Raw genomic sequence first — 57,671 nt, 5'->3', positions numbered from 1 at the left:
CACATGATTACTACAAAAACAATGCACAACAAAATCAATGGATTCGATAGCAATCTGAAAACCTCTGAAGATTATGACTATTGCCTGCGCGCTATAAAAGAAAACGGAACAATCAGGCCAAATACAAGTTTAAAAGCCTACCACCACGGGTACCCAAGAACAATCTTAAACTTTATGGCTCGAGAAGCCTGGCACGGCAAGGAGGACATGTCTTCATTTAAAAGGTTTTTCAACTCCAGAACTGCCATACTAGCGGTCGTAAATAGTACTTTAATAGCTTTATCACCAACACTCTATATAATAAAGGGAAATGCTGGAGTGGCGCTTATACCGTTATTAATGTCCACACTATTATGCATAGCAATCACCCCGCTCAAGTTTGGGCGTCAACAAATAAGCCAATGGATAAAGACAGCATCTTGTTTTGAGCTATACCTTTTAGGTAGAACGGCGTCTATATTCTTTACCAAAAAAAGGCCATCGGCCCGAACCTAAACAATCAATTGGTAAAATCACAACGTCACTTGATCAATATGAAAAAGCCCCTGACACCACACAGCCATCAAGGGCGCAAAACCAAATTAAAAGGGCAGGTCAGTCACACCCCCCTACCCTAAGGCGAGGGGGAACCTACCACACCAATGTAGAAATACCATCATTCCACCTGAAGGCCGGACGGGGGATCTGGTAACGACAGTCCGCCCGCTGCGGGGTACTCTACCGGACCAATGTCCGCACCCGATACTCGCTGAATACCGTAAATACCTCGAGACAAATCCACGCTCTTTGCCCGATCTATCACTGGTGATTCAGGATCTAGATATACCTGGCTTTCCATAACTTCCAGCATTGGATCGAATAAAAACGGATTAGCATCCCACGCTGGTGCACTTTTACTTTCAGCAATTTCGCTGTGCCAGACATTATAACTCCCGGATACGTTATCTTCCTTATTCTCTGCTCGGTAGCCCGTCGCGAAAAACGGAACATCAACCGTCGCAACACAGATGTTATTATCCCAAATTACAGACACATTATCCCCGGCACCATTAAATGCCAGACAACCAGTAGCGCCTCTTGTTAGCCCATCGGTTGACCAACCATAGATCAAGTTATTGCGAACATAAATCGTACCCATCAAACCAGAATCGCGTATTGCGATCCCACCGGGCTCTGATCCGTCTGAGGTGTTCGGGTCAACACCATCCCAATCTGCGGCCAAACCCACGTTAACCAAGACATTATTCTCCACATAGAAATCCATATCCCATTTACAACCGGCACTGGCACCGATACTGATACCGGCGCCGCCCTGGTCTACGACAACATTATTATGGATCAATACTGGCCCTGTTGTTCCACCACAGCCTTCATCCTGATCAAAATTATGAATCCCAAATTTGGCTTTATTACCGTGTAGATAGTTATAACCAAACTCCCAGGGATCTACTTGCACATTGTCAGGCCCACTACGAATTGACATATAGGTTGTATGGTGTAGTTTTGACGAGCCTTCGCATCCGTAGTCATACACCTCATTACCGAGAATTTTAAAGTTAGATACTCGACTACCACCGGCGCCAACAATAGCACCCTGATACCGGCTTGCACACATTCCCGGAATATCACCTATTCGGTTCGCAACTGCACGTCCGTTCCTGGAAGCTTTAATCCCCCATGTGCCTTGATGCTGAATACGTCCCCCTGTGGGTTGACCATTCTCATCTACAGATGTGAAGTCTGAAGAATAGATATCCAACTTCGACAAGACAGCACCGGCTGCTCTGTAAGCTTCGAAGCCTCTTTGCGCAGTCACCTTTGGATGAAACCCCGGATAAGAGGTGATTGTGAACTGATTATTCAAATCACTACTTGCACTCGAACTATTCCAATAAATACCAGCTTCAGAATTTCGTGAACCTGTATCTACATCATGTATATAAATAGTGCTTCCGGCAGGTGAGGAATTAACTGCTTTATCTACAGTTTTCCAAGGGCCGGAAAACGAACCATCATCAGCGTCGTTCCCATCATTTTTCACATGGTAGATGCTGCCTTCACGAACGGTAAAAATTAAAGAGGCCGAGCTTTCGCCTTCAACTTGGACATAAATTTCCCCATCGCCAAGCGAAGCATCCGGAATTGAGAATGCTATCTCATGCATCTTATGCGATTCATAAAGGTTCACGGGGCCCGAGGGAACAGAACCATCAGCTGCTTTCCAATAATAAATATAGGGCTCGTGTAGCTCGCCTTGGCTGTCCTCGAAAATCAGCTTCCGGTCAGCCTTGTTGACCCCTAAATTTTGCCCCCAGACAGTAACAATGACGCCACTGCCTTTGCCATCCCCCAAACCGGTACCCGGTCCACTTATCAGGTCCGAAAACGCAAGGTGCGGTGTCGCGCCAAACGCAACTGGAGAGGAAACCAGTAACATGACTACCGTCGCGCAGATACCAAACCTTTTCAGCGCTTTCACCAGAACAAACGCGATCTGCATAAACTTTCTCCAAACTATCCAAGATACCTTCTAAGCCAATCGATTAACCTTGGCCCTGAAATTCGATCCATTAACTCCAACCTTCACTATAGCCGACAACAACCGTCCGGAATATGAACGATTCGACTTAATTTTCGCCTGTAACGTGTGTACAGGTATATTTTTGCTCTTCCATAGATTTTATGACTGGTCGTCAGCTACAAAAATATACGAAAATCAACAAAAATCATGCAAACATTCCTTGCATGTTAAGCTGTTAACGTTGCAGATGAAAATTATTTTCAAACGCAAAAAAGACACAAAAACACACTCCAGTTCGACCTCAAGCAGAGCCAGAATCGTGCCAGAATAATGCTTGCGGCTAATGTTGTTTTTCCCTTTAAAATTATTTTTATAGCTTTAAGTTAATAGCAAGAGCTTTTCGCTAAACCCTCGCCTGAGCGTCTGATCTCGAACAACGCGCAATTTCGGAACAGAATGATGCGTGTGATCAACCTGGCAAAGACGCATCCAGATCGTCATACATCATGCTTGGCAGTAGCCCCAACGATTACCTGATTGCCGTCCCTAATAAACAAGGTCTTCGGCAAAGGATCTATCAGTTTACAGCTCGCTGTCTCCTGGCAACCTATACAGTCAAAACCGTTTCTCTGGTAAGCTTATTTTCATCACAAACGCGCGATGCGGTCGTCACCCACGGAAGGCAAGGAATGAAAGTACTCACTATCTTCGGTACCCGCCCGGAGGCCATCAAAATGGCGCCACTCGCTCTCCGCCTGGCGGGCGATTCACGATTCGAAGCCCGGGTCTGCGTAACAGCTCAACACCGGGAAATGCTGGACCAGGTGCTCAATCTGTTCCAGCTTCGTCCCGATTACGACCTCGATATCATGAAACCCGGTCAGACACTGTCAGAGCTTACTGGCCGGATTCTGACGGGTATTGAGTCCGTCATTCGGGATTTTCGTCCCGATATCATTCTGGTCCACGGCGACACTTCAACCACGCTTTCCGCCAGTCTGGCAGCCTATTATCAGCAAGTGCCGGTCGGCCACGTTGAAGCCGGATTGCGCACGGGCAACCTTTACTCGCCGTGGCCGGAAGAAGGCAACCGTAAGCTAACGGGTGCTCTGGCAGCCCTTCACTTCGCACCTACCGAATCCTCTCGTCAGAACCTTCTTAAAGAAGGTATACCTGCTCCCTCGATAACGGTAACAGGGAACACGGTTGTTGATGCGCTGCTGGCGGTCGTGCAACAGTTTGATAGCGACGAGGGCCTGAGCCTTGAACACGCGAGGCGTTTCGATTTTCTGGATGACAGCAAGCGACTCATCCTCGTCACGGGGCACCGTCGGGAAAGTTTCGGAGGTGGGTTTGAGCGGATCTGTGAGTCTCTTGCTCGGATTTCTCTGGCTCACCCGGACTGTGAAATTCTATATCCCGTACATCTCAATCCGCAGGTACAGGAACCGGTGAGGCGCCTCTTGGGTGATAAAAACAATATTCACCTGATCGAACCGCAGGATTACCTGCCTTTTGTCTATCTGATGAAGCGCTCTACTCTGATATTGACCGACTCCGGCGGCATTCAGGAAGAGGCGCCCTCACTTGGCAAGCCGGTACTGGTAATGCGAGATACGACGGAGCGACCGGAAGCTGTCGACGCCGGCACCGTGCGGCTCGTAGGTACCGATATAAAGACGATCACCAGTGCAGTCAGTGAGTTGCTCACCAGCGATTCCGCCTATGAAGCCATGAGCCTTGCGCACAACCCCTACGGTGACGGCAAAGCGTGTGACCGAATCGTCGAAGCGCTTCTTGCCTCATCACAGAATACCTCAGCAAGCAAACCAGTGAATAAAAGGACGATTCCAGTATGAGTGATCAGGCCATTGTCGTCATGGGTCTCGGCTATGTCGGCCTTCCTACGGCTGCAGTTTTCGCCTCCCGGCGAATCCGGGTGCTTGGTGTCGATATCAACCAGAAAGCCGTCGACATCATCAATCAGGGCAATATTCATATTGTCGAACCCTCTCTGGATATTGTGGTTCGCGCCGCAGTCACCGAGGGTTATCTGAGAGCGTCCACCCGCCCTGAGCCTGCCGATGCCTTCCTTATCGCTGTACCAACCCCCTTCAAGGACGGTAAAGTGCCTGACATGGCCTATGTGGAGGCGGCCACGCGCGCGCTTGCGCCGGCACTGACAGCTGGAAGTCTTGTGGTGCTTGAGTCCACATCGCCGGTCGGCACCACCGAACTTGTGTCCGGCTGGCTGGCAGAAGAACGGCCCGACCTTACCTTTCCCCATACTAACGGCGAAGATTCCGATATTCGGATTGCCCATTGTCCGGAGCGGGTGCTTCCCGGGCAGGTCATCCGGGAACTGGTGGAGAATGATCGGGTAATCGGCGGGATGACACCGCGCTGCGCCGAAGCCGCGCGCAAGCTTTATAAACAGGTGGTGCAAGGCGACTGCATTACCACAACCGCTCGTGCTGCCGAGATGGCCAAGCTGACTGAAAACAGCTTTCGGGATGTAAATATTGCGTTTGCCAACGAGCTGTCACTGATCTGTGACCATCTGGATATTAACGTCTGGGAAATGATCGAACTGGCCAACCGGCACCCACGGGTCAATATCCTCACTCCCGGTCCAGGTGTGGGCGGCCACTGTATTGCAGTCGACCCCTGGTTCATCGTCGACAGCGCACCGGAACAAGCGAAGCTCATAAAACTTGCACGGGAAGTGAACGACTTCAAACCAGACTGGGTGTTGAACAAAGTTCGTCAGGCGGTTGACAAGCTCCATGCTGAGGACCCGGCTAAAACCAGGCGCGACATTCGTGTTGCGTGCTTTGGCGTTGCCTTCAAGCCCAATATTGACGACCTTCGGGAAAGCCCGGCCCTGAAAATCACTCGCAACATCGCGGACCTGGGATGCCAGGTACTGGTAGTTGAACCTAATGCCAGGGAACTTCCGGAAAGCCTGATCGCTGACAACATCCGGCATGTATCGATCGACGAAGCATTGCAGGATGCCGATGTCGTCTGTGTACTTGTGCGGCATAGTCCGTTTAACGAACATCGCCAGCGCTTCGCCAGTGCCAGACATCTTATCGATACGGTCGGACTCACGGGCTGATTGCCGGCATAATTATTCTGACTCAAGGAGGGACATAGTCACATGGCCGAAAACCGCGCCGATCTGCAAGGAACGAAAGTGCTGTTCATTGCCTATTTTTACCCGCCCACGGAGAGCACAGGCGTACCGGGAAGCATGCGCACGGTTAAATTCATCCGTAACCTTGAGAACGGTGAATGTCATGTGCTGACGCCCCCCGCTGCAGTGACGCAGGACGCAGATGCTCTGGCGCATATTTCCCTGCCGATAAACGGTGAGAAAATCCACAGAGTAGCCAGCTGGGACATATTCCGGCTGTTACTTTCTGTTCGGAGCGGCTTGCGCCGGCTGACAGGCAGAGGCAAGCAGTCCGGCAAGGCCGGGAACGCCGATGCATCCTCAAAATCGGCCTTTAAAAGCAGTAGCAACTCCACGGCAGTCAGCAGAAGTCAGAGGTTCAAGGATTTTGTCTACAACCTGTGTTACTTTCCTGATCAGGCGGGACCCTGGATTATTCCCGCCTTGCTCAAGGGGCGAAAGCTGGTGCGCGAGAACAACCTGGATGTGATATTCGCCACCGGCTCTCCCTGGTCAGGACTCATTACCGGGTACCTGATCAGCAGGACCACCGGCAAACCCCTGGTTGCGGACTTTCGGGATCCCTGGGTCAACAACCCCTTTCACCAGTCCAAAGGTCAGACACTCGACACCTGGAGCGCAAAGCTCGAACAAAAAATCGTGCGGCACGCTGACGCCGTATCTCTGAATACGGAAGCACTAAGGGACGAATTTCTGCAGCGATATCCAGACCTGCCTGCTAACCATTTTTTCGTCATGGCAAACGGTATCGACCGACAGGATTTTCAGCACATCACCGGTCGACAAAACGAGGCGGCCGACAGCACAACACTTACGCTTTGCCATGCCGGCTTTCTCTATGGCGTAAGAGACCCGGGGCCATTACTGGATGCCCTGAGAGAGTTCGAATCACAACGGCGACCGGATGACCCAGCCATCGTGTTCAAACAAATTGGCGACGTGTCCCTGAGCTACGACATCACCGAACGCTACGCCGACCTCATTGATCAGGGTCGACTGATACTCGAACCTGCAATGCCCTACCAGGCCTGTCTCAATGAACTCGCCCAGGCGGACATTGTCGTCAACATTCAGTCCGGCACAAAAACCCAGATACCCTCCAAGCTCTACGACTACCTGGCCATCAACCGCCCCATTCTTCATCTGACTCCGGATAGCGGTGCCCTTGCCAGGCTCGTGAACAAGTATCAGCTAGGGACCTCCATCGATTTCGACCAGCCAGACGGTCTGCGACTATACCTTGCCAAACAAGCGGCAAGAACGGGCAAAGGGGAACCGATCGAAGAGACCTACCCACAGCGTGACAGATTCCTTATCGAGGAAATCAGCAAGAATCTCGCCGACAAACTCATTCAGGTAACCCACGGAGCCAGCCAGAGATGAAGCCAAATTTTCTGATTATAGGCGCCGCACGCTCCGGGACCACGAGCCTCTTTCAGTATCTGGACCCACATCCCCAGGTTTACATGTCGCAGGTGAAGGAGCTGAACTTTTTTTCCAACGAAAAATATTGGAAAAAGGGTTTTGAGTGGTACGAATCCCGTTTTTCAGGAGCAACGGATCAAACGATAGCTATCGGTGAAGCATCTACCAGCTACACGAAGGCACCCTTCACAGAGGACGTGCCAAAAAGGATATATGATTACAATCCGGACATGAAGATTATCTATGTTGTCCGGGATCCAATCGACAGGTATATATCACATTACTTAAAAAGAACGCAGACTGGCTTAGAATCACGATCTTTCGAAAAAACCCTAGTGGCACTAAACAACGAACCTTGTGCATGGCAGGGTCTATATCACTACCAAATAAACAACTACCTTAATTATTTTCACCAAGACAATATTTTGATAATATCAATCGACGATCTTAAATCTGAGCCTCAAAAAACAGTAGGTTATATTTATAAATTCCTCGGCCTAAACCATAAGTTTATTGCAGAGGGCATAGAGAAGCACCATAACGTGACTAAAAACGTTGTACGGAAAGGAAAAACGGGAGCCAAAATTGCCGAGTTTTATCGAAAAAACATGGAACAAAGAAACATACCTTTTAAAATAAAAAGTATGATAGTAAGCTTAAGCGACATAGGAGGCGAGGTTGTTTGTAAACCGAGCCCAAGTGCTACGAACTTTTCCTTACTAGCGAATTTTTTTTCAGACGATACGAAAAAGCTAGCTGAGGATTTCAATATTGACACCTCCACATGGCTTCGAAGGAAACAAAGATGACGCAAAGGTGTTCACATGGATAATGGTGTTCACATGAAGAATATAGAAGAATGGAAGGACGAAGTTCGAAAGAAAATTAGGCCTCTTATTCCTGAAAAAAGTAAAGTCGCGCTATTAGACTTTCCGAATCACGGAAATGTAGGCGATGCCGCTATATGGCTCGGCGAGGTCAATTTCTTAAAAGAGGAATTACAGGATGTAAAAATTATCCATGTCTCTGAAAAATCATTAATTAAAAGAGAATCACCCAGTTTTAGTAAAGATACAATTTTATTAATTAACGGAGGGGGCAATTTTGGCGATCTCTGGCCCTCCCACCAAGAACATCGAGAATTAGTAATTAGAAACTATCCCGACAATAAGGTAATACAACTACCTCAGTCCATTTACTTTCAAGAAGAGAAAAACCTCAGAGATTGCTCTGTTAACTTCCAACAACATAAAAACTTCCATTTGCTTGTTAGAGATTTTCAGAGCCTTAGGATCGCCCAATCGATGGGCATCAAAAATGTTCAATTATGTCCCGACATGGCAATTTTTTCGAAGGCAGAGTCCCTTAAAACAGCGAATATTTACGATATCGTGTTTTTGGTAAGAAAAGATCGCGAGTCAATTGGCGAAAAGCTACCCACTAATCTTTCTAATGATAAAAAAATTCTCGTCATTGATTGGCTTGAGGACAAAAAAGACCTATGGCACAGCCTGGACCGTATACTCAAGAGACACCCAAATCTAAGAGCTTATATTTCACAATTTTTATTTGAAAGATTGGCAAGAAGGCGCCTTGAACGTGGCTGTCAGATATTGTCGTCAGGAAAAAGAATTGTCACAGACCGACTTCATGCACATCTAATATCGATGCTAATAGGAAAGGAAAACATAGTAATTGATAACAAATATAATAAAATTGGTAATTATAGAGAATCTTGGCCTACAGAATCCCCGGCTAACAGTTTATGCGAAAGCTATTTGGAAGCCATTTCAGAACTGAAAATGGGAAATAAGTGATGAAGAGAAAAATATCAATCGTTATTTGCACAAGAAACAGAGGACAAAAGATTACAAAAACTTTAGCAAGTCTAGAAAATTGCAACTATAAAGGATTCTGGGAAATAATTCTAGTAAATAATGGCTCGACCGATGAGACGGAAAAACTTGTCAATGATTATATAAGAAACACCAAACTTAAAATCACATTAGTCAATGAAGACAAGCCCGGTTTATCTCGAGCTAGAAATCGAGGAATAGCTTATTCAAAGGGCGAAATATTGGCTTTTACTGACGATGACTGCTACCCCTCTAATGACTTTTTGGATAAGATCGATTCTGTTTTCGAGGACTCGACGATTGATTACTCGGGTGGAAAGGTGCTCCTGCATGACCCTGCCGACCTTCCCATAACTATACAGACGCGCGATACTACGCTCGACATCCCCCCCGATACCTACATTCGTCCTGGGACTGTTCTGGGCGCAAACATGTCTTTTCGACGGGAGGTGATAATCGAACACCATGGATTCGACGAAAGATTGGGAGCTGGAACTGACTTTCCTTCAGGGGAGGATACAGATCTTCTTCGCAGATTATCCCGTGCCGGCCACAAAGGTTGGTACGACCCATCCGTGATCGTATATCACCATCACGAACGAAAATCACAGTCAGATTATCGAAAATTAACAAACAACTACTCTATCGGACGCGGTGCCTGCAGCCTGAAGCATTGCTTTCCTCGTAGAGATCGCATCCGTTATATGAAAAATTGGTATTGGTCATTGAAAGCAGTGAGCTCAACCCAGGCAACCCAGGAAATAAAGTCTGCCTTTCGCTTCCTGGTCTGTTATCGGTTCAATATATGGCAGCATCCTTCCATTTCGCTACGACTCCATTCTGATACGGAATGAGCTTCTCATCTGGCATCAGGGGCCTCTGAAATTATTGCGCGATAACTACGCCGTCACATAAGGAATCAATCATTCTGATGACTAATCTCCTTAGCTTAATTGTCGGACAATTGCTTTTCAAAAATTCTTAGAATTTCTTTTACCCGCTGGTCCCAAGTATTCCTCTTCGCAACCTCTCTCCTCAGCTGTGCACCTTCCACCCCATCTGGACCATACGTAACAATTGCCTTTTCCCAATCCTCAATCGATTGGCAAATAGTCACTACATCCTCGAAACGCTTAACAGCTTGAATATCCGAGCTAATTATTTGCCTCCCCACTGCTAACGCCTCATATAATTTGAGAGGATCGCAAGCAAATCCAAATTTTTCATCGGTAGTGCGATAGAATAGCCCGACCATGTCAAGATCTGCAATGACTCCCGGCACATCCTTAAGCTCGAGCTGACCGAGATATTCGACATTATTTTTAGCCTTTATCCTGTCCCATAGCACCTGGTCTGAAACGCTGAGGTTAACGACTCTACCAGCGATTAGAAATTTAGTACTCGATAAATGGTCTGACAGGTCATCAACGAGTTCGAAATCAAGCTTTTCATTAACAGAGCCCACATAACCAATACAGGGGGCGCCAAATGGCCGTGGCCTATTATCCAAGGCCTTCAGGTCTTCTTGTGCAAAAAACTCATAGTCGACACCATTAGGTATATGATAGATACCGTTACTCTTTATTCTTCTCAACTTACTAGCAACAACATCGGAAGAGGCAATAACAAGGTCAGCACGCATTACCGCTTCACGACTTTTTTCTTTCCATTGGCCGTGGCCCAAAATATCAAAATCATCGTATAAGTGATAAACCACCAAATCAAAGTACTCAAAATCCACATAGTCCAAATACTTTGGATGAAATATATAGCAAATCTTCTTGGTCTTCGGATCGGAGAGGGAATTCATTTGAGCCATTAGGCGTTTTTTGAAAAAACCCAACATCATTCTGTCAAGCCAGGGGACTTTTCTGTTACGGAATAGTATTTTCGGACTATATTCCAGACATACCTTATCTCTATATTCGAAACTGCCTCTCAATGATCTCGTGCCGCCGTCATTATCACCTAAATAATGAAGACCATTGCTATACACCACGGAGCATCTGCGAGCCATCCTCGAGAGTATTTGCTGGCGGTTCATCCATACGCCTTCCCATGGGTTTGGCGCCAATGCAAGAATCGAAAGATTCATTTAGTATTCGCCTTGATTGTAAATTTTCTAATCAACGATCGTGCCACACTTCCCAGTTCCAGACTTAAAGGGTGCTTCAAAATAAACAATAGCGCTAGCCAGGAAATCGGGAGGCTAACACACACAATTATAAATGATTCAGTTGGACCAGTCCCAAATATTCTTTCTTGATAGATAAGGAACGCCTGGACCCCACAGATCAAAGTGATTATAAAATTTCCTCGCCACGCCCAAAGCATTCGACCTACCCCGATCTCAGTAAAACGAGACAAAAGAAAAAGAGTCAAAACGAGATCAGCGAACCCGGCTAGCAAAAAAGCGTAGGCCACTGACAACAATCCTAACGGGAAAGCTATAAAAATGCCAAAAGCATGAAAAACAAATACACAGCTCTCTCGGAACAGAAGTACTTTTTCACGTCCGTTTGTTATGAACAGATCGCTGGAAAAGGCATTGACGACTCTTAGCATCGCCCACCCAGCCAGAATCGAAGCATAGGGCGCTGACTGGTCCCATTGATCTCCAAAAAAAAGTCGGATAACCGGTAAGCTCACCACTGACGCAACTGCAAGGACAGGCCACATGATGGCACCTATTAACACTGAAGCCTTCACATATGCGCCGGCCACCTCGCCGCCGGAATTCTTCAGGTTGGCAAGGTAGGGCAAGGCTACCGGCTTGACCCCCATAATTAACGTTTGACTCACGAACTGGATGAAGCCAAGCCCTCTCGAGAAGAGACCAACGTCAAGGGGAGTACCCATTTTACCGATAATCATATCCGGAACCGTTACGACTCCTCTTCGCAACAGGTTCGAAGCTGAATTATAAATGCCAAAAGCCGCGATTTTACCCAGCCCCCGAACACCAGGAAAAAATCTGACATAGGCGGCGCCAAAACCAAGAACAAAAAGGAACTCTACAAAGACGGCAAGAGTGGCTCCCCAAGCCAGTCCGTAATAGCTGAAGCCGAGAACAACGAGTACTACAGTTACCACTATTCGGGTGAGTGTCGTCCCAAATTTTAAGTAAAAGAGCGCCTTGAAGTTCATTTTTCGACTTAAGAGGGCCGATGGAATACTTATAAAAGGAGCAAAAAAGAAGCTGATTGATAATATTCTGAAAATCACTGTCAGTTGTTCCAGATTATAAAATCCGGAAAATGATGGTGCCAATAACCATATCAGGGCACCGAGCGTCCAGGACACCAGCATTGTTAGTCCAGTTGCTGCGCGGATCTTATCCTCTGTCAGCTCTTTTTCGCGGACAAGATAATTGCCAGCGCCCAACAATCTAAACTCACTCATCACCATAACCAGAGCGCTAGCAATAGCAAAAGTCCCGATCTCTGCCGGCGTCAGGATACGCGCAATAATCATAGTCGAAACAAGGCTGAGAAACTGAGTTCCGTATTTCGTCATGGATGAATAGAAAAGGGCTACCTTTATCTTTTTCCTATCGAACTGCATTTTGGCTAAATCCGAATATTCCGAGCAAACTCGTTGGCAAGCGGAAATCAATCGCGCCTGATAACTCCTCTAATGATTTCGCTGAAGTCAATAATTGCTTTCTTCTAAAACCACTAACACCTACCCATTGACCTACATATAAACCAAAAACGAAACACAAGTAGGGTTTTGTACACGAATCCAACAATGAAAGAACGCTTTGTCTTAAAATAGCATAAAGAACGTAGGATTTTTGGCCAATAAAAATACTTATTCTAAATACTGATGCAGACATAAAATCTATGTAGTATTGATAATCATTCGGCATCACAAGGTAATTTTTAACCAAAAGATTTCTTTCGACCATCTTCATTTCCTTTCAGTCTTGAATAGACTTTTCCATATTCACTGACCATTTTCCTAATTGAAAAACATTTTTCGAAATTTCGTTGTCCATTGTCGGCCATCAACTTTAACGATTGCCGTGACTCACCCGCTATTTCACTCAGAACAGCTCCAAAAGCTTTTCGATCGCCGGCATTCGAAAGACGTCCATTTTGCCTATCCCTTACTAGTTCCGGAGTTCCTCCTACTGCTGTAGCAACAATGGGAACGCCCATGCTCATCGCCTCCAGAAGCGTCATGGAAGTACCTTCGGTATGGGATGACAGCAGGAAAAGATCCATCACGTTAAGGTAATTTTCCGGCTTTTTCTGAAAGCCTGTAAATATCACCCGGTGGCTTATATTCAAGTCGTCAGCTTGGCTTTCCAATCGCTCTCGTTCCGGACCGTCGCCTACAATGAGTAACCAGACGTTGGGATTTTGTTGCAGTACGTTTGAAAAGGCCTCAAGCATCATTCCCTGGTTCTTGACCGGGTCCAGCCTTGCGACTGTCCCCATAATGAACGCAGCGTCCGGTATCCTTAACGCCTGTCTTGTGGCGCTTGCCGCAGCTTCATCACGGTCCAGGCCACGAATGCCATTGTAAATCACTCCGATTTTTCGGCGAGGAATGAATTCATAGCGAGACAGGGCTTCGCGGGTAGCCTTAGAGATCGCCACGACAGAATCCGTCGTCAAAGCCATGAGGGGGTTTATCAAAGCGGCTTTATAGCGGTAGTGGTCTGGGTGAAAGCGCCCATGTTCGGTGAAGACCAGTTTGGCACCAGTTCCCCATCTCGCGAACCAGCCATACACCCAAGGGGTGTATTGATGACAGTGAATGATATCAACCTTCCTCTGGTTCACCTCACTCCGAATAGACCGGATCAACTCAAGATCAAGGCCGGCCCGACGGTTCAGAGCGAAGACCTCTACGCCTTCAGCCGAAACCTGTTCGCCGATTGCGCCAACCTGGCCATCAATGCAGAGAATCTGATTTTCATAACTGTCTCGTGGAAGGTTCGTCACTAACTGCCGTATAACTTGCTCGGTGCCTCCAAAGCCCATGTTAAACGTGACATGCAGTATACGTTGTCGCTGATGGACGTTACTCATTGCTACGGATCCTGCCGTTATCGATAGGACGGCGGGGCCATAGCAGGTAAATACCGGAAAGGACAATCATCAATATTGGCATCAGCCACTTGGCGAGGTAGCTGACCTCCTCAAACCAATATCTTAATGTCATAAAGTGGTAGGTATCTTCAAAAATCGAATAGCCTTTCGCGTAGGCCTCAAATAAATAATCAATTTCCCCCTCGCTATACCCGGCGCTCAAGTACCTGTGCTTGAAGCTCTCGGGATCCCGGAGTAAGCCTTTCAGCGAGGTATCCAGGGAAACACCAAAGTCCGGATCCATCAGATAATGGTCTCCACTTTCATCCTGATACTCTACAATGACGTGGCCCCGAAAGGATATAATCCGGTTCGGAACGTCGTAACGGTCCATAACCGAAGACAGGATTGTGGAAGCATCCCCGCAAATGCCTATACCCCGGCGGATATTACGGCGGTAATCGGCGTAATGGTAGCGTTCGAACTGGGGCAGCCCCGAGAACTGACCTATGGCCCACAGGAAATAGTTTTCCCAGATGGGAACAAGCTGCCGGTACTCCTGTGGGTCCACCCTTTTCCAGTCCACGTGAACAAGGCTTTGGTTCACCACGTTGTTTGCTGTTTCCGCTAGCTGATTCCTGTCGTCGATCCTTCCGAGTTGGTCGATAGCTGTCATGCTTTCCTGGTAGCTCCAGACTTCGTCCGGTATAAACCGCAATTGTTCATGATCCGATACTCCCAGGCCGGGTTTTCGGATGTGCTGGGTTAGTCCATACAGGTTAATGCTCAGGAGAATAATACCGATGATCAGGCAGAATACGCCTAGCCACATATACAGCGGCCGAACGTCCTGCAATCGACCTTTTCTGATTATACCAGCCACTCTACCCGCTCCTTCTTTCATGAGTGATAGGCTCTCCACCAAAGTTCGAAGGCCACCATGCTCCAAAGCTCTTGAGTATTTTCATCCCGGCCGTGCTGATGATTCTTCCAGAGCCTCCGCACTTTATTCATATCAAAGCACTGGGCCAGGCCACCCTCGTCCGTCGCGAAGACTCCGTCTGCCAGCTCAAACAATTCATGCCGCAACCACTGAGCCAGAGGTACTGAGAAGCCCATTTTTTTGCGATATAGAACCTCCTCGGGCAGCATTTTTTCAAAGGCTTTTTTAAGAATGTATTTCTTTTCCCTGCCGTTCAGTTTCATTGCGGATGGAATATTTGCCGCGTACTCCACGACCCGATAATCCAGCAATGGCGCCCTGGTTTCCAGAGAGTTTGCCATGCTCATCCGGTCGACCTTGACCAGAATGTCGCCCGGCAGGTAAGTCTTGATATCCGTGTAAAGAATTTTTGCCAGGTGGTCATCGGTATCCGCGTTGCGGTAGTGCTGGCGGGTGATATCTGCCGGATCGTAGTCGTCGGTTTCCCGCTTCAGCTCACCATGCACAAGATCGTTCCAGAGGCTCGGGCGGAAGAAACAGTTGCTCGTGAAAAACCCCTGATCCGGCTCCATGGCCAGAGTGTTCAGCAGCGAGTTCGCCCTGCGCGATAACGGACTGTTGATACCACCCGCCAGTTGCGCCAGCGGCGGAAAAAATCTGCGGCGCAACGCCGCTGGAAACAGATTGCGCAGTCGGTTTTCGATGCTATCAGTGTGATATTTACTGTAACCGGCAAAATTTTCGTCGCCACCATCGCCCGCAAGGGCCACAGTAACTTTCTGCCGCGCCAGTTGTGAGACAAAGAAGGTAGGCACAAACGAGGGATCTGCAAAAGGTTCATCAAAGTACCGGGCGATATCCGTCAGACTGCCCGGTACGTTTTCACGTACCGTAAATTCATGGTGATTGGTGTCAAATAGCCCCGCCACTTTTTTCGCCCAGGCAACTTCATCAAAACGTTTGGAATCGAATCCTATGGCGCAGGTGGTAACGGGTTGGCTGCTATGGCCAGCCATCAGCCCAACCACTGCGCTTGAGTCCACTCCGCCGCTGAGAAATGCGCCAAGAGGCACATCGCTTATCATTCGCAGGCGAACGGCGTCGTCGATCAGATCATAAAGTCCTGCTTCCAGTTCGTCCGGGCTTGCGGTACTCGGATCTGCAAAGGACAGGTCCCAATACTGGCCGATTTCAGTTCGGATGCCGTCGGTTTTCAGCCAGTGGCCGGGCGACAGCTTGTGGACGCTGCGATAAATGGTTTTGGGGTCAGGTATATACTGGTAAGCGAAGAAGTCCTTGATGGCGTCCGGACGGATGTCCTTCTTCAGGAAAGGCAGTGCACTGAGTGCTTTGATCTCGGAGGCAAACGCAAACTGGCCATCCGCCTGATAATAATACAGGGGTTTTTTGCCCAGCCGATCCCGCGCCAGAAACAGCTCTTTCGAGCGGGTATCCCAGATGGCAAACGCAAACATGCCGTTAAGGTCATCCAGGCAGCGCTGGCCCTTGTGTTCGTACAGGGCCAGAAGTACTTCGGTGTCGGTGCCGGTGGTGAAGCGGTAGCCTTCCGCTTCGAGTTCAGCCCTGATCGAACGGTAATTATAGATCTCGCCATTGTAAACGATCAGGTATCTGCCAGAGGGGGATGCCATCGGCTGATTACCCGCTTCGCTCAGGTCCAGGATGCTTAAGCGGCGGTGTACCAGACCTATCTCGTCGTTCTGGTAAGTACCCCCGGCATCGGGGCCGCGATGCACAATGGCCTGGCCCATGTGTTCAAGCCATTGCCGATGCGCGTCACGGTTAGGCGTTGTGGATGTTCTCAAAAAACCAGCAAGACCACACACGGCTAACCACCCCCTCTGTCGCTAACCACTGTGGCCGCACTGTTGTCCAGCAATTTCTGAAACAGAACTTCGTATTCTCTTGCCATACGTGCGGCTGAATAGTCGTTATCAATGCGAGCATGGGCAGCAGTAGTGAGGGATTGGGCGAGAGCACCATCTTCCAGCACTCGCTCACAGCACCGGGCCAGTGCTTCCCTGTCGCCAGGAGGGGCCAACAATCCGGTTTTTTCATGTTCGATCAGCTGATCCACGCCCGGAATGTCATAGGCGACCACCGGAATGCCTACGGCCATGGCTTCCATCATGCAACGCGGAATTCCTTCCAGGGACGAGGTCATAACGAACAAATCAAACCGGGACAAAAGCGCCAGCCGGTCAGTGCGAAAACCCAGGAATTCGATAGCATTACCACTATCAAGATTGGCGGCCTGTTCCTCTAGCGCAGCACGCTGGCGTCCGTCCCCCAGTAGTTGAAGACGGTATTGTGGGTGGTTCTGATGAAGCCGGTCAAAGCTTTGCAGCAGGTCGCCCAGGCCCTTTCTGGGAATCATCTGGCCAATGAAGCCTATTGTCTTGACCCGGGAGGCAACAGGATCTTCCTGAGAGGCTTGCGAATCCTGCAATGCCTTGTCAATTTCCTTCAGGTCCACGCCGTTTCGGATAAAGTGGGTCCTGCTCTCGGGCACTCCGAACCGCTTCATATCCGCCATAAGTTCTTCGGAAAGAGGGACTACTGCATCAAAGTATCGCAACATGAACGTTCCCAGCTTTATGAAGGCTCCCAGCTTGAAGCCTACCTTGCCGGAAAAACCATGGGGGGTACTGACGCATTTAATGCCGGCCCTGCGAGCGGCGAGAAGGCCCAGAATATCCGATTTGTACCCATGGGTATGAATAACATCGATTCGTCGATTACGTATAATTTCAATAAGCCGCAGGACTGCGCGAACATCGAACCGTCCTGTCATCGGAATGTAATGCACTTGCCCAGCATGCTCCGGGTAATGCTCGGCTACGGAAAGGTCCTGGCTTGCGCTTTCCCGGGTTACGGCCAGATCACAGATCATGTGCTCGCCCGGCAGGTTATTGGCCAGGGCAATAACCCACCGTTCTGCACCGTAGAAGCCCGCCGGGGTTATAAACTGCAACACTCGCAACGGCCTCATGCTTCTGCCCCCCCGAGGCTTTTTATTTTCGGCCTTTTTACAGCAGGCACGAGCTTTGCCTTTTCAACGCGCTGAAGGTAGTACACGTTGGTGCCAACCGCGACCAGCAGTATCATCCAGTACAGTATTTCCGCCCGGAACTGGTTGATAAAGGACCCTGCCACTAAATAACTTATCAAAGCACATTCCAGGGCAAGCAGTTTGAAATAAGTTGTACTTTCCCCCCGGTCAAGCGCCAAGCCCTTTGCTTTGCGCGACATTCGACGGAGTGCCAGTAACGCCATCACAAACAGTCCGAAACCGACCGGGCCAACCTCACCCAGCCCCTGAAACCAGAGCGAATGGACACTGCGGTTCTCCACACCGCCGCGGGTTTCATCATCCATGTAGAATGAAGCCAATTGATTGTATCCCTGCACCCCCATGCCCATGGGGTAGTCCTTCAGCATGTCAAAGGTCGTTAACCAGAAGGTTACCCGACCGGCACCGCTTTCCTTCGACTCCAGGTTCTCAAGGGTCTGCATACGGTCCCAGAACACATCGTCTGTTACATAGAGTCCGCCGCTGATACCGGCTACTGCGATCATTATTGCCATTGCCCTCTGGCCCTTTTTTCGGTGGCGCGAAAAAATCATATGCAGAAGATAAATTCCGGCGCCGACCACAACACCCAGAAACGCACCCCGGCTGTTGATTAACACCAGACCATTCGCAATCAGCGCACCACAGCCTACACAGAGAAACTTGACTTTCCAGTTGCCCATCCAGGCGTAATACATCAGCAGAGCGCCCGCGGGCACCAGAGCTGATGCCACGCCATTGGCATCCGGCGAATCCACAAGACCAATGCCTTCAACACGATCCCTCGAATTTCTACCGGTTATGGTTGCCACATACCCGATGTAGGTAGCCCCTATCAAGTAAGCCCAAATAGATGCATCAAGTGCGCGTTCGGAATTCACAAGCTTGTAAGCCACGAAAACAATGATCATCAGCTTGGTAAAGTCAAAGGTGAAGCGATCATGGACGGCACCGTTTAAAGCCCAGATCTTGGCCAGGTAATACATAACCAAAAGACCGATGAGCCACTTGAATACCGGCTGCGCTTTCCAGGGGCTGATTTTCGAGTAGTCGCCGTACTTTATACCCAGTGCCATCAACATCAGAACCGCCGCGATGAATGAATACGGGATGCCGGGTATTTCAGCAGACCACCAGCGGGTGTCTGGGTTCAGAAAGTAAACGAGCTGGTACAGGATAAACGCCGCCGTGCCACTGTACGCGAGCGTTGCTATCACACAGCCAAAGAAAACCATAATGAACAGTAGCGCAAACTTGGACATCGCTGCGTGATTCGCCTTAGCCTGAAGAATGTGTTGTCGGTTTGAGACGTGCCCGCAAAATCCGACGCCAGTGCTGGACTCGCCAGCGATACTGGATCTGGAGTTCACCAACAACAGCCTGGTGCAGGCGATACCAGGCAGCCATCCAGGCCGGCACCGAGTAGGGTTCTGCCTCGGCCTGGTAACCTGTATTTTCCATGGCCCGCCGTGCGATCGAATCGATGACCCGGACCTGGTGATCGCTTAGCTTGCTGCGCCATTTTTTGGTCAGAGCCGGGTCGGGAGCCCGAAAAGTATGCCTGTTTTCCCGGCTTTTAATCACGAAGGCTTTTTGATCCGCATAATCCATCATGCTCTGTTCGAAGGCAATGCCCAGGAAATCACACACTTTTTCAAGGCTTTCCTGTTGATCAAAGACCAGATCTTCATACCGTAGGCGAAGCACTTTATCGGGAAGCTCAGCTTCGAAGGCGAGTTGCTCCTCAACCTCCTCACGCCACCGCTGAGCCCCCGTATAGGCATTGGTTCCGAGCCCCCATTTATTCTCCATATAGGAGTTGACCACCGCCCTTGGATCCCGGGTTATGACAATGAATCGCGCCTCTGGCAAAAACTGCTTCAGTGGTTCCAGATAACGGGTCAGTTCCGGATCCTTCAGTCCCCAGATCTTCTTTCCTTCCTTCTGCAGCAAGGCGGGAATATCTTCGCCATATTGTTTTTTTACAAAATGGCCAATGTTGCGCTCGATATCTTCACGACTAGCGCCTTCGGTAAAAACCGAGCGAACTGGAAGCTCGTTCTTAATAAAAACGTCCGGGTGCGCAGTCAGCATGCGGCAAAGCAGCGTCGTACCAGAACGCTGTGTTCCGATCAGAAAAACGGGTGAATGCATGCTACCAATCTCGCCAGATGACATAACCTAAAGCCCTTCCTTTGAACGAGCACTGCTCCAGGTCACCTGCGTTTCGCCCCGCAATGCCCGCAGGATTCCCTTCAGGGAGTACAGATTCACCATCACAAAGTAATAGGGCACGGAAACCCAGATTGACAGAGAATTTTTGTCCCTTGCCAGATGACCTCTACCAGCCAGTAACAGCAATAAAACCGCACCGACGGTAATAAGCTGGAAAAAGCCGAATCCCTGGGTTGCCAACAAGGCACTGCCGATGGCCGCCAAGGCCAGGAACAGCGGAATCAACCACCGCAGCAACTTGTGGGAAACAACCTGCCAGGCAAAGATGCCTACCCTGAACGGGTTCATGGTGGCCTTGACCCGCATCAGGCCGCGGATGCTGCGGTTAACGATTCGCTCCTTGCGGGCAATTTCCCGGCCGAAATCGCCAGCGGTTTCCTCGTAGCACCGGGCCTCCGGCTCGAAGATACCCCGATAACCCCGGGCAATAATCTGCAGGGGATTGACGAAGTCGTTGATGTCTTTCTGGTCCAGTGGCTGCCAGAGGTGCGAGCGGATCGCATAGATGGCGCCATCACCCCCCACCACGGAGTGCAGCCGCGACTCCATGGCCTTGATGGCCAGCTCGTACCGCCAATACAGATTCTCGTTTTGGGCACTGGCGCCGCTGTCCTTATCCGTATAAAGGGCAGCCCCCACCACGTACCCCACCTTTTCATCGGCAAAGTTACGCACCAGCTTGCCAATGGCGTCTGGCGCATAGAGGGCATTGGCATCACTGAAGACGGTGACCTCGGAGTCCAACTTCTCCATCGCCAGGTTCAGGCCCATGGTCTTGCCAAGCCGGCCCTCCTGCCGGATCAGTTGGACGCCAGCCAGGGCATACTCCCGGACAATGTCATCGGTGCCATCATCGGATCCGTCGGATACCACCACGATGGTCAGCTTGTCTTTGGGGTAGTCCAGCGCAAGGGCATTCTCCAGCTTGTCCCGAATGACTGACGCCTCGTTATAGCAGGAGATGATCAACGCCACGCTCGGCCGGGTGTCCCACATACGGTGGGTCGCGCCGGTTCGCCCCAGGGTGAGCAGCCACAGTGCACAGGGGTAGCCCGCATAGACGTAGGCGGGAACCAGCAGGCAAAACAGCGTAACCAGTATCAGCAAGGTCATCATAAACTGATGTACTTCCTTACCACTGGACCCAGCAGGTTGGCCACGGATAGCGGTAGCCGCTGCCAGGCCGACTCCACCATGGTACGCACCCGGCTGCCCTGCGTGGACGACGCAGCCTCGATAACCGGTTCACCACCAGGGCCGAAGTCCAGCCAGTTCAGTTCGTGGGGCTCGGCACCCCACTGCTTCTTGAAGCGATAGGTTCCCTCCCCGGGGGTGGAACGGCCAAAATCGAATACCCGGCAGCCCGCGTCCGTTACATGGGCAAGCAGTGTCCAGTACAGAAGCATGTTAGGCGCCAGGCGATTATAGTCCGCCAGGGTAGAGGCCCAGGGAATACTGGCCCTGGCGCCGTTGATCAGGATAATGCCGGCACCGATGACCTTGTCGTCGAACCAGACCAGCCCGACCTTGAGCCGGTCACCGAACGCTGCCTGCAACTCCTGAAACCACCGCAAACTGTGCACCGGTGACCCCAGACGATGCATGTTGTCGGCAAACACGCGGTAGAAACAGCCGATGGCTTCCGGCCCGGACGTCACTTCAGCGCTCAGCCCGTTTTTTTCGGCCTTGCGGATCTGGCTCCGGAGTTTGGGCTTGTAACGGCTGAACAGGGCGTCACTGCTCTCGGGCAACTTGCACAGCATGCTCACTTTGGCCAGGGTCGATTCGGTCAACGGGTCAACCGCTCGTCCCGGTAAACGCAGGTGCAACCCTTTGCCGCTGTGCCGCTGCACCAGTTCCAGCGCCCGTGCCCGCAGGGCGGATGCAGCCTTTTCGCTGCTGGCGAGAGGGCCGCCAAGATCACAATAGGGCAAGGATATCCAGTGGGCTCCCATCAGGGGCACCCGGAATTCGCAAACCGGCATCACCCCGGACAGGTTGCCGCCGGGCGACATCGCCAGCAGACACCAGACCCGGTGCCCGTAGGCAGAGGCAATGCTCTCGGTCCAGGCCAGCTGATGGTAGCCGGTGCCGTCCGGGTGGCGGCTGACGTAATCATCCCATCCCGCTGCTCGGGCCTCTCTGTGCCCAGTCGCGACTACTTCTACGTCGTCCATAACCGACATAAACCGCTCCTTAACGCCCATAACCGGCCCCCGGCTCACCCAGCCAGTGGTGTTTCGCTTCTCGCAGGGCACTTTCCAACTTCAGTTTGAACCGGGGCCGTTGCAGGGCTATCTGCACCAGTTGCCGGTGGCACTGGCCAAGGTTCGCCTTGTAACGCTCGTCACCACCCATGAAGTCGTAGTAGTGAAATCCATGCTGACGATAGTCTTCAATGCACAGGCTGTGCCCGAGCAACCCCGGCTTCAGTTTGTTGTCCGTTTCCGACATCATGCCACCCAGATAGAAGTACACCACCTGTTTGTGAAGCAGGTTGTAGAAAGACGCAATCACGTCATCCCCGGCCCGCACCGACACCAGGTCCACGCCACCCTCGGCCCACTGACTGCGAATCAGCGAGCGATGGAAGCGGACAAAGTCCGGGTTGGCGAAACCACTCTGGTCCGGGCCGCCGCCCCAGCGCTCCAAGTGACGGGGGCCGATGCTGTCGAACATCGCCAGCGCTTCCTCAACGTTGTCTGGCCGAACCAGCGCCACCGGTCCCCGCTCCTCATACAGGCGATGCGCCCGGTTGATCTGATACCGGCTGTTGCGGGACAGGGTATCCAGGTAATGCCTGCCGTTGCGTCGCAACTGGTCCAGGTCGACGCCATAACAGGGGGCCTGCCAACGGACATGTTTGTGCAGGCCGGTGGTGCGGGCGTAGAAGTCTGCCTCGTCCGCATCAATAGCCCCCACCACGAACTCGTCCCAGGAATCGCGCTGGCGCTCAAGAAAATCCAGGCAGGCTGCTGAGACTTCCCGATCACGGCCATGCTCCGCCAGAAAGCCGTTGTATTCAATCCAGATCTGGTCCAGCACCTTGCGCCCGGTCTGATGCAGACGCAGGCAACGGGATCGCAGTACCCCGTGGCGTCGCTCGTCCGATGCCACCACCATGCCCAGCCCGATCAAACGGCCACCTTCGGTCACCCGCAGCACGGTGGCATTTGGCTGATACACTTCAAGCCAGTGCCCCAGCCACTGCCACGACAGGAAGACCGTGGGCGCGGACCGGCTCTCCAGGTCCTCCCACTCCCTACGGAGCTGTTCCGGGTTAGTGATGGCCTGTTGGCTTACCTCCAGCTTACCTGCTGTCATCAGCGTCCTGCTCCGCCCGCCGCAAAAAATAGATCAGTGCGCCGGATTCGGCTGTTTGACCAGGAAGGGGCCAATGGCCAGATAATCCAGCGCCCCCTGGACAAAGGCCCTGACCGCGTCTGACGGTGAATTCACGATGGGCTCTTCGTGCATGTTGAAACTGGTGTTGATCAGGCTGGGGACACCGCTGATTTTTTCGTACTCCTTGAGAATATCGTAGTAGCCGGGGTTCACTTCACGACGAATCAGCTGGGGCCGCGCCGTACCGTCCACATGCACCGCCGCCGGGCAGTTCTCCCGCATGAAATCCGTGCAGTTGAAGGTAATGGTCATGAATTCGGCGCTGTGTTCGGCACCACGGATACCCTGGTAGCACTTCTCCCGGGCCTCGTAGAGGGTGACCGGGGCAAATGGCATGAATTCGGTGCGACCCAGACGCTTGTTCAGCCACTGGTTCACTTCCGGCTCGCTGGCATGATAGAGAATCGACCGGTTACCCAGGGCCCGGGGACCATATTCCATCCGCCCGTCAAACCGGGCCACCACGTCGCCGCCATGGATCAGGGCAGCCACTTCCGCCGCCAGGTTGTTGGGGCGCGTGTACTCCAGGCCCTCCGCCTGCAGCGCCGCCTCGATGTCCCGCTCGCTGTAGTCAGGGCCCAGGTAGGTGCTGGTGAGGGAATCCTTAACGCCGCCTGGCCAGCTGTGGTAAAGCGCCGCGCCAGTGCCGCAGCCACCGTCGCCCATGTTGGGGTAGACAAAGATGTTGTTGACCCCGTCGATCTCGAAAATGCGCTGATTCAGCTTGACGTTGGCGGTCACTCCACCGGACAGGACAACGGTGTCGATGCCGGTTTTTTCGACCCAGTGCCGGACATAGTTGGTGGCCACCACTTCCAGGGCATGCTGATAGGCTGCCGCCACATCGATTTTCGGGAACTTGGAGGCCAGGTAACGGGAGAAATATACGTTATTGGCTTCATAGATCTGGTAGTCGCCTGGTTCCTGCTCGATCCGGCCCAGCAGGATATCCCCCAGGATGGACGGGTCGCCGTAGGACGCCAGGCCGACAATCTTGCCCTCGTGTCGGCTGGGCTTGAAGCCGAGACTGGAGGTTACGTGTTCATACAGTGTGCCCAGGGAGTTGGGATAACTGATGCCATGCAGCCGGTGGATCTTGCCATCCCGGGCTTCGCTGGCGGAACCGGCCAGGCCCGAACCATAACCATCCAGTGTGATGCACAGTGCCCGATCGAAGCCGCTGCACAGGTAGCTGTTGGCAGCGTGGGACAGGTGGTGGTCCATACGCTTGACGGGCTTATCCCAGCCCATCTGTTGCAGGCCGCTAACCAGCTCTTTTTCCCACTTGCGGAAGGACTCTCTCGCATCCTCCCCCCAATGACGGGAGCCCTTCAACGCCGCATTGTTGGAGGCAAGCCGCTGGGCACCGGCCATGGAATAGTAGGAGCTGTGCAGGAAGCCTTTTTCCATGATGGCATTCGGGTGCTCCAGGCCATGAATCGGCTCGTTCCGATCCGGCACTCGGGTCTGGGCTTCCTTGATCTGGCGGTTCAGGTCAGCGGGCTCGAAGCGGCGGATAAACTCACGCTCGTCTTCCAGGTTCTGCGTGAACAGCTTGGCCTCGTTCTCCCAGGTCAGGAACGGGTAACACACCAGATCAAAATCGCTCATTTTGCTGCCGGTGTACTCCAGGGCCTTTTCCAGAGCAAGCCGGGGGAATCCATCCTGCTGCTTCACCCGGGAGAAACGCTCCTCGCCAGCCGCGAACAGGATCTGGCCATCTTCTACAATCGAGACCGTTGAGTCCTTGTCCAGTGGCGAAATACCAAGCACTTTCATGCACACTTCTCCATCAGCGTTTTTAACCGGGTGGGAGACGACGCCTCACCACCCAATTCATTAAAAAAGAAATCAAAGTATTGCCGGAACGAGTCGAGGAAAGCTTCCAGCTGCTGCTCGTCCTGCACATAACTGGTATGGCCCGGCACCACGCTGGGGCTGTGAAAACTCCAGGTAAAGGTGCGCACACCACGACGGTACAGGTCACGGGTCAGCTTGATGTGCTCTTCCGGCGGGAATCCCTCCGGCGACAACATCAACCGGTCAACAATGCCAAGCCGTGACAGAATGCCCGGCGCCTTGAGCTTGCGGAATGCCATGGCAAGGTCGAACAACGGCGGCGACAGCTTCCCCGCCACACCGACGAAGCCGCCGGTTACCGGCAGTTCCAGCACTCTGCCTTCGGCAGGCCCGTACCAGAATGGCCAGGCATCGTAGTATCGGTAGTCCGGGCCCCCATCCCCCCGGGCATCCAGGGGTGGGCATACCGACAGGTCAATATCGAAGCCCAGGTCCTTCAGTATGGCCGTGGTGTTGGGGCCATAGCCGTAGCGCCCGGCCTTGTAGATGTGGGGGCGAGCGCCGAATGCCTCGGTAATGGTGTCCCGCAGTTCGGTCAGCTTGCGGCGCTCCAGGGATTCGGGCAGGTTTCCCGGATACATGTTGGAACGTGAGAGACTTTCCTCGACCGGAGGGTTCACCCAGGGGTGCAGGTGGGCGCCGATCTCGCACTGCCCGGCATTCAGGAAGGATTTCAGGGGCGCGACGCTGCGCTCCTGGCTCGCGATGGAGTAATCCACCACGTAACAGGGCACGATCCCGTACTCATTGAAGATGTCTTGGGCGCGATGGATGTGGTCCATGGCCGTGACGGCAGTGGACCTCGGGTCCGGGTCGGCGTTCCAGTCAAACTCTTCCTCGGTATCAATGACCACCATCAGCTGGGGCGGCATGCCCCAAGGCACATCTATGGTCTTTCGGTTCTCAAACACAGCGTCTTCCCTGTTCTTTTCGGTGGTGCGTCTGCGGCTACCACTCCTGATTCATGCTATCCCAACCCAGGGTCACAAACAGCCTGGCCCGGTAACGTTCCTCATCGGAAAGCCCCCGGGTCATGGCGGTGTCAAAGGAGGCCCCCCAGGTCGCCAGTTCGGTCAGCTGGTGGCGGTAGGTGACGGCAAAACTATGCCGTTCATCGTCAATGGTGCTTCTCTCCTCCAGAGCATCGCCCTGCCAGCGGTAATCCAAGCTCAGTGATTTCACATCTGTCACCGCCAGCCTGACACCCGCCCCCGCCAGGTATTCCCAGGTCTCATCACCGTTCGCTACCTCTTCATCTTTCGCCAACTGGCCGATCAGGTTGACGGTGCACAGGTCGCAGATTCGCCGGGTTCGATGGCTCAGGGACAGTTGATCGCGAACGGTTACCCCCTGATAGCGTACGGAGAACTCGTCTTCTATACCGAGCTCGGGAATGGGGGCGAACGCCAGGTCCAGCAAATTGCTGCTCTGGGTGCGATCATATTTGAGCCGGGTATTGGTGAGGGAAGTATCCCAGGTGCGTGCCAGAGAGCCAATAACGGCCTCATTCTCGAAATTATCATTCTCGGCACTGGACACACCCACTGAAGCGCTGAAACTACCGTTGTGCAACATTGACCGCAGGCCCACGGACGCGGAATCGAGAATAATTTCGTCGGCGCCTTCCTCCTCTTCCCAGGTCCGGCTGCCCGTCAGGAAGACCGAGGTCTGTTCCGACACCTGGCGGCTGAGGTTGGCATTCACACTGACAGACTCGCTGTCAGGCGTGTCGCCTTCCTGCCAGGTTCTGCTGCCCTGGCCAGCCACGCGAAAGGTGGTGACATCGCCTGGATAGAAGTTGATGCCAGCGCCAGCACTGGCGGAATTCTGGGTGTCATAACTGGAATCGTCCAGCCGGAAACCGGTGTCATTGCGCACGGAGCGCACCGAATGCCCTGCATTGAAGTCAAAACGACTACCGGGCTGAAAATAGTGATAGCGGGAGGAGCCGCGAAGCGAGAAATTATCATCATCGCCCCTGCCCCTGCTGCTTCGCTCGGTTTCGAGGGTGGCCCCGTAGCGACCGACCAGGCTATGAGCGCCAGAGGTCAGGTCGGCGCCAATATCCCCCCGGATTCCGGCACCCGCGCGGGTATCACTGTCCGATTCATATTCCGAATGGGTCAGGTCGGAAAACAGGGTGGTTGTGGCCGTGTAGCTGCTCTCGGCGGCATGGAGTACCGACGTCGGCGCCATCAACAACACCAGCGGAATGACAACACAACTTCCACACCGTCTGGTGGCAAAAGCGTCTTCCATGGCCCACCTCATTGCTGGAATATGAGACCGGAGAACTTCTCCGACCCGAGTGTTTCGACAGAACTGACAATATCGTCCGGCGTCACCTCACCAAAGGGCACACTAAGCACGAGCTGGTTGGCGTACCGGATGAGGATGTTTGCCTCGGTACTGGCCTTGAGGGGCGGAGCATTGATGATCAGGAAGCGGTCCGGATAACGGCTTTTCAGTTCCCCCATGAGATCCCGCATCCTGACAGCGGAGAACAGCTCCACTGCGGAAGCGGACCGGGTACCCGCGGGCACGACGCTTAGACGGTCCAACCCACTGGGATAGATAATGTCTTTTACCTTCAGGGAATTGTCTGCCACGAAGTCGGTGACACCCAGGTTCACTGGGGAGGAAACCAGGTGATCAAGGTCGCTGTCCCAGGGGTTGCAGTCCACCAGCAGGGCCGAACTCTGTGCATCCATGGCAAAGGTGGCAGCCAGATTGAAAGCCGTCAGTACTGAATTGTCCTTCCGGCCCAGGGACGACACCATCACCGAGAAATTGACGGCCCCGGCCCGGTCACGCAGTTTGATCCGGACTTCCCGGAAGGCGTCCAGAATGGCCTTGTTGGCCATACCGGGGTAGATGATCTTGCGCTCCCGCAGGTCGTCCAGCGACCAGGGGCGGGGATTGTTGATCAGGTCCAGGGATACCGACGAGTCATAGACTGACGGGGAATATTGCGCCTTACGCTCCTCTACCAGGGTCCAGTTGGTGCCAGATTCCGACTCCGGGAAAGGCCGCTCCGCACGGGTGGGTTCGCCAAAGCTTTCCCGCCGCCGATAGTTCAGATCCGGGTTGGCGTCATTGGCAACATCTTCCTGAACATCTGTGTCAGAACCACTGCCTGCCTCGGACGAATCGGCATGAGCTGCCCTTTCCGCCCGGTGACGCTCCTGAGTCTTCAGCAGCGCATTATAGAGCTTGTTGTTATCCATAAAATCTAACTGCCCTGTCCAGTACCGGACCCGATAACTGTATCAATAATCTGCTCCGGTGTTATTCCCAGAACGCTGAAAACCAGTATCGCCATATAGACCACCATGAAAACAACCAGCAAACCGGCGACAAACAACGTGTCCTTGCGAAGCAGGCGCTCTTTCCAGGAGCTGGAATAGTGGGGGACCGAGGCCAGCACGGGAATATCCTGCGGGAGCTGAGTCAGCAATGTCCTGCTGGAACGAACCCGGTTGTCGAACATCACCAGCGCTACCAGCAACCCCAGTACCATCGATCCGCCGAGGAACGGACCGGCCACGCCCACCTCATAGAGCTGCAGGCCATCCCATTTGGTGGGGTAGGAAGCCGGCTCCTGGATACGATAACTGACACCCTCGCCCTGGGCATCAAGGGTCATCGATAGCCGTGCTTTCTCGCGACGCTGCAGCATGTCTTCATACACACCTTTGGTCACATCATAGTCGCGGGTCAGCTCGGACAGCTCGGCCTGATTTCCCGCAACCCGCTCGGCCCGCTCAAAGGCCTCTGAAAGCAGGCGCTCCAGAGACTGCAGCCGCCTGCGCTGCACCTGGAGGTCGGTCTGCGATTCCGTGAGCTTCAGACGCAACTGCTCGTATACGGGGTTCTCGATAACCTCCGAGGAACCGGCGCTGCGCTGCCCCACATCGCCTCTTGCCTTGCGGGCCCGCAGTTCTTCCAGTTGCCCAAGCACGGATACAATGTCCGGGTGGGTGTCGTGATACTGCAACCTCAGATCCGACAACCTCTGTTCGAGCTGCGCAATCTGCCGATCCACTTCCGACATGCCGCCGCCGGTGCTCACTGACCGATAGGGCCGCTCTTCCTGCAGCTGGGCGGTGGTCAGCTCCACCTCCTGTTCACTCTGTTGGATCTGGAGCTTCAGGTTCTCTATGTCACTGCGCAGGCGTTCGATACGGGACTGGACACTGCCCTGGGTGCCGTCCTGATTATTGGCCCGGAATTCCTTCAGTCGTTCTTCCGCTTCCTCCAGCTGCCGCTTGTAGGTGTTTACCTGGGCATCGATGAAGTCGTAGGCACCGGCACTCTCCGCACGTTTCTTGCTGGACGTGCGCTCGATAAAGCGGTTCAGGGCGGCACTGAGCACCCGGAACGACCGGTCCGGGCTTTCGCTGCTGTAACTGAGCTCCATAAAGTTGCGGTTGGAAACCTGCATGTTCAGGGCATTGCGGAGACTGCCAATCACACCGTTTTTGCGGGCATCGTCCTCACCACCGTTGAGCAGACCCGCGTCAAACGCTACCTGTTCGAGGTAAGACCGACTCTGCAGCATCTCCCGGGCTTCATTGATCCGGTCTATGGGTGTAATTTCCGCACTGCCTCGCAGCAGCGGCTGCAGGATGTTTGAAGAATCCGCGTATAGCAACGCATCGGAGGTGTAGGTCTTGGGCGTCACATACCCCAGACCCAGTACGCCCGCCGTCACACCCATGAAGATGATGGCGGCCACCACCCGATAGCGGAAAAGCTCCAGCTTTACCGCGTTGATCATATCGAGAATGTACCGCCAATCCATCAGAGCTCTCCACGCAGCAGGGTCTTGCGGGGCACACTCACCACATCACCGGGCTGGACAGTGTAGTTGGTCCGCATATCACCATTTTCCAAAATAGCATCGAGGTTCAGGTCAAAGGTTTCGTACTCCTCACCGGTGTTACGGTGCAAAACCGCTCGATCTCCTGCCGCAAACTGGGACAGGCCGCCGGCTTCCAGTACCAGATCCAGAATGGTCATACCCTGACGGTAGGGTACCGAAAGCGGCGACCCGACCTGGCCTGTAATGCGCACCCGGTTGCGGTACTCCGCGCTCACCGGGCTGTTGACCATCACCGTCACTTCCGGGCTGCGGATCACCTCGCTGAGACCTTCGTTGATCTCATCCGCCAGGTCTTCCGGCTTCATACCCTCAGCCTCGACATCGCCCATCAATGGCATGGAAATCATGCCATCCGGTCGCACCACACCGGTTTGCGACAGTTCCGGATTGCGCCAGACATGCACCGAGATGGTGTCACCGACACCAATGCGGTAGGGTTCCGGCTCGGCTGTGGTCATCGGTGGGTTGTTGCCCCCTTCCGGGATGCCGGCACAGGCGGTCAGAAAACTGACCAGCATGACCAGAATGGCAATCTGTAACGTTTTGATCCGTGTGGTATCCATATCTCTTATCGCACCCCTTTGCCCAGTAGAACCACTTCAACGGTCTGGATCATTATCAGGAAATCCATCACGATGCTGTGGTTTTTCGAGTAATACAGATCGTATTCCAGTTTGCCCCGGGCGTCTTCAATCGACGCACCATAGGGATAATTCAGCTGGGCCCACCCCATAAGCCCCGGTTTTACGTAGTGCCGGGTGTTGTAGAAAGGCACCTGTTCCTTCAGTTGCTCGACGAACTCTGGCCTTTCCGGTCGGGGACCCACAAAGCTCATCTCCCCCTTGATCACGTTCCACAGCTGGGGCAGCTCATCCAGGCGGGTATTGCGGATGAACGCGCCCACTCTGGTGACCCGAGCGTCATTGGCGGTCGCCCACCGGGCCTTGCCGTCTTTCTCGGCGTCCTGGCGCATGCTCCGGAACTTGTAGATCCGGAACACCTTGCCCCGGGCTCCAACCCGCTCCTGGCTGTAAAGCGCAGGAAAGCCACTCTCGAGAACCACGGCCAGGGCGGTCAGTAACATGACCGGAGCCAACAGCACCGCCAGAGAGAGACTGATCAGCAGGTCCATCACCCGCTTGGTAAAATCCCGCGACCGGGACGCCTTGAAGCCGTCGGAAAACAGTATCCACGAGGGATGCACCAGCTCCAGGCGGGCCTTTTTCAGCTCTCTTTCATAAAAGGTGACCGCATCGGTTACGTCAATACCGCGAAGCTTGCATTCCATGAACGCATCCACGGGCAACTGACCGCCCTCGCTGGAGCGGCGCTCCTGCTGGGCAATCACGATCTCCGAGATGCGGTTCTGCTGGCAAAAGCGGTAGAAGTCAGTCGGCGCTGGCAGGTGGTGCCGGCTGTCGACTTTCGGCGTCGCGGAATCGGGAATACAGCCCATGATGCGGATGCCGGAGGCCTTGAGATTGGTCTGATAGTCCGACATCAGCGATTCGGCGAATTCGCCACCACCGTAGATCACCACCCGACGGGCCAGCTGGTCGGAATCCACCACCTTCAGGAACAGCTGCCGGATCAGTGTCACCAGGAAAATGGCGAGCAAGACCGCCCAGAACAGCTTGTCGCTGCCGGGGCTGACGTTGGGCAGAACCATGTAGAGGATGGTCAGGGCCAGGCCGCCAAGAAAGCAGAATGCCACCAGCGTGCGGAAGAACATGGAGGCAAAGCCTTCACGCACCATCGCAAAGTACACACCCATGGCCAGGGTGCCGCAGCTCATGACCAGGGCAAAGAGCAGGGCCGCTCCTGCGTTGGTCTGTGCCCTGCCGGCGCCCGCTCCCAGTTGGTCGAGAACGAAGCCCAACAGGTAGAAGGTGCCGAAAAGTACTGCAAATTCCAGTGCACCGAGCACCAGATAGGGAAGATGCAGATAGTGTTTTCTGATGCGTATATAAGACACACCGAACATCCTTGTCGCCTCTATAAAACTCGATGGGCCACCATAAAGGCGAATCGCGAAAGTGCATCGCAACTACAACCAGGTCGGGCCCGTAGCAAACCGAATCTGTCAGACGACGCTTGAGAGCTTTATTTCCTTGACTTCATTCTGCGCCGGAGATGTGACAATCTCAAGGTGATGCGTATCGATTTGTAACATGATTTTACAACTATTCACACTGTCGTGCGACAATGTTCGGCGAGTTGGGCGCATCGGCCATGACAAGACGGGGCGTTAAGGCTAGTATTTGAACGGATCGGGGATGTGGACACACTCCACAACACAAGCATTCAGGGATACGGAGAACGGAGCCTCCCATGACGGAACCAGTTCAGTCAGCCGTCGCAACAGGCGACACCAGGGGCAAGACCCTGCACGCATTAAGCGTGGATGTAGAAGACTATTTCCACGTTGCCGCCCTGTCTCAGGTTATATCCCCGGAAGACTGGGGCAGCCTGCCATCCCGTGTCGAACGCAATACCGAACGCCTGCTGGAGCTGTTCGACCGGAAACAGGTCAAATGCACGTTTTTCGTGCTGGGCTGGGTCGCCGAGCGATACCCCCAACTGATTCGCAAGCTGGCCGACCATGGCCATGAGATTGCCTCCCACGGCTACAGTCACCAGTTGGTCTATAACCAGACCCCGGCGGTGTTTACTGAGGAAACCCGTAAATCCAAGGCGCTTCTCGAAGACATTATCCAGCAACCGGTGACCGGCTACCGTGCCGCCAGTTACTCGATCACCCGGGAGTCACTGTGGGCCCTGGACATACTGGCGGAACTTGGCTTCACCTGGGATTCCAGCATATTCCCCATCCATCACGACCGCTACGGTATTCCGGATTCACCGAAGACCCCCTATACCATACAGACCAGTAACGGCACGGCCCTGAGGGAATTCCCGCTGACCACGGCCAGATTCTTCCGGATGACAGTTCCTGCGGCCGGGGGCGGCTATTTCCGGCAATTCCCCTACCCGCTGTTCCGCCATCTGTTCCGGCTGGCCAGTGTGGGAGACACCCAGCCCCAGATGTTTTACCTGCACCCCTGGGAGATCGACCCGGACCAGCCCAGGTACAACAACGCCAGCTGGTTTTCGCGCTTTCGCCACTACACAAACCTGGATAAATGTTACGGTCGTCTCGAGCGCTTGCTGGAAGACTTCCGCTTTGGCACGGTAAGCCAGAGCTATGAGGAATATAAGCCAGACCGCATCAAGCTCCACCAGAACGAAATGATTCGTCTGGCCTGACCACTTTCGTCTTGACCGATCACCAGGGACGAGCACCATGTATCTCGAGCACTTTGGATTACGTCGCCACCCCTTCCGGATGACCCCGGAAGACGATTTTGTCTACATGAGCCAGCAACACTCCAGGGCGTTCGTGTACATGAATTCCGCTATCTGGAGCCCAGAGGGGTTTGTCGTCATCAGTGGCGAAATCGGCTCCGGCAAGACCACCCTGCTCAAGAAGACCATCCGTAGCCTGGACGGTAACCTGAAGTTGCTGCACGTGTCCTACACCAACCTGAAGTCTGACGATTTCTTCCGGTTACTGATTCATCAGGCGGGCATCAAGACGGAAATGGACAGCAAGGTCACCATGCTGTTCGCCATTATGGATTACCTGCAGATGATGGCGGACCGGGGAACCCCGGTGGTGCTGGCGGTGGACGAGGCCCAGAACCTCACCAAGGAAAACCTGGAGGACATCCGCATGCTGGCCGGCCTGGAAGGTCTGGGCGGCCCGGCCATGCGGGTTATTCTGCTCGGCCAGCCCGAACTGAAGGATCACATCCGCAAGATCCAGCAGCTATCCCAGCGGGTGAAGCTGTTCTTCCACCTGGAGGGTCTTTCGGAGAAGGAAACCGGCGAGTACATCGACTATCGCCTGCTGGTAGCCGGGCACAAGGGCGCGCCCCTGTTTGACGAGGCCATGGTGCATGACATTTTCACCATGAGCAGCGGTATTCCCCGGGTTATCAACAAGCTCTGCGACGGTCTGATGATGTGCGCCTTTTCGGAAGAACGGCAGGTGCTCGACCGCCGTGACCTGAAGGAAATCCGCAAGGACCTGATGGGCGATGCGCCTGATCCCGGGAAGAAGCCCCCTATACCGACCAGCACCAGCTCTGCGGACTTTGAGCCGCCGGCTTCCGAGTCGCCATCACTCAGCGGCAGCGGTGAACTGAGCAATACGCTCTCGCGCATTGCCGATGCCCTGGAGGGCATCGACCGGAAAATCGGCATGTTCCTGCACGACAAGACCGAGACACCGCCGCCACAGGATTCAGGGAATGTGAAGCCCTTATCTCCGGGGCGGCACAGAAGTAATTGAGCAATCCATCCCCTCTCCCTTGAGGGGAGAGGGCCAGGGAGAGGGTGAAAAGAGTCGTACTCTGGAGTTCGCGGTCCCCACCCTCACCCCAACCCCTCTCCCCTCGAGGGAGAGGGGCTAAAGCGGAAGCCGGTGCTATGTCACAGCCTCAGATATGCTCCACTTCCTCGATTTCGTACTCCACGGTGCCAGACGGCACGCGTATGGCCACGACATCACCCTCGCTCTTGCCCACCAGGGCGCGGGCGATGGGTGACGAAATCGAGATCTTGCCACCCTTGATGTCGGCTTCGTCCTCTCCGGTGATCTGATAGGTCACCTGCTCGTCAGTTTCCACGTTGAGCAGCTTCACGGTCGTGCCGAAGATCACCTTACCGGTGTTCTCAATGCTGGTGACGTCGATCACCTGGGCGGCTGACAGTTTGCTCTCGATTTCCTGGATACGCCCCTCGATGAAGCCCTGTTGGTCCCGGGCCGCGTGGTATTCGGCGTTTTCCTTGAGGTCGCCGTGCGCACGGGCATCGGCGATGGCCTGAATGACTTCGGGACGATCGACGGACTTGAGCTGCCGAAGCTCTTCCCGCAGGCTTGCTTCGCCTTTGATGGTCATGGGTACTCGAGTCGTCATAATCAATTTCCTGAATGCAGTTCCTGCAGACGGCGTACCGTCCGCTCGGGTCCGAATTTGATGGCGCGGCAGAAGGCTTCGCCCCCTGCCAGCGTGGTTGTGTAGGTCACCTTGTGTTGCAGCGCCGACTGGCGGATCTGGGCCGAGTCCGCGATGGCCTTGCGGCCCTCGGTGGTATTGATGATCAGCTGAACCTTGCCGTTCTTGATGGCGTCGACAATGTGCGGGCGGCCCTCGCCGACCTTGTTGACCCGTTCCACCTCCAGGCCGGCCTCGGTGATCACCCGGGCGGTACCGGTGGTGGCCACCAGACGGAAGCCCGCTTCCACCAGGTCTTTGGCGAGCCTGAGCACACCGGGCTTGTCGACTTCGCGTACCGAGATAAACGCCGTGCCCTTGGCCGGCAGACGCTCACCGGCGGCCAGGGCAGCCTTGGCAAAGGCTTCATCGAAACTGTCGCCGATACCCATGACTTCGCCGGTGGACTTCATTTCCGGCCCCAGGATGGGATCCACCGCCGGGAACTTGTTGAACGGGAACACCGATTCTTTCACCGAGAAGTGGGTCGGCACGATTTCCTGGGTAAAGCCCTGCTCCTTGAGCGTGCGACCGGCCATGCAGCGGGCAGCCACCTTGGCCAGGGACACACCCACGGCCTTGGAGACGAATGGCACGGTGCGGGAAGCGCGGGGGTTCACTTCGATCACGTAGATCTCCCCGTCCTGCCAGGCCAGCTGCACGTTCATCAGGCCGATGACTTCCAGCTCCAGGGCCATCTTCTTGACCGCCTCGCGCATCTCGTCCTGCACCTCTTTCGGCAGGGTATACGGGGGCAGTGAACAGGCGGAGTCACCAGAGTGCACACCGGCCTGCTCGATATGCTGCATGATGCCCCCGATAACCACGTCCTGGCCGTCGCTGATGGCATCGATATCGATCTCGATCGCGGCGTTAAGGAAGTGGTCCAGCAGTACCGGACTGTCGTTGGAGACCAGCACGGCATCACGCATGTAGCGCACCAGCTCTTCTTCGTTGTAGACGATTTCCATGGCACGACCACCCAGCACATAGGACGGACGCACCACCAGCGGATAGCCAATTTCCCGGGCCACCAGGATGCCTTCCTCGTGGCTGCGCACGGTGGCGTTTTCCGGCTGTTTCAGGCCCAGGCGGGTGATCATCTGCTGGAAACGCTCCCGGTCCTCGGCGCGGTCGATGGCGTCCGGGCTAGTGCCGATGATGGGCACACCGGCGGCTTCCAGGCCACGGGCCAGTTTCAGCGGTGTCTGGCCGCCATACTGCACAATGACACCCTTTGGTTTTTCCTTGTAGACGATCTCCAGCACATCTTCCAGGGTGATGGGCTCGAAGTAGAGCCGGTCGCTGGTGTCGTAGTCGGTGGAAACGGTCTCCGGGTTACAGTTGATCATGATGGTTTCGTAACCATCCTCGCGCATGGCCAGGGCGGCGTGAACACAGCAGTAATCGAACTCTATGCCCTGCCCGATGCGGTTGGGTCCGCCACCGATGACCACGATCTTTTCGCTGTCGGAAGGCTCGGCCTCGCATTCTTCCTCATAGGTGGAATACATGTAAGCCGTGGACGAGGCGAACTCGGCGGCACAGGTGTCCACCCGCTTGTACACCGGGCGCACGTCCAGATCATGGCGCAACTTGCGCAGGGATACTTCGGAAATGCCCAGCAGCTTGGCCAGACGACCGTCGGAGAAGCCCTTGCGCTTGAGGCGGAACAGGGTGTCCCGGTCAATTTCGGTCTTTCCGGTGGTCTTGAGGGCCGCCTCTTCCAGAATAAGGTCTTCGATCTGCACCAGGTACCAGGGGTCCACATTGGTGTGGCGGAACACCTCGTCAACGGTCATGCCGGCGCGGAACGCCTCACCGATGAACCAGATACGCTCGGCACCGGGTACATTGAGTTCCTTGATCAGCGTCTCGCGGCCGCTGGTGCTGTCCAGGTCGACCTTTTCCTCGAAGCCTTCGGAACCCACTTCCAGCCCACGCAGGGCTTTCTGCATGGATTCCTGGAAAGTCCGGCCGATGGCCATCACCTCACCCACGGACTTCATCTGGGTGGTCAGGCGGGCGTCCGCCTGGGGGAATTTCTCGAAGGTGAAGCGGGGAATCTTGGTGACCACATAGTCGATGCTGGGCTCGAACGACGCCGGCGTGATGCCGCCGGTAATGTCGTTCTGCAGCTCGTCCAGGGTGTAGCCCACCGCCAGCTTGGCCGCCACCTTCGCAATAGGGAAGCCAGTGGCCTTGGAGGCCAGCGCGGAGGAACGGGACACCCGCGGGTTCATCTCGATGACGACCATGCGGCCGTTGTCCGGATTGACCCCGAACTGCACGTTGGAGCCGCCGGTTTCCACGCCAATTTCACGCAGCACCGCCAGCGAGGCGTTCCGCATGATCTGGTATTCCTTGTCGGTGAGGGTCTGGGCCGGCGCGACGGTAATGGAATCGCCAGTGTGCACCCCCATGGCATCGAAGTTCTCGATGGCACAGACGATGATGCAGTTGTCGTTCTTGTCACGAACGACCTCCATCTCGTATTCCTTCCAACCGATCAGGGATTCGTCGATCAGCAGCTCGTTGGTGGGTGACAGGTCCAGCCCCCGGGTGCAGATTTCCTCGAACTCTTCCCGGTTGTAGGCAATACCGCCACCGGAGCCGCCCATGGTAAAGGACGGGCGGATAATGCAGGGGAACCCGATCTCATCAGCCACCTTCCAGGCTTCTGCCATGGAGTGAGCGATGGTCGCCTTGGGGCATTCCAGGCCGATTTTCCGCATGGCCTTGTCGAACCGGTCCCGGTCCTCGGCCTTGTCGATAGTGTCGGCATTGGCGCCAATCATTTCCACGCCATGCTTGTCGAGGATGCCGTGCTTCTCGAGGTCGAGGGCGCAGTTCAGTGCGGTCTGACCACCCATGGTGGGCAGCAACGCGTCCGGCTGCTCCTTCTCGATGATCTTCTCGACCGTGCGCCAGGTGATGGGCTCAATGTAGGTGGCATCCGCCATGGCCGGGTCGGTCATGATGGTGGCCGGGTTGGAATTCACCAGGATTACCCGGAACCCCTCTTCCCGCAGGGCCTTGCAGGCCTGGGCCCCGGAATAGTCAAACTCGCACGCCTGGCCAATCACGATGGGGCCAGCGCCCAGGATCAGGATGCTCTTGATGTCGGTCCGCTTTGGCATTTCTCAGTCAACCTGTCAGCTAAATTCAGATTCGTGGAGCCTTTCGGCAACGCTGTGTCGGGCGCCCGCTTACGCGGTGCGTGCTTCCATCAGCCGGATAAACTGGTCGAACAGCGGGGCCACGTCATGGGGCCCCGGGCTGGCTTCCGGGTGGCCCTGGAAGCTGAACGCCGGTTTGTCGGTACGTCGCAGGCCCTGGAGCGTGCCGTCGAACAGGGACTTGTGGGTCGCTTCCACATTGTCCGGCAGGGAGGTTTCGTCCACCGCGAAACCGTGGTTCTGGCTGGTGATCATCACCGTGCCGTCCTGGAGATTCTGCACCGGGTGGTTGGCGCCGTGGTGGCCATGGCCCATCTTTATACTTTTTGCCCCGCTGGCCAGTGCCAGCAGCTGATGGCCCAGGCAGATGCCGAATACGGGGATATCGGTTTCCAGCACCTCGCGGATGGCGGTGATGGCGTAGTCGCAGGGCTCGGGGTCACCGGGGCCGTTGGACAGAAAGACGCCATCGGGATTCATCGCCAGCACCTCGGAGGCAGGCGTCTGTGCCGGCACGATAGTCAGCTCGCAGCCCCGGCTGGCCAGCATACGCAGGATGTTCTTCTTGACGCCGTAGTCCCAGGCCACCACCTTGAAGCGGTTTTCAGTGCGCTTGCCATAGCCTTCGCCCAGGACCCACTCGGTCTCGTCCCAGGTCCAGGTGTCCTTGCGGCAGACCTCCTTGGCCAGATCCATGCCTTTCAGGCCCGGGAAGGCCTCGGCCAGTTCCAGGGCACCCTCGGCGGTGACACTTTCACCGGCGACAATGGCGCCATTCTGGGAGCCCTTGTCGCGCAGGATACGGGTCAGGCGGCGGGTATCGATGCCGGCAATACCGATGCGGTTGCTTTCCTTCAGGTAGTCGGACAGGGTCTGCTGGCTGCGCCAGTTGCTGGCCATCAGCGGCAGGTCACGAATGATAAGGCCGGCGGCCTGGATGTGGTCGGATTCCACATCCTCATCGTTGATACCGGTGTTGCCAATATGAGGATAGGTCAGGGTTACAATCTGACGGGCGTAGGACGGATCCGTGAGGATCTCCTGGTAACCGGTCATGGCGGTATTGAAAACCACCTCACCACTGGTTTCGCCGTCGGCGCCGATGGCGACTCCGTGAAACAGGCTTCCGTCTGCGAGTGCAAGGATGGCTGGTGTACTCAAGGCGTGTATCCTCAATCGGGTTCGTTTGGGCGAACGGGAACGCAAGCGCAAATTCAGGTCGCAAAAAAGCGAGAGGGGGTGTTGCCCCGTCCCGCTTCTGTATCCGCCCTCGAAATCATCCGGACTTCCGGGCGGGCTCTGTTTTCAGGTTACGCTTGGTGCAGTTAAATCGCCTTATTGTAGAAAATACGGCGATCTGTGTCCATGCTAAAGATGTCCACCCCCAACAGCCTGTGACGGACATTCCCTCTCCTCGGCGAGGAGCCTGCAGGATTCAACGCCTTGCATACCCTCTCCCCAACGAGGGAGAGGGGCAGGGTGAGGGGGACGCCCGCAGGACGCTAGAGACCAAACTTGAGAGTTGCCTGCTCCACCCTCACCCCAACCCTCTCCCCTCAAGGGAGAGGGGGTAAAACAAGAGCAGGACGCTTAGTCTTTAAGAGACAGCACATCCTGCATGTCATACAGCCCGGCCGGCTTGCCCTGCAGCCATCGCGCCGCGCGTATGGCGCCCTTGGCGAAGGTCATGCGGCTGCTGGCCTTGTGGGTGATCTCGATGCGCTCGCCCATGGTGGCAAACAACACTGTATGATCACCGACCACATCCCCCGCGCGAACGGTTTCGAAACCGATCTCGTCACGGGAACGCTCACCGGTGAAGCCTTCCCGCCCGTAGACGGCGCACTCCCCGAGATCACGCCCGAGGGCGTCGGCAACCGCCTCGCCCAGGCGCAATGCAGTACCGGAGGGGGCGTCCTTCTTGTGACGGTGATGGGTCTCGATGATTTCCACATCGTAATCATCGCCAAGTGCTGATGCGGCCTTGTGCAGAAGGTCCAGCATCACGTTGATGCCGACGCTCATGTTGGGCGCAAACACCACCGGTGTCTTCTCGGCCGCCAGCCTGACCTGTTCCTTTTCCGCATCGGTCATGCCGGTGGTGCCGATAACGACCGCCTTGCCGTGCTCACTGCAGAACGCCAGGTTCTCCAGCGTCAGATCCGGGAAGGTGAAATCGATCAGGATATCGAAGGCATCCTTCACATCCCCGACATTGCCGGCCAGGGCCACGCCGTTCTTGCCGATACCGGCCATTTCACCGGCATCCGCACCAATCAGGGAGCTTTCCGGGTGAACAATGGCGGCACCCAGCGTGAGGTCGTCCGCCTCATCAATGGCTTCGATCAGTACCTTGCCCATTCGCCCGGCCGCACCGGTTACCGCAATCCGTGTCATGGCAAACCTCAGAATTTCATTTCGTCAAAGAAGTTCTTCACGCCTTCAAACCAGTTAGTTTTCCGGGGCCCGTGATTGTTGCCGTTGTTGCCATCCAGGGTCTCCTGGAACTGCTCCATCAGGTCCTTCTGTTTCTTGGTCAGGTTGACCGGCGTTTCCACCATTACGCGGCAAAGCAGGTCGCCCGCCGGGCCGCCACGCACCGGGGAAACCCCCTTGTTACGCAGCCGGAACAGCTTGCCGGTCTGGGTCTCGGGCGGGATCTTGAGCTTGACGCGACCATCCAGGGTCGGCACTTCCAGCTCGCCGCCAAGAGCCGCATCCACAATACTGATAGGCACCTCGCAATAGAGGTTGCGCCCATCGCGGGTGAAGATGGAGTGTTCCCGCACCGCAACCTGCACATACAGATCACCCGGCGGACCACCATCAATGCCCATTTCGCCTTCACCGGACAGGCGGATCCGGTCACCGGTATCAACGCCGGGCGGAACCTTGACGGAAAGGGTCTTCTCTTCCTGCAGGCGGCCGGCACCATGACACTTGCTGCACGGATTCTTGATGACCTGACCAGCGCCACGACAGGTCGGACAGGCCTGCTGCACGGTGAAGAAGCCCTGCTGCATGCGAACCTGACCCATGCCTTTACAGGTGCCACAGGTTTCCGCACGGGAACCCTTGGCGGCACCGCTGCCTTCGCAAAGATCACATTCCACGTGACCAGGCACCCGGATTTGCACGGTGGTGCCGTGAACGGCTTCCTCAAGATCCAGCTCCAGGGTGTAACGCAGGTCGGCACCGCGATTGCTGCGCCCCCGGCCACCGCCGAAGATATCGCCGAACACATCGCCAAAGATGTCCGAGAAGCTGGCGCCACCGCCACCAAAGCCGCCGCCACCGCCGGCCTGACCATCCACGCCGGCATGACCGAACTGGTCGTAGGCCGCGCGCTTGTTGGCGTCCATCAGCACGTCGTAGGCTTCCGTGGCCTCCTTGAACTTGACCTCTGCTTCAGCGTCGTCCGGGTTACGGTCCGGATGGTATTTCATGGCGAGCTTGCGATAGGCCCGCTTGATCTCCTTCTCGTCCGTATCCCGGGATACCCCGAGAACTTCGTAGTAGTCACGTTTGGCCATGCTGGAAAACCTTGTTGAAAAACCTGTCTGTGCCGGGAGCCAATGGGCTATTCGCACTGACTCCAAACCGATACCGGGCCCTGACATCGCAGGAACCCACTGTTCTCAAACGCAGAAAACGCGGGGGCGATAAACCAACCCCCGCGTTATTACTGCACTGACGTTGGCGCTTAGCGCTTGTCGTCGTCTTTCACTTCCTCGAACTCCGCATCAACGGCGTCATCGGAGGTGCCACTGGCCTGCTCTTCACCGCCGGCCTGCTGGGCCTGCTCGCCTTCGTTGGCGTACATCTTCTGGGCCAGCTCGCCAGACACTTCGGTCAGCTTCTGGGTCTTGGCCTCGATGTCTTCCTTGTTGGAGCCTTCCAGCGCTTCCTCGAGTTCCTTGATGGCGGACTCGATATTTTCCTTCTCATCGTCGGTGACCTTGTCGCCGGCGTCGTTCAGGGTCTTGCGCACGGTGTGAACCATGGCGTCACCCTGGTTGCGGGCCTGGACCAGCTCCTCGAACTTGCGATCTTCCTCGGCATTGGCCTCGGCGTCGCTGACCATCTTCTCGATCTCGTCTTCGTTGAGACCGGAGGAGGCCTTGATCACGATGGACTGTTCCTTGCCGGTAGCCTTGTCCTTGGCGGACACGTTGAGGATACCGTTGGCGTCGATGTCGAAAGTTACCTCGACCTGCGGCACGCCGCGCGGTGCCGGCGGGATATCCGCCAGATCAAACCGGCCCAGCGACTTGTTCTGGGACGCCTGCTTGCGCTCGCCCTGAACCACGTGGATGGTCACCGCGGTCTGGTTGTCCTCGGCCGTAGAGAAGGTCTGCGACTTCTTGGTCGGGATCGTGGTGTTCTTGTCGATCAGCGGTGTGGCTACGCCACCCATGGTCTCGATGCCCAGGGTCAGCGGAGTCACGTCCAGCAGCAGCACGTCTTTCACGTCGCCTGACAGAACCGCGCCCTGGATGGCTGCGCCGATTGCAACGGCTTCGTCCGGGTTGACGTCTTTCCGTGCTTCCTTGCCGAAGAAGTTCTTCACCTTCTCCTGCACCAACGGCATGCGGGTCTGGCCGCCGACCAGGATAACTTCGTCAACCTCGTTGCCGGACAGGCCGGCGTCCTTCAGGGCCACCTTGCAGGGCTCGAGGCTGCGTTCGATCAGGTCTTCCACCAGCGCCTCAAGCTTGGCGCGGGTCAGCTTGACGTTCATGTGCTTGGGACCGGCCTGGTCAGCCGTGATATACGGCAGGTTGACGTCGGTCTGCTGGCTGCTGGACAGCTCGATCTTGGCCTTCTCGGCCGCTTCTCTCAGGCGCTGCATGGCCAGTGAATCGCCACGCAGGTCGATGCCGCTGTCCTTCTTGAACTGATCCGCCAGGTATTCGATGACCTTCAGGTCAAAGTCCTCACCACCCAGGAAGGTGTCGCCGTTGGTCGCCAGAACCTCGAACTGGTGCTCGCCATCCACATCGGCAATTTCGATGATGGACAGGTCAAACGTACCACCACCCAGGTCATAGACAGCGACGGTACGATCGCCACTCTGCTTGTCCATGCCATAAGCCAGTGCAGCAGCGGTCGGCTCGTTGATGATCCGCTTCACTTCCAGGCCGGCGATCTTGCCGGCATCCTTGGTGGCCTGACGCTGGCTGTCATTGAAGTAGGCCGGAACGGTGATAACCGCCTCGGTGACTTTCTCACCCAGGTAGTCTTCCGCGGTCTTCTTCATTTTCTTCAGCACTTCGGCGGACACCTGGGGCGGCGCCATCTTCTCGCCTTTCACTTCCACCCAGGCATCACCGTTGTCGGCATTGGTGATCTTGTACGGCACCATCTTGATGTCTTTCTGTACCACGTCGTCTTCGAAACGACGGCCGATCAGACGCTTGATGGCATGAAGCGTGTTGTGCGGGTTGGTGACTGCCTGACGCTTGGCAGACTGGCCAACCAGGGTCTCGCCATCGTCGGTGTAGGCGATAATGGAAGGCGTGGTGCGATCGCCTTCGGCGTTTTCGATAACCTTGACCTTGTCACCATCCATGATGGCAACACAGGAGTTGGTCGTGCCCAGGTCGATACCGATAATCTTACTCATGAAATCACTCCGTTTAGCTGTCCAGACCGAATGTGTGATATCCGGTTTTGTCTGATTCTGTGCCGGCCCGACCGGGACGGCTTTTGACTGTTACCTGCCTATATTGGCTCCGACGTCGACTTTTCAAGCCTGCTCGTCGATTTTTGGCCCATCTTCTGCTTTGGCAACCATCACCATGGCGGGGCGGACCAGGCGTCCGTTGAGGGTATAGCCCTTCTGCATCACCGCGACCACGGAGTTGGGCTCCGCGTCCGGAGCCGGCACCATGGACATGGCCTCGTGCAGCTGGGGATCAAACGGCTCGCCCACCGGGTTCAGCGGCTCGACATTGAACTTGCCCAGGCTCTTCATGAACAGGTCCAGGGTCATCTCGACACCCTCGCGGATGTTGGTAACCACCTCATCGGTGCTCTTCTGGTTCTCGGTGCTCTCCACCGCCTTTTCCAGGCTATCCGCCACCGGCAGCAGTTCCTTGACGAACCGCTCGAGGGCGAACTTGCGCGCCTTCTCCACGTCGATTTCCGCCCGCCGGCGCACATTCTGCATCTCGGCCTGACTTCTCAGTACCTGCTCCTGAAGCTCCTTTACGCGGGCTTCCATGGAGTCGGGGTCTTCCTCCACCGAGGAGGTCTCGCCTTCCTGCTTCTCGGAGACGGGCTCACCGGCGCGCTCCTCTGCCTTCAGCTCCTCGTCGACTTTCTCGTTGCGATTCTCGTCAGCGCTCATCAGCTACTCCCGCTTGATTCAATGCGCGGCTGGCCGCGCTATTACCCGATATTGATGGAAACTTGCCAACCGATATGGGGCCCAAATACATCCTTTCAACCGCGAAAAAATCACAAAACCGCATAGCTGGGTTTGCATACAGTGTTTTTGCTGTATATATTCACAGTTACTGTATTCTTGAACAGTGTTCGTGACTCAGGGAGACACCACATGCTGACTCAACTCACGGTTTCCAATTACGCCATTGCCGAGCGCGTCGAGCTCCAGTTCCAAAATGGCATGACCGCCCTCACCGGCGAGACCGGTGCCGGCAAGTCCATCGTGCTGGACGCACTGGCACTGGCCATGGGAGGCCGTGGCGATGCCGGTGCAGTACGCCACGGCGCCAAGCGGGCGGACATTACCGCCACCTTTGATATTGCCCGCATCACCGAGGCCCGGGAGTGGCTGGAGGAGCAGGACCTGGATGACGGCAACGACTGCATCCTGCGACGTGTGATCGGCCGCGATGGCCGGTCCCGCGCCTATATCAACGGACAGCCCTGCCCCCTGAACCAGCTGAAGGAACTGGGTGCGACCTTGATGGACATCCACAGCCAGCATCAGCACCAGTCACTGATGAAAAAGGACACCCACCGCCGCCTGCTGGACGAGTTTTCCGGCTCTGAAGACCTGGCCATCAAGACGCGGCTCGCCTGGAAGCAGTGGCACCAGGCCCGTGAACGCCTGATCAGTCGGCAACAGAATGCCGACGAAACCGAAGCCCGCCTGCAACTGTTGCGCTATCAGGTGGAAGAGCTGGACCGGCTGGCCCTGGAAGTAGACGAGCAGTCACAGCTGGAACAGGAGCAGGAACAGCTCAGCCACGCGGAAACCGTGCGTCAGCACAGCCACCAGGCGGCCATGTTGTGCTCCGAGGATGAAACCAGCGCGGCAGACATGGTCCGCCAGGCGCTACAGCAGCTCGAGCAGTTGCCGGTGGCAGTACCGGCACTGGCCGACACCATCCAGATGCTGAACGAAGCCCAGATCCAGCTATCGGAAGCTGGCAACAATCTGATTCACTTCGTCGACGATTACGAGGCGGACCCGGAGCGCCTGCAGGAAGTGGAAGAACGCCTGAGCGCCATTTACCAGCTGGCGCGCAAACACAGAATCCAGCCGGAACAGTTGCCGCAGCTGCACCAGCGCCTGAGCGATGAGCTGGCCGAACTGGACAACAGCGGCGGCAGCCTGGAGCAGCTGGAAGCAGACGTGGAAAACTACCGGAAGGCCTACCAGACCGTTGCCGACAAGCTGTCACTGGCCCGGCGCGAAGGTGCCGCGACTCTGGACCAGCGTATCGGCGAGGAACTGACGGAACTGGGCATGCCCACCATGCAGTTCATCAGCCAGCTGGACAGCCGCAACGACGAACCCGGTCCGGCCGGCAATGAAGACATTGAATTCCTGATAAGCGCCAACCCCGGCCAGCCGGCGCGCCCCCTGGCCAAGGTGGCTTCCGGTGGTGAGCTGTCCCGGATCAGTCTGGCGATTCAGGTTGTGGTCGCCCAGACCTCCACTACGCCAACGCTGGTGTTTGATGAGGTAGACGTCGGCATCGGTGGCGGCACAGCGGAAGTGGTCGGCAGATTGCTCCGCGCCCTGGGAGAAAGCGGTCAGATTATCTGTGTAACCCACCTGCCCCAGGTTGCGGCGCAAAGCCATCAGCACCTGTTTGTCAGCAAGTTTACCGAGGCCGACACCACCTTCTCGAAAATCGAGACACTGAACGATCAGGGGCGCATCAGCGAGGTAGCACGCATGCTCGGTGGCGTCGACATGACAGAACAGACCCTGGCTCATGCACGGGAGATGTACACCAAAGGGCAGGCCACTCACCACTGAACAGAGTATCCCGGGTTCGGGATGAACAGAGGAACACAGCTCTCACGGACTCCCTTCTCGTCAGAGAGCTTTTTAGAGTGCCGCCCCGGCGCTCTTTTTTTTGGCAACAGCAAAAGAAAAATCCGGGACTCATGGGCAGCGCGAGATCGCACGGCCGCCCGCAGACGACCGCGCCGGGGAAGGGGCGGCTCGTCAGGACTTGCGGGCCGGCTTCACGTAGAGGATCAGGCTGTGGTCAACAATCTCGTAGCCGTGCTCTTCGGCGATTTTTCTTTGACGCTCTTCAATCACTTCATCGACAAATTCGATGACCTCACCAGTCTGTGTACAGACCATATGATCGTGATGGTCATCGCCGGCCATTTCGAAGACGGCATGACCACCCTCGAAATTATGACGCAGCACCAGGCCCGCCGCTTCAAACTGGGTCAGAACCCGGTAAACCGTCGCGAGGCCCACGTCGTCACCCTGATCCAGCAGTTTCTTGTACACATCCTCGGCGCTCAGGTGATGCTCTTCCGCTGTTTCCAGGATGTTGAAAATCTTCACCCTGGGCAGCGTTACTTTCAGGCCTACCTTGCGCAGTTCGGCGTTTTCCGATGACATAATGATCTTCGCTCTTTGGTGTGTTCAGTGCTTCCGGTATTATACCGCCTTAATCCGACTGATAAACCGTTTCATTCCCGGCCAAAAGGACATCCGTTCCTGATGCACCTGATCCATAAAGTTGTACCTGTTCTGCTGCTGGCGCTTCTTGCCGGCTGCGCATTCCCTGGCGTCTACAAGATGAACGTCCAGCAGGGGAACATCGTTACCGATAAAGAAATCGCCCAACTGGAACCCGGCATGTCACGCTCTCAGGTGCACTCCGCTCTCGGCACCCCATTAACGCTGAATGCAGCGGATACCTCTGTTGAATACTATGTGTACACCTTTCAGGAAGCTGGAGGGAAAATACGCAAACAAAGGGTGACCGTCCACTATGATGGTGACAACTTCACCCACCTTGACAAGGACATGCTGGACGAGCTGCCCGCTTACTGACGGCAAGCTGCCCGTGATCACGCCTTTTTGCGCGCCCGGTTCTTCCGGGCCTGCTTGGGATCGATCTTGAGCGGACGGTAGAGCTCGACCCGGTCACCTTCCCGCAGCACATGCTCCGCTGGCTCTTTGACCACCTTGCCGAATATGCCCATGTCGACATTCTCGGGATCCAGCCCGGGGAACAGGTCACCGATGCCCGACTGGCGAACCGCCTCCAACATAGTGGTGCCCTGGGCTACCTGCACCGGAACAATTTCCTGACGCTCCGGGGTTGCATAAGCCACTTCCACCTGCATCAGCGTGCCACCATCGTCTGTGCGTAGATCTCATTTGCCCTGCGACAGAAAGCTTCAACCATGGTGCTGGCGGCCTGGTTGAAAACCGGACCGAACGTCATTCGCGACAGGGCTCCGGAAAACTCGAAGTCCAGCTGCAGCACTACCTTGCAGGCATTGCTGTCGAGAGGCAGGAACTGCCAGCGCCCTTCCAGATCCCGGAACGGGCCATCCACCAGAATCATATCAATCCGCTCATGGGACAACAGCCGATTGCGAGTGGTCAGGCGATGCTTCACGCCGCCCCTGGCCACGTCCATCGATGCCAGCACCTCGGCATCGGTCCGCTCATGCACTTCTGTTCCGGCACACCAGGGGAGGAATTCCGGGTAACTTGCCACATCGTCAACCAGGGCGAACATGCGCTCTGCGGAGTGCATTACCAGGGCGCTTTTATCAATCTGATGAGCCATGAATCCTGATTTTCCTGTTGCTGATCACTGCCTGCCATGATATCCGATTTGCTCCTGTTTTGCGGCATCACCGTGCTCAAAAATCCGCCGCCCGGCCAGGGCCCTTTTGCCTTCCGGGCGTTTGATCCATGTTCCGGCTACTCTCGCTCTGGCTGCCAGTTGTCAGCTCATGGGCCGGCTGTCTGCACCAGACCAGATTGCCGTTCTCGCACATCAGTTGCAGCGATGCCACCGAATAGCTTGCCCCGACGGCCACTACAACCACTGGCAGCAGATAGCGCAAGGCAAAGTGCCACAGACGGGCCAGCCATTGATGGGCGCCCCCCAGGAGCTCCGAGAGATAACCCACCGGCGCCAGCCACCCCAGAAAAACCGCAAGCGCCGCAGCAACCAGTGGAATCAGAAGGCCACTGGTGACCAGTTCAATCCAGCGAAAGGGCGTCAGGCCGAGAAACTGGACATCAGACCAGATATTGAATGAAAACAGGGTGACCAGACCGGTAAGCCAGGCCAGCACCAGCACCAGAAGCACCGATACCGGCCGCGGCGACACCAGCCATTCCCGCAACCAGCCAACAACCGCCTCCACCAGAACAAGTGCCGAGGTCCAGGCAACCAGAAGGATCGCCACAAACACGGCTGTGGACAGCAGCTGGTGATAATCGAAACCACCCAGCCCCACCGGCAGTGCAATGAAAACCAGACCGAAGCCTCTTGCGTCGGTGGGATTGATCATTGACTGGGCTATGCCATAAATCACCACCCCGGCCATCACACCAACGATCGTGTCCAGCAGCGCCACACCAACGACAGACCGCTTCAGGGGTGTCCCCGGAGCCATCAGTGCGCCCATCACCGTCCAGACTCCCAGCCCGATACCCAGCGTATAGAATGCATGGGACAGGGCAACCCACGCGCTCTGGAAACTGACATCGTGCCACCGGAGTCCCATCACGGCGTCCAGCGAGCCGGCCCCGGCACCCTGCCAATAACTCCAGCCCAGCAATGCCACCAGCAATATCAGAAACACCGGCATGACCAGGCGGACCGCACGCTCCACCAAAGCCTGACGGACGGCAACCAGCCCAACCAGGACCACAAACCCCAGATGCCAGGCCACAAAGCCCCGATACTCATGAGGGTTTTCGACCAGCCGACCAAGCGTATGGGTCATGGAGGCCGGTGTTGCGTCCGCGAACGCCCCCAATGCCCCATAGAACACATAGGCAAGACAAATAGAGCCGATGACAAGGGTGATGGACAGAACCAGAAAACCGGATAAAACACTGACCCGCCCCACCCAGCGCCAGCGGGGGGAAAGCCGCCGGCTCTGCGCCTCGGTCCGCATGGCCAGGGCGATGTTGTGACGGGAATGCCGCCCCAGGGCACTTTCTGCCAATATCAGCGGGAGCGTCACCAGAAGCAGAAAAGCCAGATACATCAGAACGAAATAACCGCCTCCGAACTGACTGGCCAGCCAGGGGAAGTACCACAGATTGCCCAGCCCGATGGTGGCGGCAGCGGCGGCCCAGAAAAAGGTGCTCCGTCCGCTCCAGAGCCCCAAGGTCGTGTTCAATGGTGTCGGCATTCGATTACCTGTTCCAGGAAGTGCCCTCATTGTAGCCGAAATCGTCTGACGGATGACCCGATATCCGGACCTGGGTTACACTTCACCCCTTGTCTGCGACCGGATTGACCCCATCTACGTCTGGCCAACCTGGCAAAGCCCAGACGATACATCAGTGACACGAATGTCCAACGGAAAGACTCCATGAGCAAAAAGAAACCGGCGAATTCCGGGGGCACTATCGCCCTCAACAAGAAGGCCCGGCATGAATATCACATCGAGGAACGCATAGAAGCCGGCGTTCAGTTACTGGGCTGGGAGGTCAAATCCCTGCGTGCCGGCAAGGGCCAGATCACCGAGGCCTATGTATTGTTCCGCGATGGCGAGGCCTTTTTGTTCAACGCGCAAATCACGCCGCTTATTGCAGCCTCAACCCATGTCGTTGCGGATCCGACCAGGAATCGCAAGCTGTTGCTGCACGCCAAGGAAATCGCCAGGCTGATGGGCAAGGTCAACCAGGCCGGCCATACCTGTGTTCCGCTGGCACTTTACTGGAAAAAGAACAAGGTAAAGTGCGAAATCGCGCTGGTGAAGGGCAAGAAGCTGTTCGACAAGCGGGCCACGGAAAAAGAGCGCGACTGGAACCGACAGAAGCAACGCATACTGCGAGAGCACAACACCGGCTGAGCACATAGCGATAAAACACCTTGAAGTGTGTGGGTTCGGCCCCATATACTAAGAGTAAGGGGACGACATGGCTTCGACGCCGGTGACGATCCCTTGAGTGCATGTCGAGATGGCAGCGAATCTCGTTAATCCCAAGCTGCAACGCAATAGTCGCAAACGACGATAACTACTCACTAGCAGCGTAAGCTGCTAGTCGTCCTGACCGGGTTGCCTGTAGCCCGGAAGCTACATCTCAGGACGTCATCTTATACGGGATGCTCCGTTATCCAGAGCCCACTGGCTAACGGCTAAGATTCAAAGGGCTCGCCTCTTACACCCTGGCCTTTGGGTCGTTTGAGGTTAAATTAATAGAAGGACGCTAAACATGTAGAGCTCAAGGCTGAGTACTGGCGGACGCGGGTTCAATTCCCGCCGTCTCCACCAACCAAAAGTTTCAAGGAGTCCCATAAGATCCCTAGAAACGCCCCAAAGCCCCGTCATCGGGGCTTTTTTATGCCCACACGATTCCTATTGATCTCATAGCATCCCAGAAAAATTGCGGGTAACATTGTGGGTAACACTCTCTATCCTTCCACCGTTACCCACAAACCCTAGATCTATGGCCCGTCAACTCAATAAACTATCCGCCAATGAAGTGAAAAATGCCAAAGGTTCCGGGAAGATACGGAAGCTAGCGGACGGTGGCGGCCTTACCCTAGTGATCAAGGGAGAATCGAAGTACTGGTGGCTTAGGTACCGGTTTGCGGGTAATGAAAAAACACTTTCGCTGGGCAGTTACCCGCAAGTCTCCCTAGCAGATGCTCGCCGGGCCCGCGATGACGCAAAAGGACTGCTTCAACAGAATATTGACCCCAGCTCACACAGGCAACGGGAGTCCGCACAGAGAACCTCTGATGGGGAGAACACATTTCGCTCACTCTGCGAGGACTGGTTCAAGCAAAAGCATTCCGTTGAAGTTACAGAGTCACACGCCGTGCGCAACTGGAGAAGATTGGAGATTTATACCTTTCCTCAACTTGCCAGGCGACCTATCCGTTCAATTGAGCCAGCTGACGTCTTACAAGTGCTGGATAGAATCACCAAAAAGGGAAATATAGAGACTGCACACCGGGTCAAGACGCTTATAAGCTTGGTTTTTCGATACGCTGTCGCAACATCGAGGGCCGATTCAGACGTTACGCGGGATCTGACGGGCTACCTGCCGAAAACGCAGATAAAGCACCAACATGCGTTGGTCCGCCCAGACCAGGTTTCGATCATGTTGAAAGATATCGACGCGTATCACGGCCACTATGCGACCTCAGCTGCCTTAAAGCTCTCACCTCTGGTGTTCACCCGACCTGGGGATCTAAGGCAGATGCTTTGGGATCAAATTGACTTTGCCAAAACCCAGTGGGAGTTGCCGACCACAAAGAATGGGGCTCCTTTAGTGGTTCCCTTGTCAGAACAGGCAATTGCAATTCTGAGACAAATCGAACCGATTACAAAACACCGCAGCCCTTACGTATTTCCCAATGCCAGAGACGCGAAACGACCCATGAGCAACGTGGCGATCAAAGCCGCTCTCGACCGCACTGGCTATGGTGGGAAAATGACCGCGCACGGCTTCCGGGCAATGGCTAGGACTTTGTTGCAAGAAGAACTTCGCTATCCCGTTTACTTGATTGAGATGCAATTAGGCCACCGCGTGGCTGATATGCATGGGCGGGCGTATAACCGAACCGAGTTCTTGGACGAGAGGCGATCCATGATGCAGCACTGGGCCAACTATCTGGACGAGCTCAAAGCCAGGGACTAAAGTTTCGAGCCCACGATAATGACTGTATGAAATTCGTAACGCCAAAAGCTTGGATTACGGCGGAAATTTAGGAGCTGGAGCTTCGCATGCCTGATATCTCAGACAGTAACTACAGTCTCTTTCCGGCTGAAAAGGCTGCTCAAGACCTGTCAATCTCACTTGCCACCTTGTTCGAATTGGCATCACAGGAGAAATGCAGCTTCCTTATTGATATACCCGATGCCGTCGAAGTCTATATCAGAGGTCGCGACACTCTTAGATCCGGAGACGGCATCTTCGGTCGTCCAGCCAACAGACGGTTGCAGCAGGAGCCGCTGATCCGGGTTCATCGTGAGATTGAATTTCTCTGCCTCAAACCGTCTGAGTGTTCACTCTTAATGCATCGAGTGAAAATCGGAAAGAAAGTGTTTCCCGCCGTAGGACTCATGAACGCGGACGGCAGCGTGGAGTGCATCGACACGCTCAGCTACACAAAACGTTATCCCGACCAAAGACACCAGAAACTCAACATGTTTGGTGGCTTTCTCACATATCAGCCCTCCGAAGAGGGTCTCGATTGGCTAGGCCAGCAACAACAACCCACTACTGAAAAGTCAGTACCCATCCGAACTGATAGCCTGCTAATTTGCGCCAACGACCTTGATAAAATAGCCCGTAGATCTCGTGCAACTGGGCGTAATTACGGCAAATTTGAACCAGAGCCTTGGACCTCAACAATGCTTGCACATCTCAATGAAGCCTCGACGTTTTTCTTTTCCGCTGGCGGCAATGTAGACAAGGCAATAATCAAAGATTGGTTTCGGCAACGGTGGGCACACAGAGAAGTAGGAAGAGACGTTATAGAGCAAGCGACAAATGCCATTTTACCTGATCACCTATACCGTGATGCTCCACCACGAAACCAGTTATCGCAAGATACCATCAACAACTATAACGATTACGCATCCAGCGCTTTGATAATCATGAATGAGGCAGCCAAAGGATACTGGAAAGCAATGGAATCCAGGAGAACCAAGAAATACTTTGCTCTTCGGTATACCATAATCAAGGAACTCAGTGGGCCAGATGGCAAGGGGTTCACGAGGAAGTTGGCAGGAGCTACCGCAACGATAATCCGGCCAGATTAACCCAAGATAGACCATAGATGGCATATCGCGCCCAGAATTCCCTTCGGAGGTAGTGTTACTCTGGACCGTCCTCTTTTGACCTGGCCCAGACTCGGCACATTCCCTCTAATTAATTTCCGATCATGCTATAAAAAACTGCCTCAGCCAGTGCATTCAGCACTTCCCCCATACCAGATAGCTGCAACCTCCAATGAGGCTTTTAAGAGCCGTCTGATCTCATCTGCCCAAATATCACAGCTTGCGCAGTTAGTGGCTCATAAAGCTCCCATGGCCGTAAATCTATGCATGCGACTTTTCCCATCATAAACATTGAAATTCGCCCATCTATTTGAAGCAGGTCCAGGGCCGTCTCCAGGCGCCGCTTATCTCTCAAGCGGTTCGGGCCATATTGCCGGATATAATTCCTCCGAATATAGCGCTGACCGCGCATTTGGATATGGATCATCCACTCGTTCAACTCATGGGCGTCGGTCAGCTCCTGGGGTGGGGGGACGAACAGCCGGAGGAACTCGTTTGAATACCAAAAGCACGTATTGATTGCTAACTCAAGAGTCTCTCTCGATATGCCTCCTTCGAACCCTTCAAACCAGTGGAAATGTGCGGCCAGTCGAGCAATGTTATCAGCAAGCTTCGACGCATGATCCCCGGCTCTCTCAAACCTGCCACCTGGTCTAATCTCTGCCTCGATCGCGTTTGCAACCTCAAACCATCGTTCTGAAGCCTCAGAACTAAACTGCACGACTTGTTTTTCTTTTGTAGACTCTTCAAGTAACGTGACATTCTCTTCTAACAACGTATTCAGACGTTCAGTAAATTTATCTCGATGCTGCCATGATTGAGTTACCTTCGTGATGAAGCGACTGCCTTGGGTGGACGGTGGTTGGGCTACGAAAAAGCGTGCCCATAGCCCGGACCCACGGGAAGTTTCACCGTACTTCTCCATATACTTGTCAAAGCTACTTTTTTGAACCATGAGCGATACCGTCAGGCGCGCTCCTACCAACTCATAGCTCTGGCCACTCTTGCGGTCTACGGTAATGGAATCACCGCTCCACATCGCATTCTGCTTCGATAGATCCTTGAGCGCGGAACCGGCCAGCACCCCGCCGCCTTCGCTCGAAACCAGCCCTGCAGTTGGCCAATTCTGGGAGAGCTCATAAAACAGCGCCTCAGAAGTCGAATCCTCATAAAGCAGTTTGCGCCCTTTAGGCCTGACGGGTTCATTACTCTCGTTCTCCAAAAGCATCTGTTCTTCAAGTGTTGAAGAGGACCCGCTGGAAGCCTTTTTAGCGATGCTCTTGATCAGAGCTTTCCGCCGGGTGTTCCAAACATCATGCTCAACCTGCCACTTTCGCAAACTTTCCTCGTACCTAGATTTATGCTTGCGTTGAAATTTACGTATCGGGTCCAGAAACGTATTATCTACAGTAGACTTACGCTCCCCTGAATCGGCAATAGTCAGCATCATGATGGATGTTGGCCCCCTCTGCCCATTCGGCTTGCGCACGTCAATTAGTCCCTGCTGAGCTAGGGCTAATGCCGTCAAGGCGCTGTTGACAATGAGAGCCCTAGGCGCTTGAACATTGCTCTGAGCTTCGTCAACCAGCGCGTTGAAAAGCGGTAGTCCAATATGCCACGGGAATGGAGAATCCCTCCTCGGCAAAGACGAAAGCGACCATACGCTTTCAACCCACGGCTCTGGGTTACTTGTCTGAGTGACAAAAGAGGTCATCACGCGATCCTCTGTGAGTTAACGCACTCCTCAAGCCAGCCATTCAATTCTGACTCGACCCACCCAACAGATCCCCCACCAAGACGCACCTGTTTTGGGAACGAGGGGTCGTATTGCTCTGATCCAGGATCGAGTTTTCGGTAGATTGTTGAGCGAGATAGACCCGTTCGTTCGATTACGTGCTTTAACCTGAGAATGAATACATCAGTTCCGTTGTTAATAGACATTGTGAGCTCCTCTGTTGATGACCGAGTACTCATCCTAAAACCCGTGCTTTAAAACGCATACTGCGGGAGCGTAACGTCTGCTAACGTTACTCTTAGTAAGACTGCTCTTTGTTTATATTCAGCTGGGTCAGTGGAGGGCGTTGGCTTAGAAAGCTGATACTCGATCGCTTAGGCCGACTTGCGATACCGAAGGGATGGAAAGCCGTAAGAAATGGGCTCGGCCACGGCTACTGTTGCTACAAATAGCGGATGTAGCAGATCAATTAACGATTGGAATGACCACTCTGGGTTTTGGCCCGGGCTTGCTTCCTGGCCATTAAGGCTGGGCCTCTGTTACTGAAGTTATTGTCGAATCTGGCAGATGACCATCAGGTAGCGTCGCTGCCGGGTTGATTACTAACCTCTTCTTCACCCCAAAACCGTTGGTTGTCTGCAACCAACTTCAGTTACTTGCCCCCCCCCTTGCTCTTGCCAGTGTTTCTAAGCGAACTGTGCCGAAGGTGGAAAAAATCGGATTGGTCGTCCAGAACTGAATCCAGTGAACGGCCAAGAAACCGTATAAGGCCGGCAGCTCGCTCCAACCCATCGCGGGATTCCCACGACCTTGACGTACTTGCGCGGAATCGCTTCAAGGTGCGGTCGAAGGCCCGGAAAGGGGCAATCTGCATTCGGCCAGCCCACATGACAGCCAGCCTATGGCTTTACTTACCCGACACTAACTTTTTTAAAGCGCGGGGTTCCACCCACCCGGCATTCAAAGCCCATAGGATTTCTCATCCACGGTATCCCCTACCTTGGCAGTCAGTATCTATTTGGCTTTCTATGTTATTAATGGGATAAACATCATTAGTGTTCATGGCAACACAGAGCATTGGGCTCACGTAGTGAAAGCCCAGCAGAGACATCAGGGGAAGCCTTCTCATCCATCTACCCTCCCACACAGACGTCACAGGCTGGCAGGGAGATCCCCCTAAGGGATCGAGCCGAACTACCGGTAGTGGAAAGCATCATGAGACAGACGAGTCCAAAAGGGGCTACGTACTGAGAACAACGGTCTCGGTGGGCAGATCCTCTCAAGCGACCTGGCTCACTTTACGGCAGTGCTGTAATTCTTTACATGACCAGGTGATCGTACGAGCACAACGCTCCAAACACCTTCACCTGGAGTTTACTCATGTACCACATGCCCTACGACGACACCCCTACCGACGAAGAGATGCTGGACTGGTTGAGCAGCATGCACGAAGGCGAAATGACGACGAATGCCCTAGGCCAGAATATCGTCGTCCCTTCAGATCACTACTGGCGACAGTATGTGATTCAGAGTGACCAACAATTGAAGGAAATGGCCCGCACTGGACATGCTCTTGATAGCCACCGATTGATTCAGCCGGAGGCCTTCGGCAGCGATGCGGTCATACTGGCTGCAGATCCACTTCTGGAGACCCTGACCACCCTTTACATCTTGCTAGTGACGATGTTCCAGGAAACCGACATTGGCCGCCACTATTGCCCCAGTCCGTACGCGACGCGCTTTCTGGGGGCCTTTGACAACTGTGCCTACCTTCGAGAGGCGGGGTTTTATCAGCCGCCGGCCATGAGCCGTGAGGTGGCGGAGCAGACCGTGGTGGAGCTCAACCAGCGGCTGGAAGCTTGGCATCAGAGCCTGAAACAGCCGGACTTTGCTTACGTGTTAGTGGCCAATTAAAATGACCCACTACTGGCCATTAATTTTGACCCACCTCCGAGTGGCCGTCAGGCCACAGAACCAGCTACTGTCCCCCGCTTTTATCGATGG

48 protein-coding genes and 1 other RNA gene (1 of these 49 running past the window's edge) are annotated in these 57,671 nt (G+C 54.8%); 16 read left to right on the top strand and 33 right to left on the bottom strand.

All coding sequences use genetic code 11. The features are described from left to right. Positions 1-495, top strand: partial view of a glycosyltransferase family 2 protein gene (locus IE079_RS14715; RefSeq protein ID WP_189577549.1) — the 3' portion only. 447 nt of this gene lie to the left of the window's left edge; 495 of the gene's 942 nt are visible here — the last part of the coding sequence; its start codon lies beyond the left edge, outside the window; the stop codon is at positions 493-495. 160 nt (positions 496-655) lie between these two features. On the opposite strand, the gene IE079_RS14710 is transcribed toward IE079_RS14715, so the two are convergent. After that, complete coding sequence (locus IE079_RS14710; RefSeq protein ID WP_189577548.1) at positions 656-2,500, bottom strand: hypothetical protein; 1,845 nt, start codon at positions 2,498-2,500, stop codon at positions 656-658. Positions 2,501-3,210: 710 nt separating this feature from the next. Between IE079_RS14710 and wecB the strand changes: the two genes are divergently transcribed. From wecB to IE079_RS14680, 6 genes are read left to right on the top strand one after another with little or no spacing between them, the layout of a single operon-like run. Next, a complete protein-coding gene (gene wecB, locus IE079_RS14705; protein ID WP_189577547.1) occupies positions 3,211-4,380 on the top strand; it encodes a non-hydrolyzing UDP-N-acetylglucosamine 2-epimerase in 1,170 nt (389 codons plus the stop codon). Next, positions 4,377-5,642 (top strand): UDP-N-acetyl-D-mannosamine dehydrogenase, encoded by a 1,266-nt coding sequence (gene wecC / locus IE079_RS14700; protein WP_189577546.1) that lies wholly within the window; start codon positions 4,377-4,379, stop codon positions 5,640-5,642. Before wecB ends, wecC begins: the two co-directional genes overlap by 4 nt. Positions 5,643-5,684: 42 nt before the next feature. Beyond that, complete coding sequence (locus IE079_RS14695) at positions 5,685-7,103, top strand: glycosyltransferase (protein ID WP_189577545.1); 1,419 nt, start codon at positions 5,685-5,687, stop codon at positions 7,101-7,103. Beyond that, on the top strand, positions 7,100-7,954 hold the full coding sequence (locus IE079_RS14690) for a sulfotransferase family protein (protein ID WP_189577544.1): 855 nt from the start codon (positions 7,100-7,102) through the stop codon (positions 7,952-7,954). The genes IE079_RS14695 and IE079_RS14690 overlap by 4 nt, the downstream gene beginning before the upstream one ends. 15 nt (positions 7,955-7,969) lie before the next feature. Then, a complete protein-coding gene (locus IE079_RS14685; protein ID WP_189577543.1) occupies positions 7,970-8,962 on the top strand; it encodes a polysaccharide pyruvyl transferase family protein in 993 nt (330 codons plus the stop codon). Next, the gene (locus tag IE079_RS14680; protein ID WP_189577542.1) at positions 8,962-9,855 is read left to right on the top strand and encodes a glycosyltransferase family 2 protein; all 894 of its coding nucleotides are present in this window, start codon (positions 8,962-8,964) and stop codon (positions 9,853-9,855) included. Before IE079_RS14685 ends, IE079_RS14680 begins: the two co-directional genes overlap by 1 nt. 95 nt (positions 9,856-9,950) lie before the next feature. Here IE079_RS14680 and IE079_RS14675 read toward each other — a convergent pair whose 3' ends face one another. From IE079_RS14675 to IE079_RS14585, 19 genes are read right to left on the bottom strand one after another with little or no spacing between them, the layout of a single operon-like run. After that, positions 9,951-11,096, bottom strand: a complete 1,146-nt coding sequence (locus IE079_RS14675; RefSeq protein ID WP_189577541.1) for a glycosyltransferase — start codon at positions 11,094-11,096, stop codon at positions 9,951-9,953. Then, on the bottom strand, positions 11,093-12,565 hold the full coding sequence (locus IE079_RS14670; RefSeq protein ID WP_189577540.1) for an oligosaccharide flippase family protein: 1,473 nt from the start codon (positions 12,563-12,565) through the stop codon (positions 11,093-11,095). Before IE079_RS14670 ends, IE079_RS14675 begins: the two co-directional genes overlap by 4 nt. Beyond that, complete coding sequence (locus IE079_RS14665) at positions 12,552-12,911, bottom strand: hypothetical protein (protein WP_189577539.1); 360 nt, start codon at positions 12,909-12,911, stop codon at positions 12,552-12,554. The genes IE079_RS14670 and IE079_RS14665 overlap by 14 nt, the downstream gene beginning before the upstream one ends. Further along, on the bottom strand, positions 12,886-14,043 hold the full coding sequence (locus IE079_RS14660) for a glycosyltransferase (RefSeq protein WP_189577538.1): 1,158 nt from the start codon (positions 14,041-14,043) through the stop codon (positions 12,886-12,888). Before IE079_RS14660 ends, IE079_RS14665 begins: the two co-directional genes overlap by 26 nt. Further along, positions 14,036-14,947 (bottom strand): hypothetical protein, encoded by a 912-nt coding sequence (locus tag IE079_RS14655; protein WP_227712530.1) that lies wholly within the window; start codon positions 14,945-14,947, stop codon positions 14,036-14,038. The genes IE079_RS14660 and IE079_RS14655 overlap by 8 nt, the downstream gene beginning before the upstream one ends. Beyond that, positions 14,944-16,833, bottom strand: coding sequence for an asparagine synthase (glutamine-hydrolyzing) (asnB, locus tag IE079_RS14650; RefSeq protein ID WP_189577536.1), 1,890 nt, complete (start codon positions 16,831-16,833; stop codon positions 14,944-14,946). Before asnB ends, IE079_RS14655 begins: the two co-directional genes overlap by 4 nt. A gap of 2 nt (positions 16,834-16,835) precedes the next feature. Beyond that, positions 16,836-17,999 (bottom strand): glycosyltransferase, encoded by a 1,164-nt coding sequence (locus tag IE079_RS14645; protein WP_189577535.1) that lies wholly within the window; start codon positions 17,997-17,999, stop codon positions 16,836-16,838. Beyond that, positions 17,996-19,342, bottom strand: coding sequence for an O-antigen ligase family protein (locus tag IE079_RS14640; RefSeq protein ID WP_189577534.1), 1,347 nt, complete (start codon positions 19,340-19,342; stop codon positions 17,996-17,998). Before IE079_RS14640 ends, IE079_RS14645 begins: the two co-directional genes overlap by 4 nt. A 16-nt stretch (positions 19,343-19,358) precedes the next feature. Further along, a complete protein-coding gene (locus IE079_RS14635) occupies positions 19,359-20,258 on the bottom strand; it encodes a sulfotransferase family protein (protein WP_189577533.1) in 900 nt (299 codons plus the stop codon). Between the two features lie 3 nt (positions 20,259-20,261). After that, positions 20,262-21,431: a glycosyltransferase family 2 protein gene (locus IE079_RS14630; RefSeq protein WP_227712529.1), complete on the bottom strand. Its 1,170-nt coding sequence runs from the start codon at positions 21,429-21,431 to the stop codon at positions 20,262-20,264. Continuing rightward, entirely contained in the window at positions 21,428-22,501 is a 1,074-nt protein-coding gene (locus tag IE079_RS14625; RefSeq protein ID WP_227712528.1) for a FemAB family XrtA/PEP-CTERM system-associated protein, read from the bottom strand. Before IE079_RS14625 ends, IE079_RS14630 begins: the two co-directional genes overlap by 4 nt. Positions 22,502-22,511: 10 nt before the next feature. Next, on the bottom strand, positions 22,512-23,639 hold the full coding sequence (locus tag IE079_RS14620) for a GNAT family N-acetyltransferase (protein ID WP_189577532.1): 1,128 nt from the start codon (positions 23,637-23,639) through the stop codon (positions 22,512-22,514). Positions 23,640-23,672: 33 nt separating this feature from the next. Further along, positions 23,673-25,499 (bottom strand): carbamoyltransferase family protein, encoded by a 1,827-nt coding sequence (locus IE079_RS14615; RefSeq protein ID WP_189577531.1) that lies wholly within the window; start codon positions 25,497-25,499, stop codon positions 23,673-23,675. Further along, the gene (locus tag IE079_RS14610) at positions 25,496-26,491 is read right to left on the bottom strand and encodes a polysaccharide deacetylase family protein (RefSeq protein ID WP_189577530.1); all 996 of its coding nucleotides are present in this window, start codon (positions 26,489-26,491) and stop codon (positions 25,496-25,498) included. The genes IE079_RS14615 and IE079_RS14610 overlap by 4 nt, the downstream gene beginning before the upstream one ends. Before the next feature lie 37 nt (positions 26,492-26,528). Continuing rightward, positions 26,529-27,839, bottom strand: coding sequence for a hypothetical protein (locus IE079_RS14605; RefSeq protein ID WP_189577529.1), 1,311 nt, complete (start codon positions 27,837-27,839; stop codon positions 26,529-26,531). 8 nt (positions 27,840-27,847) lie between these two features. After that, on the bottom strand, positions 27,848-28,807 hold the full coding sequence (locus IE079_RS14600) for a P-loop NTPase family protein (protein WP_189577528.1): 960 nt from the start codon (positions 28,805-28,807) through the stop codon (positions 27,848-27,850). Between the two features lie 5 nt (positions 28,808-28,812). Next, complete coding sequence (locus IE079_RS14595) at positions 28,813-30,384, bottom strand: XrtA system polysaccharide chain length determinant (RefSeq protein WP_189577527.1); 1,572 nt, start codon at positions 30,382-30,384, stop codon at positions 28,813-28,815. Continuing rightward, positions 30,384-31,028 carry an XrtA/PEP-CTERM system exopolysaccharide export protein gene (locus IE079_RS14590; RefSeq protein WP_227712527.1) on the bottom strand — a complete coding sequence of 215 codons (645 nt, stop codon included), beginning with the start codon at positions 31,026-31,028 and terminating at the stop codon, positions 30,384-30,386. Before IE079_RS14590 ends, IE079_RS14595 begins: the two co-directional genes overlap by 1 nt. Before the next feature lie 5 nt (positions 31,029-31,033). Next, positions 31,034-32,449, bottom strand: a complete 1,416-nt coding sequence (locus IE079_RS14585) for a TIGR03013 family XrtA/PEP-CTERM system glycosyltransferase (RefSeq protein ID WP_189577526.1) — start codon at positions 32,447-32,449, stop codon at positions 31,034-31,036. A 347-nt stretch (positions 32,450-32,796) separates the two neighbouring features. On the opposite strand from IE079_RS14585, the gene IE079_RS14580 reads away from it, so the two are divergent. Together IE079_RS14580 and IE079_RS14575 are read left to right on the top strand one after the other, a co-directional pair. Continuing rightward, the gene (locus tag IE079_RS14580; protein WP_189577525.1) at positions 32,797-33,732 is read left to right on the top strand and encodes an XrtA system polysaccharide deacetylase; all 936 of its coding nucleotides are present in this window, start codon (positions 32,797-32,799) and stop codon (positions 33,730-33,732) included. Between the two features lie 37 nt (positions 33,733-33,769). Continuing rightward, on the top strand, positions 33,770-34,819 hold the full coding sequence (locus tag IE079_RS14575) for an ExeA family protein (protein WP_189577524.1): 1,050 nt from the start codon (positions 33,770-33,772) through the stop codon (positions 34,817-34,819). Positions 34,820-34,967: 148 nt separating this feature from the next. Here the strand turns inward: IE079_RS14575 and greA are convergent, their stop codons facing one another. From greA to grpE, 7 genes are all read right to left on the bottom strand, one after another. Then, positions 34,968-35,447 carry a transcription elongation factor GreA gene (gene greA, locus IE079_RS14570; RefSeq protein ID WP_189577523.1) on the bottom strand — a complete coding sequence of 160 codons (480 nt, stop codon included), beginning with the start codon at positions 35,445-35,447 and terminating at the stop codon, positions 34,968-34,970. A 2-nt stretch (positions 35,448-35,449) separates the two neighbouring features. Next, entirely contained in the window at positions 35,450-38,665 is a 3,216-nt protein-coding gene (gene carB / locus IE079_RS14565) for a carbamoyl-phosphate synthase large subunit (RefSeq protein ID WP_189577522.1), read from the bottom strand. A gap of 69 nt (positions 38,666-38,734) precedes the next feature. Next, complete coding sequence (gene carA, locus IE079_RS14560) at positions 38,735-39,865, bottom strand: glutamine-hydrolyzing carbamoyl-phosphate synthase small subunit (protein ID WP_189577521.1); 1,131 nt, start codon at positions 39,863-39,865, stop codon at positions 38,735-38,737. 429 nt (positions 39,866-40,294) lie between these two features. Beyond that, a complete protein-coding gene (gene dapB / locus IE079_RS14555; RefSeq protein WP_189577520.1) occupies positions 40,295-41,101 on the bottom strand; it encodes a 4-hydroxy-tetrahydrodipicolinate reductase in 807 nt (268 codons plus the stop codon). Between the two features lie 8 nt (positions 41,102-41,109). Beyond that, positions 41,110-42,237 carry a molecular chaperone DnaJ gene (gene dnaJ, locus IE079_RS14550; protein WP_189577519.1) on the bottom strand — a complete coding sequence of 376 codons (1,128 nt, stop codon included), beginning with the start codon at positions 42,235-42,237 and terminating at the stop codon, positions 41,110-41,112. A 170-nt stretch (positions 42,238-42,407) separates the two neighbouring features. Further along, positions 42,408-44,330 carry a molecular chaperone DnaK gene (dnaK, locus tag IE079_RS14545; protein ID WP_189577518.1) on the bottom strand — a complete coding sequence of 641 codons (1,923 nt, stop codon included), beginning with the start codon at positions 44,328-44,330 and terminating at the stop codon, positions 42,408-42,410. 123 nt (positions 44,331-44,453) lie between these two features. Then, positions 44,454-45,056, bottom strand: a complete 603-nt coding sequence (gene grpE / locus IE079_RS14540) for a nucleotide exchange factor GrpE (protein WP_189577517.1) — start codon at positions 45,054-45,056, stop codon at positions 44,454-44,456. 210 nt (positions 45,057-45,266) lie between these two features. On the opposite strand from grpE, the gene recN reads away from it, so the two are divergent. Next, positions 45,267-46,943 carry a DNA repair protein RecN gene (gene recN, locus IE079_RS14535; protein WP_189577516.1) on the top strand — a complete coding sequence of 559 codons (1,677 nt, stop codon included), beginning with the start codon at positions 45,267-45,269 and terminating at the stop codon, positions 46,941-46,943. Between the two features lie 192 nt (positions 46,944-47,135). Here the strand turns inward: recN and fur are convergent, their stop codons facing one another. After that, positions 47,136-47,549 (bottom strand): ferric iron uptake transcriptional regulator, encoded by a 414-nt coding sequence (gene fur / locus IE079_RS14530; RefSeq protein WP_189577515.1) that lies wholly within the window; start codon positions 47,547-47,549, stop codon positions 47,136-47,138. 102 nt (positions 47,550-47,651) lie between these two features. Here fur and IE079_RS14525 point away from each other — a divergent pair, with 102 nt between their 5' ends. After that, on the top strand, positions 47,652-47,987 hold the full coding sequence (locus IE079_RS14525) for an outer membrane protein assembly factor BamE (RefSeq protein ID WP_227712525.1): 336 nt from the start codon (positions 47,652-47,654) through the stop codon (positions 47,985-47,987). A gap of 17 nt (positions 47,988-48,004) precedes the next feature. Here the strand turns inward: IE079_RS14525 and IE079_RS14520 are convergent, their stop codons facing one another. The 3 genes from IE079_RS14520 to IE079_RS14510 form a co-directional block, all read right to left on the bottom strand. Then, a complete protein-coding gene (locus tag IE079_RS14520) occupies positions 48,005-48,283 on the bottom strand; it encodes an RnfH family protein (RefSeq protein ID WP_189577514.1) in 279 nt (92 codons plus the stop codon). Next, positions 48,283-48,735 carry a type II toxin-antitoxin system RatA family toxin gene (locus tag IE079_RS14515; protein WP_189577513.1) on the bottom strand — a complete coding sequence of 151 codons (453 nt, stop codon included), beginning with the start codon at positions 48,733-48,735 and terminating at the stop codon, positions 48,283-48,285. The genes IE079_RS14520 and IE079_RS14515 overlap by 1 nt, the downstream gene beginning before the upstream one ends. 76 nt (positions 48,736-48,811) lie before the next feature. Further along, the gene (locus IE079_RS14510; protein WP_189577512.1) at positions 48,812-50,323 is read right to left on the bottom strand and encodes a sodium-dependent transporter; all 1,512 of its coding nucleotides are present in this window, start codon (positions 50,321-50,323) and stop codon (positions 48,812-48,814) included. A 183-nt stretch (positions 50,324-50,506) separates the two neighbouring features. Between IE079_RS14510 and smpB the strand changes: the two genes are divergently transcribed. The 4 genes from smpB (at position 50,507) to IE079_RS14490 (ending at position 53,914) form a co-directional block, all read left to right on the top strand. Further along, positions 50,507-50,989, top strand: coding sequence for an SsrA-binding protein SmpB (gene smpB, locus IE079_RS14505; protein ID WP_189577511.1), 483 nt, complete (start codon positions 50,507-50,509; stop codon positions 50,987-50,989). A gap of 58 nt (positions 50,990-51,047) precedes the next feature. Further along, positions 51,048-51,412, top strand: a transfer-messenger RNA (tmRNA) gene (ssrA, locus tag IE079_RS14500). A gap of 175 nt (positions 51,413-51,587) precedes the next feature. Next, positions 51,588-52,787, top strand: coding sequence for a tyrosine-type recombinase/integrase (locus tag IE079_RS14495; RefSeq protein ID WP_189577510.1), 1,200 nt, complete (start codon positions 51,588-51,590; stop codon positions 52,785-52,787). A gap of 86 nt (positions 52,788-52,873) precedes the next feature. Further along, on the top strand, positions 52,874-53,914 hold the full coding sequence (locus IE079_RS14490) for a hypothetical protein (RefSeq protein ID WP_189577509.1): 1,041 nt from the start codon (positions 52,874-52,876) through the stop codon (positions 53,912-53,914). A gap of 199 nt (positions 53,915-54,113) precedes the next feature. Here IE079_RS14490 and IE079_RS14485 read toward each other — a convergent pair whose 3' ends face one another. Then, positions 54,114-55,646 (bottom strand): YfjI family protein, encoded by a 1,533-nt coding sequence (locus IE079_RS14485; RefSeq protein WP_189577508.1) that lies wholly within the window; start codon positions 55,644-55,646, stop codon positions 54,114-54,116. Further along, positions 55,646-55,873: a helix-turn-helix transcriptional regulator gene (locus IE079_RS14480; RefSeq protein WP_227712524.1), complete on the bottom strand. Its 228-nt coding sequence runs from the start codon at positions 55,871-55,873 to the stop codon at positions 55,646-55,648. Before IE079_RS14480 ends, IE079_RS14485 begins: the two co-directional genes overlap by 1 nt. Before the next feature lie 1,174 nt (positions 55,874-57,047). On the opposite strand from IE079_RS14480, the gene IE079_RS14475 reads away from it, so the two are divergent. Further along, entirely contained in the window at positions 57,048-57,581 is a 534-nt protein-coding gene (locus tag IE079_RS14475) for a hypothetical protein (RefSeq protein ID WP_189577507.1), read from the top strand. The last annotated feature ends 90 nt before the right edge of the window (positions 57,582-57,671 follow it).

Source organism: Marinobacter zhanjiangensis (assembly GCF_014651935.1).
Classification (GTDB): Bacteria; Pseudomonadota; Gammaproteobacteria; order Pseudomonadales; family Oleiphilaceae; genus Marinobacter; species Marinobacter zhanjiangensis.
Note: the sequence above shows the minus strand (reverse complement) of the source record. Positions and strands in the feature narration are given on the sequence as shown.

Coding starts and splice junctions, on each gene's coding strand:
- IE079_RS14525 (WP_227712525.1), top strand. CDS start 47,652: ATGCACCTGATCCATAAAGTTGTACCTGTTCTGCTGCTGGCGCTTCTT.
- IE079_RS14485 (WP_189577508.1), bottom strand. CDS start 55,646: ATGACCTCTTTTGTCACTCAGACAAGTAACCCAGAGCCGTGGGTTGAA.
- IE079_RS14510 (WP_189577512.1), bottom strand. CDS start 50,323: ATGCCGACACCATTGAACACGACCTTGGGGCTCTGGAGCGGACGGAGC.
- IE079_RS14605 (WP_189577529.1), bottom strand. CDS start 27,839: ATGGAAGACGCTTTTGCCACCAGACGGTGTGGAAGTTGTGTTGTCATT.
- IE079_RS14640 (WP_189577534.1), bottom strand. CDS start 19,342: ATGTCCAAGTTTGCGCTACTGTTCATTATGGTTTTCTTTGGCTGTGTG.
- IE079_RS14635 (WP_189577533.1), bottom strand. CDS start 20,258: ATGTCATCTGGCGAGATTGGTAGCATGCATTCACCCGTTTTTCTGATC.
- IE079_RS14645 (WP_189577535.1), bottom strand. CDS start 17,999: ATGAGGCCGTTGCGAGTGTTGCAGTTTATAACCCCGGCGGGCTTCTAC.
- IE079_RS14495 (WP_189577510.1), top strand. CDS start 51,588: ATGGCCCGTCAACTCAATAAACTATCCGCCAATGAAGTGAAAAATGCC.
- dnaK (WP_189577518.1), bottom strand. CDS start 44,330: ATGAGTAAGATTATCGGTATCGACCTGGGCACGACCAACTCCTGTGTT.
- carB (WP_189577522.1), bottom strand. CDS start 38,665: ATGCCAAAGCGGACCGACATCAAGAGCATCCTGATCCTGGGCGCTGGC.
- IE079_RS14515 (WP_189577513.1), bottom strand. CDS start 48,735: ATGGCTCATCAGATTGATAAAAGCGCCCTGGTAATGCACTCCGCAGAG.
- IE079_RS14670 (WP_189577540.1), bottom strand. CDS start 12,565: ATGCAGTTCGATAGGAAAAAGATAAAGGTAGCCCTTTTCTATTCATCC.
- IE079_RS14680 (WP_189577542.1), top strand. CDS start 8,962: ATGAAGAGAAAAATATCAATCGTTATTTGCACAAGAAACAGAGGACAA.
- IE079_RS14590 (WP_227712527.1), bottom strand. CDS start 31,028: ATGGATACCACACGGATCAAAACGTTACAGATTGCCATTCTGGTCATG.
- grpE (WP_189577517.1), bottom strand. CDS start 45,056: ATGAGCGCTGACGAGAATCGCAACGAGAAAGTCGACGAGGAGCTGAAG.
- IE079_RS14710 (WP_189577548.1), bottom strand. CDS start 2,500: ATGCAGATCGCGTTTGTTCTGGTGAAAGCGCTGAAAAGGTTTGGTATC.
- IE079_RS14585 (WP_189577526.1), bottom strand. CDS start 32,449: ATGTTCGGTGTGTCTTATATACGCATCAGAAAACACTATCTGCATCTT.
- IE079_RS14480 (WP_227712524.1), bottom strand. CDS start 55,873: ATGTCTATTAACAACGGAACTGATGTATTCATTCTCAGGTTAAAGCAC.
- IE079_RS14615 (WP_189577531.1), bottom strand. CDS start 25,499: ATGAAAGTGCTTGGTATTTCGCCACTGGACAAGGACTCAACGGTCTCG.
- recN (WP_189577516.1), top strand. CDS start 45,267: ATGCTGACTCAACTCACGGTTTCCAATTACGCCATTGCCGAGCGCGTC.
- IE079_RS14625 (WP_227712528.1), bottom strand. CDS start 22,501: ATGTCGGTTATGGACGACGTAGAAGTAGTCGCGACTGGGCACAGAGAG.
- IE079_RS14600 (WP_189577528.1), bottom strand. CDS start 28,807: ATGGATAACAACAAGCTCTATAATGCGCTGCTGAAGACTCAGGAGCGT.
- IE079_RS14630 (WP_227712529.1), bottom strand. CDS start 21,431: ATGATGACCTTGCTGATACTGGTTACGCTGTTTTGCCTGCTGGTTCCC.
- wecC (WP_189577546.1), top strand. CDS start 4,377: ATGAGTGATCAGGCCATTGTCGTCATGGGTCTCGGCTATGTCGGCCTT.
- IE079_RS14620 (WP_189577532.1), bottom strand. CDS start 23,639: ATGACAGCAGGTAAGCTGGAGGTAAGCCAACAGGCCATCACTAACCCG.
- IE079_RS14595 (WP_189577527.1), bottom strand. CDS start 30,384: ATGGATTGGCGGTACATTCTCGATATGATCAACGCGGTAAAGCTGGAG.
- dnaJ (WP_189577519.1), bottom strand. CDS start 42,237: ATGGCCAAACGTGACTACTACGAAGTTCTCGGGGTATCCCGGGATACG.
- IE079_RS14520 (WP_189577514.1), bottom strand. CDS start 48,283: ATGCAGGTGGAAGTGGCTTATGCAACCCCGGAGCGTCAGGAAATTGTT.
- smpB (WP_189577511.1), top strand. CDS start 50,507: ATGAGCAAAAAGAAACCGGCGAATTCCGGGGGCACTATCGCCCTCAAC.
- IE079_RS14475 (WP_189577507.1), top strand. CDS start 57,048: ATGTACCACATGCCCTACGACGACACCCCTACCGACGAAGAGATGCTG.
- IE079_RS14580 (WP_189577525.1), top strand. CDS start 32,797: ATGACGGAACCAGTTCAGTCAGCCGTCGCAACAGGCGACACCAGGGGC.
- wecB (WP_189577547.1), top strand. CDS start 3,211: ATGAAAGTACTCACTATCTTCGGTACCCGCCCGGAGGCCATCAAAATG.
- IE079_RS14655 (WP_227712530.1), bottom strand. CDS start 14,947: ATGAAAGAAGGAGCGGGTAGAGTGGCTGGTATAATCAGAAAAGGTCGA.
- dapB (WP_189577520.1), bottom strand. CDS start 41,101: ATGACACGGATTGCGGTAACCGGTGCGGCCGGGCGAATGGGCAAGGTA.
- IE079_RS14490 (WP_189577509.1), top strand. CDS start 52,874: ATGCCTGATATCTCAGACAGTAACTACAGTCTCTTTCCGGCTGAAAAG.
- IE079_RS14695 (WP_189577545.1), top strand. CDS start 5,685: ATGGCCGAAAACCGCGCCGATCTGCAAGGAACGAAAGTGCTGTTCATT.
- IE079_RS14685 (WP_189577543.1), top strand. CDS start 7,970: ATGGATAATGGTGTTCACATGAAGAATATAGAAGAATGGAAGGACGAA.
- IE079_RS14675 (WP_189577541.1), bottom strand. CDS start 11,096: ATGAATCTTTCGATTCTTGCATTGGCGCCAAACCCATGGGAAGGCGTA.
- IE079_RS14665 (WP_189577539.1), bottom strand. CDS start 12,911: ATGGTCGAAAGAAATCTTTTGGTTAAAAATTACCTTGTGATGCCGAAT.
- fur (WP_189577515.1), bottom strand. CDS start 47,549: ATGTCATCGGAAAACGCCGAACTGCGCAAGGTAGGCCTGAAAGTAACG.
- IE079_RS14690 (WP_189577544.1), top strand. CDS start 7,100: ATGAAGCCAAATTTTCTGATTATAGGCGCCGCACGCTCCGGGACCACG.
- IE079_RS14575 (WP_189577524.1), top strand. CDS start 33,770: ATGTATCTCGAGCACTTTGGATTACGTCGCCACCCCTTCCGGATGACC.
- IE079_RS14660 (WP_189577538.1), bottom strand. CDS start 14,043: ATGAGTAACGTCCATCAGCGACAACGTATACTGCATGTCACGTTTAAC.
- greA (WP_189577523.1), bottom strand. CDS start 35,447: ATGACGACTCGAGTACCCATGACCATCAAAGGCGAAGCAAGCCTGCGG.